Origin of the sequence: Streptomyces sp. NPDC094032, from assembly GCF_040303965.1 — a bacterium.
GTDB lineage: Bacteria > Actinomycetota > Actinomycetes > Streptomycetales > Streptomycetaceae > Streptomyces.
This window is the reverse complement of record NZ_JBEOUE010000026.1, coordinates 55,060-109,384: the sequence shown is the minus strand read 5'-3', so window position 1 is coordinate 109,384 and position 54,325 is coordinate 55,060. Positions and strand designations below refer to the sequence as shown.

The following is a 54,325-nucleotide window of genomic DNA, read 5'->3' as shown; positions in this document are numbered from 1 at the left end:
GATGGAGAGAAGGGCCGAGATCTCCGCGACCGACTTGATCTCGAAGCACAGCCGGCAGATCCGCTGGTGCTCGGGCAACTGCCCCTGCAGCCTGGCTTCCAGTGGGGCGAGGAGGGGGCCGTCGGCGGCGGGGACGACGGTGATGTGCTCGGCGAGTCCGGTGCGGGCGAGGACGTCGACGGTGGCGGGCTGCACCCCGGCGAGGATCAGCCGGCCTCCCTGGGCGCCGAGGGTGCCTGCGTACCGGCGCAGGGCCTTGAGGATGGCGGACGAGGGGATGTCGGGAGCGGTACGGACGACCAGGACGAGGACGGCGTTCCGCGCGCCGGACGGGTCGGGCAGGGTCGTGCGGAGGGTGGGGAGCTCGGCGAAGAGACTCGTCCCCTCGTAGTCGAGGACCGTGACCTCGCCCGACGGCAGCCGCTCCGGTACGGGTCCGGTGGACCAGCGCCCGTCCGCGTCGCGGGTCAGGGCCACGAAGCGGGCCCGGCGGGCGGCCTGGACGCAGTACAGGAGGAGCGAGAGGACGGCTCCGACGACGATCGCGCGCTGGAGCGGGAGCTGGGTGGTGGCCAGGAAGGTCACCACCATGGCGGCGGCGGAGAGCCGGGAGGTGCGCAGCACCAGGACGATGTCCTGCCGCTTGCCCCAGATCAGTTCGCCGCCGACGACCAGGATCAGACCGCCGATGACGGGCATCGGGATGTGCTCGGCGAGCGAGCCCGCCACCAGGACGACGACGGCGAGGAAGACGCCCGAGACGACACCGGCCCAGCGGGTACGGGCGCCCGCGGAGACGGCGACGCCCGTACGGGAGAGGGAGCCGCCGGACGGGAGGGCCTGGAACAGGCCGCCGCCCACGTTCGCGAGGCCCTGGGAGACGAAGTCCCCGTTCACGCTCGACCGGCTGCCGTCCGGGTTCGGCAGGGACGGGGCGATGCCGGCCGCCTGGGCGAGCGCGACGAACGCCACGGACACGGCGCCGGCGGCGAGGCCGGGCAGCGCGCCCCAGTCGGGCGGGGTGAAGGACGGCAGGGCGGCGGGGATGCGCGCGATGTCCCGGACCAGCTCGACATGGGTGCCCAGCGCGGCGACGGCGACGCTGACCACGCCCATGGCGACGAGCAGGGCGACGGGTTCGAGGCGCTTCACGGCCCGGGCCAGGGCCCAGACGGCGACGGTCGTGGCGGCGACCAGGGTCGCGCCGAGCTGCCACTGGCCGGGATGGAGGAGCCAGTCGGCGAGCTGGGCCAGCTTGTTGTGACCGTGCGGCTGGTAGCCGGTGGCGTCCTTCAGGACGCCGGTGACGATCTGGAGCGCGATGCCGGTGGAGAAGCCGACCATCACGGCGTTGGAGACGAAGGAGAGCACGACGCCGAGCCGCAGCAGCCCCAGCAGGAGCATGACGACGCCGACCAGGACCGTCAGCGCGGCCACGTTCCCGGCGTCGTGCGGGTCGAGCCCGGCGTCCGCGAGGACGCTCTGCCCGGTCAGCGCGATGGCGCTGGTGAGGGTGGTGATCATGAGGACGGTGGGGGCGGTGAGCGCGCCGAGGATCGGCGGCACGACGCCCGCGTACAGGCCCGCGACGGGGTTGAAGCCGGCGATCGACGCGTACGCCATGCCCTCGGGGATCGAGAAGAGCCCGGTCACCATGCCGGAGGTCACGTCGGAACCACGGGGCCGGCCCCACTTGGCCCGCAGCTTCCGCAGTCCGGGCAACCTACCGGGCAGCCGACCGGCCTTGCGGTCGCCGTCCCCGTCCTCGCCCCGCCGCTCCTCGTCCCGCCCGTTCTCCCCCTCCGCCACCGTCATCCCCTGTTCCTCCCTCTCCCGTACGGCCTGACCACAGCCTCACGAGTCCGGCGGCGCCCGGCGAGCGCGGTCCGCCGAACGGGTGAGTCGGTGGGGGGGCGCCGCCGGTCAGGGGCCGTCGGCGTCCCCGCTCGCCGCGCCGATCCGTCGCCCCCGACGCAGGATGGTCGGGTGAGCCGATGGGTCAGGGGCGAGGAGCGGCGGGGATGGCGCGGGTGGGCGGGAGCGTGTGGGGGACGGGCCGGGGCGAGGGGGCGGGAGGCCCTGTGGTGACCGCGGGCGAGTGGGGCGAGGCCGTCCTGGACGCCGTGTTCACGCAGTCGGCCATCGGTCTGCACGTCCTCGACACGGATCTGCGGGTGGTACGGGTCAACCCGGTGGCCCTGGGCATGCGCGGCGTCCCCGAGGAGAGCGTCGTCGGGCGCACCGCCGCCGAGGCGTACGCGCCGCTGGGCGTGACCTTCGACGACGGCGTGCTGCTCGACGTCCTGGCGACGGGGACGCCCGTGCGGGACGCCCTGGTGCGCAGCCGTCCGCCCGGTGACCCCGGCCGCGAGCACGTCCTGTCGGTGTCGGTCCACCGGCTCCGCGACGAGACGGGGCGGGTCGTGGGTCTGGTCGCCACGACGGTGGACGTGACCGAGCGGGAGGCGGCCAACGCCCGGCTGCGGCTGCTGCACGAGGCGCGCGAGCGGATCGGGCGCACGCTGGACGTCGAGGTCACCGCCCGCGAGCTGGTCGACGTCGCGCTCGACGGCGGCTTCGCGGACGTGGTCGTGGTCGCCCTGACCGACGCGGTCCTCCAGGGCCGCGCGCCGGAACTCGCCGGTGCGGACGGGATGCTGATGCGGTGTGCCGCCGTGGGGGCCAGGGACGCGGGCCGGCCGGTGCCGGCGGCGGGGTGCGTGCTGCTGCCCGGTCTGTTCGGGTCCCCGTTCCCGGTCGCCCCGGCCCTGGTGCCCGCCGGGGACACCGGGGACGCCGGGAGCACCGGGAACGCCCGAAACACCGGGGACACCGGGGACACCGGGGACACCGGGGACACCGGGAACACCGGGAACACCGGGAACACCGGGAACGCCGTCCGGCTCGTGGCGCCGCTAACCGTACGGGGGCAGGTCTTCGGGGCGGTGTCGTTCGAGCGGCTGCCGGGCAGCGAGCCGTACACGCCGGCCGATCTCGACCTCGCGCACGGCATCATGACGCGGGCCGCGACGGCGCTGGAGAACGCGCTGCGCTTCACCCGCGAGCACATCGTCATGACGGCCCTCCAGGGCTGGCCGCTGCATCAGGAGCGGGAGACCCAGCGGGCCGCCGACATCGCGCAGCGCCGCCGGGCCGGTGGCAGCGGCGCGGGTTCCTGGTTCGACGCGCTGCCGCTGCCCGGCGCCCGGGTCGCCCTGGTGGTGGGGCAGGTGCAGCACCCGGGGCTGAGCGCGGTGGCGACCATGAGCCGGCTGCGGACCGCCGTCCACAGCCTCAGCACGCTCGACCTGGACCCGCACGAGCTGCTCGCGCGCCTGCACGCGACGGTCCTGCGGCTGGCCCGCGAGCAGGGCGGGCCGACGGGCGTGGACGAGCCCACCGCGCACTGCACCTTCGCCGTGCACGATCCCGTCCACGGGCGGCTCGACATCGCGCGGGCGGGCGCCTCGCTCCTCGCGATCGTCCGCCCGGACGGCTCGGTCGACCCGGCCCCGCTCCCCGAGGGTCCGCTGCTGGGCGAGGAGGGGCCGCCGTTCGCCAGCGTCGGTCTCGTCCTGCCGGAGGGCAGCACGATCTGTCTCGCCTCGCCGGCCACCTCGCGGGACGAGGGCCCGACGACGGCCGAGGTCGTCGCCGCGCTCGCCGAGCCGCACCGCGACCCGGAGGCGATGGCCAACGACCTGGCACCGCTGCTCTCCGCGGACCGCGTGCTGCTCGTCGCGCGCACCCGGCGGCTGCCGTCGCGGGACCTCGCGGACTGGCGGGTGCCGGCCGAGCTCCGGGCCGTCGGTCCGGCGCGCCGGAGTGCGGAGGGCCGCGTACGGGCGTGGTGGCCGGAGGCCGACACGTTCCCCATCGAGGTCGTCATCAGCGAACTCGTCACCAACGCCGTCCGCTACGGCACCGCGCCGATCACGCTGCGGCTGATCCGGGGCGAGACGACGCTGGTGTGCGAGGTCGACGACGGCGCCCTCACCGCTCCCCACCTGCGCCACGCCAAGGCCGTGGACGAGGGCGGCCGCGGCCTCCACATCGCCGCGGCCCTCGCCGTCGACTGGGGCGTGCGCTACCGGGAGGACGGCAAGACGGTGTGGGCCGAGCTGGACCTCCGGCCGCCGAAGGACGGGCCCTAGCCGGTGGGTGGGGACCCCGCTCGTGCCACCCTTGGTCACCGCGCGTCAGAAACTCGTCAAGGGCGCGGACGGGGTCACGGGAGAGGTCATGTCGGAAACGGTGCCGGTGGAGGCGTATCTGGAGGGGTACGCCGAGGTGCTGGCCGGGGTCTGCGCCACGGGGCGGCGGCTGACCCGCGAGGAGCTGGAGGCGCTGCGGGCGCGCGGCGAGCGGGCCGCGGAGGCCGGGTTCGGGCTGCGGCTGCTCGTACGGGCCCATCTCGCCGCCGCGCGGCAGGCGCTGCCGGGCGGGGCGCGGGGGGACGACGGCCGGCTGCTCGCCGCCGTCGAGCAGGCGGTCGACGCGTTCGCGGAGGGCCATGAGCGGGCGCAGACCCTGGCGGTACGGCAGGAGGAGGCGGCGCGCCGGGAGTTCATCGACGACCTGCTGTACGGGCGCAGCGACCTGGGCCGTCTCGCGGAGCGGGCCGAGCGGTTCGGGCTGCTGCTGTCGCACGCGCACGCGGTGGCCGTGGCCCAGGGCCCGGAGCCGTACGGCGACGGCTTCCCGGTCTCCCGCGCCGTCGAGGCCTCCCTGCTCGCCCGGTTCGGGGAGCGCCGGATCCTGCTGACGACCAAGGACGGCCGGCTGATCTGTGTCGCGCCCGCCGACGAGCCCGAGGTGCTGAGCCACTTCGCCAAGCAGGCGTACGCGGCGACCGACGGCGGCCGGGTCGCCGTCGGGCGGGCGCATCCCGGCGCGGGCGGTGTCGTCCACTCGTACGAGGAGGCGCTCAACGCCCTGGACCTGGCGGACCGCATGGGCCTGGAGGGACCCGTGCTCCACGCCGCCGACCTGCTGGTCTACCCGGTCCTCACGCGGGACCGGCAGGCGATGGAGGACCTGGTGCGCACGGTGCTGGGCCCGGTCCGCCAGGCGCGGGGCGGGGCCCGGCCGCTCCTGGACACGCTGACCGCCTACTTCGACAGCGGCTGCGTCACCACGGAGGCGGCCCGCCGTCTGTCGCTGAGCGTGCGCGCCGTCACGTACCGGCTGGACCGCATCCAGCGCCTGACCGGGGCCGACCCGGCCGACCCCACGCAGCGCTACACGCTCCAGACCGCCGTCATCGGCGCCCGTCTGCTGGGCTGGCCGGAGCGGGAGCTGTGAGCGCGGCGGCGGGCCGGCGCCACGGGCGGCGGCCTCATCAGGGCGGCATCAAGAGCGCGTAAAGATTGCCGGAGTCCGGCAGTGAACCGTACCCCTGTCCGATGGAACGATTCACCCAACGGCAGGCAGCGCGCCGCGACCGAAGGGACAGGGGCATGACGTGGTTTCTGGGTCTCGGCATCGCAGGTCTCGTGCTGCTCGTCCTGAGCCTGGTCCTCGACGGAGTGCTGGAGGGGGTCCTCGACGGACTGGGCGGAGGGCTGGACGGGGTCCTGTCGTTGCCGGTGGTGGCCGGTTTCGTGTCGGCGCTCGGGTTCACGGGGGCGATCGTGCTCGGGACCACCGGCGTGGGGGTGGGGGGCGCCTCGGGTGCGGGCGCGGTCGCGGGGCTCGTCGTGGCCTGGCTGACGGGCCGGTTCGTCCGGGCCCTGATGCGCGACGGCGCCGCGCCCGCTCCGAGGGGCGAGGACCTCACCGGGAGTTCCGGGTCCGTCGTCACGGCCATTCCGGCCGGCGGCTACGGCGAGGTGCTGCTCCGGCTCGCCGGACAGCCGGTCAAGTACGCCGCGAAGTCCGACGCGCCCGTCGCGCGCGGCACCGAGGTCTGGGTCGAGGGCGTGCTCTCGACGACCTCCGTCAGCGTGCGGCCGGTCGAACGCTGACGCCTCCGTGCGCCCGGTGACCGGGCGCGCCCTTCCCGGCACCCCTCCCCCCTCCCCCACCTCCGCACGTCCTGATCCGTTCCGCTCGAAGGGGGTCTCCTCATGAGCCCTGTCCTCTTGGCCGTCGTGGGCATCGTCGTCCTGCTCGTCCTGCTCGGTCTCGTCGTCGTCACCCGGTACAAGGTCGCCGGTCCCAGCGAGGCGTTCATCGTCACGGGCCGGCGTGGCAAGAAGTCCACCGACCCGGACACCGGGCAGGTGTTCACCGACAACAGCGGCCAGAAGGTCGTGGTCGGCGGCGGGGTCTTCGTCATCCCGTTCGTGCAGCAGAAGTTCAGCCTCGACCTGTCCAGCCGGCACATCCCGGTCGCCGTGCGCGGCGCCGTCACCCTGCGCGGGGTCAAGGCCAACCTGGACGGGGTCGCCATCGTCAAGGTCGGCGGCACCGAGGACTCCATCCGCGCCGCCGCCCAACGTTTCCTGATGCAGCAGGACGGCATCGTCGGCTTCACCCAGGAGGTGCTGTCCGGCGCGCTGCGCTCGATCGTCGGCCGCATGTCGGTCGAGGACATCATCCGCGACCGGGCCGCGTTCGCCGGGCAGGTCGCGGAGGAGGCCGAGGCCAGCCTGTCCGGGCAGGGCCTGGTGCTCGACGCCTTCCAGATCCAGGACATCACGACCGAGGGCTCCTACCTGGAGGACCTCGGCAGGCCGGAGGCCGCCCGCGCCAAGCAGGAGGCCGACATCGCCGAGGCGAGCGCCCGCCGGGCGGCCGAACAGGCCCGGCTGAAGGCCGAGGAGGAGATCGCGGTCGCGCAGCGCACGCTGTATCTGCGCCAGGCCGAGATCAAGGCCGAGACCGACGCGGCCGCCGCCCAGGCCAACGCCGCGGGCCCGCTGGCCGAGGCGGACCGGCAGCAGCAGATCCTGACCGAGCAGGAGAAGGTCGCCGAGCGGCAGGCCGCCCTGACGGACCGGCAGCTCGACACCCAGGTCCGCAAGCCGGCCGACGCCAAGCGGTACGAGGCGGAGCAGCAGGCCGAGGCGCAGCGGGTGGCCCGGGTCAAGCAGGCCGAGGCCGAGCGGCTGGCCGCCATCGCGGCCGCCGAGGCGGAGGCCGAGCGGTCCCGGCTGACCGGTCAGGGCGAGAAGCAGCGCCGCCAGGCCCTGGCCGAGGCCGAGGCCATCGAGGGCGCCAAGCGCGGTGACGCCGAGCGCGCCCGGCGTGCCGCCATCGCCGACGCCGTCCGCCTGGAGGGCGACGCGGAGGCCGCCGCCATCGCGGCGAAGGGTGCCGCGCAGGCCGAGGCCATGCGGAAGCAGGCGGAGGCGTTCGAACAGTACGGGGACGCGGCCATGCTCCAGATGCTGGTCGACGCGCTGCCGCAGATCGTCGCCAAGGCCGCCGAGCCGCTGGCCGCCGTGGACAAGATGACCGTCATCTCCACCGACGGCGCGAGCCGCCTGACCCGTACCGTCACGGACAACGTCGCCCAGGGCATGGAACTGCTCACCTCGGCCACCGGCGTCGACCTCGGCTCGCTCCTCCAGGGCTTCGCGCAGAAGAAGCCGGAGCCGGGCCGGGCGGCGGTGCCGACCCCGGCGCCGGCGGGCGACGGGGTCATCGAGATCACCGAGTAGGCCCCGCGGCCTCCCTCCGGTGCCGCCGGTGCCGGAGGTTGATGGCCACCGCCTTCGCCACGACCGAGGGGCTGAGGAAGCGGAGCGGGCCGATCAGGCGGGAGGCGAACAGGTACATGTGCCGGGCCATCGCCTCGTCGCGGGCCGCCGCCGAGAAGACCAGGCTCTCCATCGGGTTGAACGGCCGGGACCTGGCGAAGTCGGCGGCCAGTTGCTGGTGGCCGCGCAGTCGGCGCTGGTGTCCTCGGGCGTAGGCGGCGAGGGACTTGTCGAGCGCGGCGGGGCCGCCCCGGCCGGTCGCGGCGGGGGCGACGGCGTCCGCGAGCCAGCGCGCGGACTGGAGGGCCCAGCCGCAGCCCACGCCCCACAGGGGGTCGCCGGTCAGGGCGGCGTCGCCGACGAGCGCGACGCCCGGTGCGGCCGGCTTGCGGCTGTGCAGGGGGTAGTCGACGGTGCCGATGATCTTCGAGACGCGCTCGGCGGAGTCGACGGGCGGCGCGTCGGGAAGGGCGCGGACGAAGGAGAGGAAGCTGCCCTCCAGGTCCTGCCGGAAGGCGGGCAGCTTCTTCTTGTCCGGGAGGACGGCGAGCACGGTCACGCCGTCGTCGTTGGGGAAGGCGTACGCCATGTCGGGTTCGAGGAACCAGGTCTGGCCGATGCCTCCGGCCAGCGGCAGGTCGCGGAAGTGCGCGAGGTAGCCGAAGCGCGCGTTCTCGTGCTTCCGGGCGGGTATCCCGGCGAACTTGGCGACGGCCGAGTCCTTGCCGTCCGCGCCGATCACCAGCCGGGCCCCGATCTCGCGCTCGCCGTCGGGGGTCGACGCCCGCACCCCCGCGATGCGCCCGCCGTCCCTGAGGAGACCGGTCACCTGGTGCCCGAGGAGCAGGTCGACGCCGGGCGTCTCGGCCGCGCGGGCCCTGATCATCGGGTCCAGGACGCTGCGCCGGACGTTGTACGCGTGGGGCAGCTCGGGCCCGCCGGGCGCGGCCCTCGGCTCGATCCAGCCCCAACGGGTGTACCAGCGCGCCTCGTTGCGGACGGCACCGGCCTTCTCCAGGGCGGGGACGAGTCCGAGTTCGTCGAGCACCGGGTAGGCGTTGGCGGTGATGGAATGGGTGCAGAGCACCTTGTACGCGGCGGGGTCCGAGCGGCGTTCCAGCAGGGCGACGCGGACACCGCGACGGGCGAGCAGGATCGCGGCGGCGCTGCCGGCGAGGCTGGCGCCGCTGATGACGACGTCGTAGGCGTGTCCCGCGCTCTCGGGGCTGGTCATGCGCTGATCGCTCCCTTCGGGGTGTGGTGCCGTCCAGGGGTGGCACGACGCCACGACTGTCAGGCACATGCCCAACTATAGGGAGACCGGGCGGAATGGCTACTGATCAGTAGACCTGGCCCGGCAGGGCCGACGGGCCGCCGGGCCAGGCGACCCGGTGACCCGGCGGCCCTTCGGCCTCAGCCGATCGCCCACTGCTGCCGCGAACTCCCCGTGTCCGCCTGCTGCGTGACCAGGGAGCCGTCGGCCGTCGTCGCCGTCGTCAGGAGCAGGCCGCTGCCGGCCGAGGCGACCGTGTACGTGCCGTTCGCCAGGCGGGTGACGGTCCAGCGCTGATTGGCGCCGCCGTGGCAGGTCCACTGGATGACCTTGGCGCCCGCGCCCGCCGCCCCGTTCTCGACGTCGGCGCACTTGCCGGAGTAGCCGTTCCTCAGCTCGTAACTCCCGTCGGTCTGGCGGGTGAAGGTCCACTTCTGGTTGGCGCCGCCGTTCGCGGTCCAGGTGATGAGCTGGGTGCCGTTCGCGGTGCTGCTGTCCGGGTCGTCGAGGGCCTTGCCGCCGGTGGTGAGGGTGTGGACGCCGTCGAGGGAGCCGCCGCCCGGGACGTCGCCGGTCGCGGTGAGCGTCAGGGTCTGCTCGCCCGCCGCGCGGCCGCCGCCGACCGGGCTGCCGGTGGTGTCGGTCCAGGCGCGGACGGGCGTGGTCTCGGCGGTCCGCGCGGTGTCGGCCGACAGGCCGACGACGAGGCCGCTGTAGCGGTTGACCAGCTTGTACGTGCCGGTGGGCGCGTTGTCGGCGGCAGCCGTGCCACGGCTGACGAACCACTCCTGGCCGACGGTGGAGCCGCCGGGTCCGGCCGGGGTGACGGTGGGCTTCGTGCCCCACGCGCGGCTCGTCGGGTCGGTGGCGGCGACGCCGAGCAACTGGCCGGTGGCGGCGTTGGCGATCCGGTAGGAGCCGTCGCCCTTGGCGGTGAAGATCCACGATTCGAGCGCGGAGCCCGTGGCGGCGGCCGTGGAGGTGGTGGCGGAGCCGCCCTGGACCTGGGCCAGGACCCGGCCGGCGGCGCTGCCGATCCGGTAGGTCTTCGTGGTGTCGACGGGGGCGGCGGGGGCGCTCGTACCGATGCTCAGGTTGACGTACTCGCTGCTGGAGCCGCCCGAGCAGCCGAAGGAGCAGTAGGCGCGGAAGTCCTTGCCGACGGTCCCGGAGCCGGTCTTGCTGCCGCTGTCGAGGAACCAGCGGTACCAGGAGGCGGTCTTGTACGTCCCGGTGTCGCCGAGCCGGAACCACTTCTGGGTGGTCAGGTCGTCGGTGGCGTACAGCTCCTGCGGGGCGTTGCCGCTCTGGTCGACGGCCTGCGGCTCGCCGACGTAGAGCCCGAGGTACGCGTTGTACGTGATGTCCATGACGAACAGCGGGGAGGTGGCCGGGGTCAGTCCGGCGGCGACCTGCTGGCTCACCGTGCCGCTGCTGCCCGGGGCGTACTCCTTGTCCGTCGGCACGTATCCGGTGGTGCTGCTCGCGCCGACCGGGACCATGGTGCTCTCGCGGCCGCCGACACCGGCCTCGGTCCAGGCGCCGCCGTACCACTTCTTCCAGGAGTCGGGGGCCATCTTCCCGGAGATGGGGGCGCGGGCGACATGCCCGTAGAAGGCGCGCCAGCTGCCGCCCTTGTCGACGATCCGCGAGCCGTAGAAGACGTAGAAGTAGCCGGAGGCGGTGTCGACGAAGAGCCTCGGGTCACCGGTGCCGTAGTGGTAGGTCTGCTGCGGGAAGGCCGCGGTGTCGCCCCGCTTGGTGCTGTACGGCGAGGTGATGACGTGGTCCTTGATGGTCCAGGTCTTCCCCTGGTCCTTGGAGACGGCGTAGTCGATGCCGTCGTAGTGGATGCCGTCGCCGAAGGGCTGCGGGGTGAACTCGTTGTGCACGAGCCCGTACCAGTCGCCGGTGTCGGGGTCGACCCACAGGCCGGTCAGGTCGCAGTAGTTGCGGTGGGCGTAGCCGCTGCCGGCGGGGGCCTGGGTGGACTGGACGCCGGTGGGGCTGTTGTTGCAGCGCCAGGTGGTGTCGTTGTTGCGGTCGTTGGAGTTGGCGGGGTTGACCGCGTCGCTGAGGGTGCCGGAGCGGTTGGCGGTGTCGAAGTTCGTGCCGGTGTAGAAGGTCCAGCTGCGGCCCTCGTTGGCGCCGTAGAGCGCGTGCGCCTGCTGGTAGTAGAAGGTGCCGTCCTTGTCGAGGTACGGGCTCGCCGGGGTGTCGTCCGGGCGGGTCCACGAGCCCTTCGCGCCGACGGTGACGGTGTACGTGGCCGCCGCCGGGGCGGCCGGGGCGGCGGCCGGGACCGGGGCCGGGGCCGGGGGTGCCGCCGAGGCGGCGGGCGCCGCGAGCGAGGCGCCCGCGGCGACGGCCAGGGCCGCCGCGGCGAGCACGCCGAGCAGTCTGCTGCGGGGAGCTTTCACGAGTACTCCTCGGGTGAGGGGTGGGGGTCAGGTGGTGACGCGACTCGCGGTGCTGAGGCAGGAATGTTAGCGATGCCAAACACGCTCAACTTCCCTTCCCTCAAGGGAACATGAGTAGCTGGCGGCGGAATCACTCCGGCGACGGCCGAAACTATGGCAGAGACTGTTATCGCTGCCAACCGTTCCGCCGGAAGAGGGCGCTACCATCGGCGGCGAACGGCGGGAGGGACGGGAGGGGGAACGATGGGCAGACGCGGCACGGTGGAAGGCGCGCGCCAACCGGGGATGGCGGACGTCGCCCGGGTCGCGGGGGTCTCGGCACAGACGGTCTCGCGCGCGCTCGCCGGCCACCCCCATGTGCAGGAGCGGACCCGCGCGAAGGTCCTGGCCGCGGTCGAGCAGCTCGGCTACCGGCGCAACAGCGCCGCCCGCGCGCTGTCCTCGGGACGCAGCCGCACCCTCGGCGTGGTGACCCTCCAGACCAACTTCTACTCCCGGGCCGCCGTCACGACCGGCATCGAGAACGCCGCGCACGCGGCCGGTTACGCCGTCTCCACCGCGACCACGACCTCGCTCGACACCTTCGCCATCGAGCACGCGCTGTCCCGGCTGGCCGAGCAGGGCGTCGACGGGATCATCCTCTCGGTGCCGCTGATCCACAGCAGCCCGAGGATCGAGCAGCTCACCCGGGGCACCCCGACCCTCACCACCGACGGTTCGCGCACCGACGCCACCGCGGTCGTCGCCCTCGACCAGGCCGAGGCCGCCCGCATGGCCACCCGGCACCTGCTCGACCTCGGGCACGAGACGGTCTGGCACATCGCGGGGCCGGACGAGTGGCTGGAGGCGGGCCTGCGCCGGGACGGCTGGCGCTCCGCCCTGGAGGCCGCCGGGCGCTCCGTACCGCCGCCGCTCGAAGGCGACTGGACGCCCGCCTCGGGCTATCGCAACGGGCTCGTGCTCGCCCGGATCCCGGATGTCACGGCCGTCTTCGTGGCCAGTGACGAGATGGCCTTCGGCGTGGTCAGGGCCCTGCACGAGGCCGGCCGGCGGGTGCCCGAGGACGTCTCCGTGATCGGCTTCGACGACATCGAGCTCGCCGAGTACTGCTCGCCGTCCCTGACCACCGTCGCCCAGCCCTTCGGGGAGATCGGCGCCCAGGCCGTCACCCATCTCCTGCGCCGCATCGCCGCCCCCGGCTCCCTCCCCGAGCCGCGCTCCGTCGAGCCCCGGCTCGTCGTGCGCGCGAGCACGGCCCCGCCGCCGCCCCGCCGGGCGACCGGAGGCACGTCATGACGGAGACACCGAAGACGACGGAGACGACGGAGGCGCCGGAGACGACGGAGGCACCGGAGCCGCGCCTGCGCAGGCAGCCGCGGCAGGCCCGCAGCCGGGCCCGGGTCGAGGCCATCCTCGAAGCGGCCGACCGGATCCTCTCCCAGGAGGGGTACGAGGCCCTCACCATGCGCCGGATCGCCGAGGAGTCGGGCGCGCCGGTCGGCAGCATCTACCAGTTCTACGCCGACAAGGGCGCCGTCGTGGACGCGCTCGGGCGGCGGTATCTGGAGGGCTTCGCGCGCGCCATCGACGGCCTCGTGGAGCGGGCCCTCGCGGGCGAACTGACCGACCTGGTGGGCACGATGGTCGACGTCTACGCCGGGCTCTTCCGGTCCCAGCCGGGCGGCATGGCGCTCTGGGCCGGCCGGCATCTCAGCCCCGAGCTCGCGCGGGCCGACGAGGCGAGCAACGCGCTGGTCGCCGCGGGGCTCCAGCGCATCGTGGAGCATCTGACCGGAGCGCCCGGCGGCGAGCGGGCACGGCGCGCGACCCGCATGGTGGTGTGGGCCGCGAACGCCGTGCTGCACGAGGTGTTCAAGGGCGGGGGCGAGCCGGATCGCGGGACCGTGGACGAACTGAAGCGGATGCTCGACGTCTACTGGGAGGACCTGAGCGAACGGCTGACGGACCCGGCCTAGGGACTCGGGGGTTCGGGGCTCCGGGTCCGGCTCCGGGTCCGGGGTCAGCAGACGATGACCAGGCCGGTCAGGGCCGTGCAGGTGACCGTGGCGATGTTGTTGGCGGGGTCGGGGTCGGGGTCGGTACCGGTGATGGTGGCGGTCGCGGTGAGCGGGCCCAGGGCCAGGGCGCCGATCTGGGCGGTGACGGTGGGGCGGATGCCCTGGCCGACCGGGATGCCGGTGAGGTCGCAGGTGAGGACCTTGGTGGCGTTGTCGTAGTCGCAGTAGCCGAAGTCGACCGTGGCACTGATGGTCTGCGGGGGCAGGGCGAGGGTGGCGGTGACGGTGCCGGTGGCCCGGTTGGGGCCCGCGTTGTCGAAGAGCACCGGGTAGCTGATGGTCCTCGGCCCGGATGTGGCGCTGAGGGTGGTGTACAGGTCGGCGGGGCCCGCGGCGTGGGCGGGCTGGGCGAGGCCGAGCAGCCCGGCGGTGAGCAGGGAGGTGATCGCGGCGGTGACGGTGCGGCGCCGGGGGCTCATGGGCGTTCCTTCGTTCGGTGGGTGGACGGCCGCCTCCCGTTGGGGTGCGGGAGGCGGCCGGGTGGGGTCGGGAGCAGTTGATGACGAGGGGGGGTGAGGGCGGTGCGGGTGCGGGTCGTCGGCGATGCCGACCACCACTCACGAAAGATCGTGGATCAGAGCGGTGCGCGCGTCCCGGCGACAGAGCTGAATGGCCTGAAATCACCAGCGGACGCCGAAGCGGCGGTGCACGTCCCGCCCTTCGTCGTCCTCGTCACACCAGCCCCGCGAGGAGCTCCGCGAAGAGCTCCGGGCGGCTCACGTATCCGACGTGCGAGGTGGGCAGGGTGCGCACCTCGAACGGGGCGTCCGGGGTGAGGGCGTCCGCCGCGCGGATCATGTAGTCCTGGACGGCCGGGGTGAGGCTGTGGTCGGCGGAGAGACGCACGTACGTGTGCGGTACGCGGCGCCACGCCTCGGGGCGGATCAGCGCGCCCGGTTCCATGACGCCGTGGTTCTCGTCCGCGTCGAGCCCGTCGAGGAAGTGCCGGAAGAGGTGGTCGGGGGCGTCGGCCATGATGGCGGCCTTCAGCGCGGCGAAGATCTCGGGATCGGTGTGCGCGCGGCGCCAGTCGAGGCGGACGACGCCGGGGTCCCCGCCGGGCACCTCGTAGGGGACGGCGATGGGGGCCACCGCCGCGTCGAGCAGGTTCTCGTCGACGACGTCCCACGCCTCGGTGAGCTGGGCGGGGTCGGCGAGGCAGAGCGCCGACAGGTAGACGACGCGGTGGACGAGGTCCGGGGCGGCGTTGACGACGGCGGTGAGGGTGACGCCGCCGAGGCTGTTGCCGACGAGGACGACCGGGCCGTGGCCGGCGAGCCGGCGCAGCACGCCGACGACGTGCCGGACGTTGTCGGCGAGGGTGACGCCGTCCATCGGGGAGGTCTCGCCCGCCAGGGCCGTACGGTCCTGGGTCTGGCGGTGGTACGTGGCGGGGCCCGCGGCCGGGTCGCCGTGACCGGGCAGGTCGACGGCGTACGAGCGGTGGCCGCGCAGGGCCAGCTCGTTGCGGAGCGGGGTCCAGGCCCGGGCGTTGCTGGAACCGCCGTGGACGAACATGAAGGTGGGGCGCGCGGTCGATGAGCGCATGGTGGTGGATCCTCGTCATCCTGAGGTGAACGGTCGTGGACACGTGGGACCTCGGGACCGGCGGCACGCTGGACGCGGGCGCGTCAGGGGCCGGAGCCGCGGTCAGCGCGCGGAACGGAGCCTGTTCGCCTGGAAGTTCTGGATGACGGAGCACATGCGACCGACCTTAACGGCCGCCCCTGATCCCTCGCACGCGAATATTCCTCCGCTCCCCGTCCGGAGTCACGCGCGACCCATAGAACATGAACAAGGGTTCATGTTATGTTGCGGCCCGCCGTGGACGAGCCGCGATCGAGGCAGGTGCCTGTGACTTCCAGCTCCACCGATCCCACCCGACTGCCGGAATTCCCGGGCGACTTCGTCTGGGGGGCGTCGACCGCCGCGTACCAGATCGAGGGCGCCGCCGACGAGGACGGCAAGGGCCCCTCGGTCTGGGACACCTTCGTCGGCCGCCCCGGCGCCGTCCGCGACGGGCACACCGGCGCGGTGGCCTGCGACCACTACCACCGGTTCGAGGAGGACGTCGCGCTGATGCGGCGGCTCGGCCTCGACGCGTACCGCTTCTCGCTCTCCTGGCCGCGGATCCTGCCGACCGGCGCGGGCAAGGTCGAGCCGCGCGGGCTCGACTTCTACGACCGGCTGGTCGACGCCCTGCTCGGCGCGGGGATCGAGCCCACCCCGACCCTGTTCCACTGGGACCTGCCGCAGGCCCTGGAGGACGAGGGCGGCTGGCTGAACCGCGACACCGCCCACCACTTCGGCGCGTACGCGGAGGTGGTCGCGGAGCGGCTCGGCGACCGGGTCAAGCGGTGGATCACCCTCAACGAGCCCTTCGTGCACATGTCGTTCGGCTACGGCTTCGGCGTCCACGCCCCCGGCCGGGCCCTCCTGCTCGACGCCCTGCCCGTCGCCCACCACCAGCTCCTCGGCCACGGACTCGCGGCCGCCGCGCTGCGGGCCGCCGTGCCGGACGCGCAGGTGCTGGTCGCGAACAACTGCACTCCGGTCCGGCTGCGTTCCGACGCCCGGTCGGCCGAGGACGCGGCGGCCGCCGAGGCCTACGGCATCCTGCACAACCGCCTCTTCAACGACCCGCTCCTGCAAGGCCGTTACCCCGACCTCTCGGCGTACGGCATGCCCGACCCGGCCTGGGGCGGCCTGGTGCGCGACGGCGACCTCGCCACGATCGGCGCCCCGCTGGACGGCCTCGGCGTCAACTACTACAACCCGACCTGGGTCACCGCCCCCGCGGACCCGGCGGCCGGGCTGCCCTTCGACCTGGCCGAGCCCGAAGAGGCGTACGAGCGGACCTCGTTCGGCTGGCCGGTCGTCCCCGACGGGCTGACCGAACTGCTCACCGGCCTCAAGGACCGCTACGGCGACGCCCTGCCCCCGGTGTGGATCACCGAGAACGGCTGCTCGCAGCCCGCCGGGCCGGACGACCGGGCCCGCGTCGACTATCTCGCGGGCCACCTCCGGGCCATCGCCCGCGCCATGGACCAAGGGGTCGACATACGCGGCTACTTCACCTGGTCCCTGCTGGACAACTTCGAGTGGGCCGAGGGCTACCACCAGCGTTTCGGCCTGATCGAGGTCGACTTCGCCACCCAACTCCGCACGCCCCGCGCGAGTTTCGAGTGGTACCGCGCGCTGATCGCCGCCCAGCGGGCATGAGCGCACCCGCCGGGGGTCCCGCCGACTCCAGCCTCCTCGACGAGCCCACCGCCCCCGTGGGCGCCGGGTGGACGGCGGGTCTCTCGCTGGCCACCCTCGCCGTCTTCATGGCCTTCATGCCCCCGATCCAGATCCTGCTGCCGCTCCAGCTGGAGCGGATCGCCCCGCAGGACAAGAACGCCGCGCTCTCGCTGGTCACCGGCCTCGGCGCGCTCGTCGCGGTCCTCGCCAATCCGATCGCCGGGGCCTGGTCGGACCGCACCACGAGCCGGTTCGGGCGGCGCCGCCCGTGGACCCTCGGCGGCGCCCTCGCGGGGGCGGCGGGGCTGGTGTTCACGGCGGGCCAGCACACGGTCGCCGGGGTCGCCGTCGGCTGGTGCCTGGCGCAGGCGGGCCTGAACGCGATGCTGGCCGGGGTCACCACCCCGGTCGCCGACCGCGTGCCGCTCGCCCAGCGCGCGCAGGTCTCCGGCTGGACCGGCCTCACGCAGTCCATCGGCCTGGTCCTCGGCGCGCTGATCACCACGCTGCTCGTCACCGGCGTCCGCTCCGGCTACGTCACCCTCGCCGTGCTCACGGTCGCCCTCGCCCTCCCCTTCGTGCTGCGCCACGGCGAACCGGCCCTGCCCCGGGCCCTGCGTCCCGCCTTCGACGCCCGCGCCTTCGCGCGGTCGTTCTGGGTCAGCCCCCGGCTCCACCCGGACTTCGGCTGGGCCTGGCTCACCCGCTTCCTGATCAACCTAGGCAACGCCCTCGGCACCCTCTACCTCTTCTACTTCCTCGCCGACGCCGTCCACTACGCCGACCCCGGCACCGGCGTGCTGATCCTCACCGGCGTCTACACGCTCAGCGCCGCCGCCACCGCCATCCCGGTCGGGGTGCTCTCCGACCGGGTGGGCCGCCGCAGGACGTTCGTGGTGGTCTGCTCGGTCGTCATGGCCGCCGCCGCGCTGCTGCTCGCCCTGCTCCACACCTGGCCGTCCGCCCTCGTCGCGGCGGCGGTCCTCGGCGCCGGGTACGGGATCTACCTCGCCGTCGACCAGGCCCTGGTCACCCAGGTGCTGCCGCGGGCCGCCGATCGCGCCAAGGACCTCGGTGTCATCAACATCGCCAACTCCGGCCCCCAGGTCCTCGCCCCCGCCCTCGCCGCACCGGTCATCGCCCACCTCGGCGGCTACACCGGCCTGTACGCCGCCGCGGCCCTGGTGATCCTCGCCGGCGGCCTCCTCGTCACCCGCATCCGCGGCGTGGCCTGACCTGCCCGCCGCCCGCCACCGGGCCCCGCCACCCGCCCGCCGGACATCTGGTGCCCGGCGGGCGGGCCCGTGCGAGGGTGAGGGGACGGCCGGGGCGGGTGTGCCGCCGACGGTGAGGAGAGGGACGGTGCCCATGGCTTTCGACACGCTGCTGCGTGAGCGCATCGGCCCCCGGCTGCGCGAGCTGGGCCTCGCCGGATCGGGCCCGACGTGGCTGCTGCCGGACGAGACGCGCTGGGTACAGCTCGGCTTCCAGAAGAGCCGGGGCAACACCGCCGACCGGCAGCGGGTCACGGTCAACCTGTCGGTCATCGGCAAGGACGCCTGGGAGCGGGCCCGGGCCGAGGTCCCCCGCTGGCCGGCCCGCCCCAAGCCCAACGCCACCTACGCCCTTCCCGGCCTGCCGCCGGCCGTGCGGATCGCGGAGCTGATGCCGGGGCCCGAGGGCGACCTCTGGTGGGAGTTCCCGGGCGACGGGGACGGGGACGGGGAGGCGACGGCCGACGCGCTCTGCGCGGCCATCGCCGACTACGCCCTGCCCTGGCTGCGGGCCCGGGCCGCCGAGCCGCCGCCCGGCGGGTGACGCGGGCCGGGTTTCACCCGCCCCAGTACTGGGCGAGCGCCCCCTCCTTGTACGGTGCCGGGCTCACGCTGAGGTCGCCGGCGAAGGGGCGGTCGAGGACGAAGACGAGGAGCAGGCTGAAGCCGACGAGACCGGCCACCGCCGAGACGAAGAGCAGCTGGATGCGCAGCCGCCGCATGCCGTACAGGAAGGTGAGGGGGATGAGGACGATCGCGCCGCCGAAGGCCAGGGCCTGGAGCAGCGGCGGGAGTTCCTGCTCCGCCATGTCCAGGCGCGCGCGGCGCTGGCCCGCGACGTCGTTGAGGCGGGCGACGGCCTGCTCGTAGAAGACCTTCTCACTGGCGGTCCTCGGCTCGTACGCCTGGAGCGCGTCGAAGACCTTCTGCAGCTTCTCGGCCGTGGCGCCGTAGCTGGGCTGCCCGGCGCGCATCCGGGGCCACTGGTCCTCGACGACCCCGTGGACGTAGCCGCTGAGCGCGGCGTCGACGTCGGCGCGGACCGGGGCGGGGAAGGCGGCGGCGTCCCGGGAGATGAGGGCGATGTCGGTCGCCTCGGTCGCGACGATGGTCTGCGTGGTGTCCAGCTGCGTCCAGAGCGTGACGATGACGAAGGCGAGGATGATCCCGTAGATCGCCCCGAACATCCCGAGGGTCACCCCCACCATGTCGTTGTGCTCGCCCTGGGCCAGCGACGGGTATCTGCGGCGGGCCAGGACGCTGCCGGCGACGGCCAGCAGAATGGTTCCGCCGACGGTGACGACGGTGAGCGTGAAGGTGCTGGAATGATTGAGCAGCCAGAGCGACATGTGCGGGAAGTCTAGGCTTCGAAGATCACCCGGAGACGCCCGAGAGGGGCCCCGGGGCCGCTTTCCACACCATCGAGTGAGAGGGTGCCGCAGTGCCTTCGTACAGCATGGGGCAGGCCGCGAAGCTGCTCGGAGTGAGCGCGGAGACCGTGCGCCGGTGGGCCGACGGCGGGCGGCTCCGGGTGGCCAGGGACGGCACGGGAGCCCGGGTCGTCGAGGGCGCCGATCTGGCCCGCTTCGCCGTGGAGCGGGGCGCCGGGCCGCACGCCGTGCCGGAGGACGACGTGCCGACGTCGGTGCGGAACTCGTTCGTGGGGATCGTGACGGCGGTACGGCTGGACGACGTGGCCGCGCAGGTCGAGATCCAGTCCGGTCCGCACCGGCTGGTGTCCCTTGTGACGCGCGAGGCGGTCGAGGAGCTGGGGCTCGCCGTCGGGGTCACCGTCACCGCGCGGGTGAAGTCGACCGGTGTGCACGTCGACCTGGCCTGACCGCCCGCGCGCTCAGCGGCACAACAGGGCGGCGCGCAGGTCGAGTTTGTGGTCGAGGCGGGACAGGTCGCGTCCGGTGAGGAGTTCGACGCGCTCGATGCGGTAGTGGACCGTGTTGACGTGCAGGTGCAGGGCCTCGGCGGTCCTGGCCCAGGAGCAGTTGTGCGCGAGGAAGACCTCCAGGGTCTCCAGGAGCGTCGCGTGCGAGGCCCGGCCGGGTCCGAGGAGCGGGCCGAGGACCGTCTTCCGGTACACCTCCCGTACGGCGTCGGGGATGCCGGCCACCAGGGACTCCAGGCCGCGCAGGTCGTCGAGACCGGCGAGGCGCTGTGTGGAGGGCGCCGAGGCGCGGGCCGCCGCCAGTGCGTAACGGGCCTGGGAGAGCGCGGTGTTCAGCCCCGCCGGGGTGGTGACGGGCTCGCCGGTCCCGGCGTGCAGGGCGCCGCCGGGCCGGCAGGCGTGGACCAGCGGCCACACCTCGCCGAGCACCGCCCGCAGCTCGGGACCGGCGCCCTCGTCGTGGGCCAGGACGGCCATGGCCTCGCCGCCGGGGCGCTCGGCGACGACGGAGACGGCGACGGCCGGGGGCAGGTGCCCCAGCGCCTCCGCGAGCGCGGCGGCGGCGTCGGCGTCCCGGGCGTCTCCGGACGGCACGGGGACCCGGGCGCGGCCGGGAGCCGCCGCCCCGGCGTCGGGCGCCGCCCCGCCGTCGAGCGCCCCCGCGTCGGGGGCCGCCGCCTTCCCCGCTCCCCCGGCTCGGCCGCCCCGCGCGCGCCCGCCCGGCTCCAGGCTCGCCACGACCACCGTGTAGGCGCGCCGGTCCCCCAGGCCGCACGCCGTCAGCGCGCCGTGCACCCGGTTCGGGTCGGTGTGCGCGGCGCCCACCGCGTCCATGAGTTCGGCCGCGGCCGCCGCGCGGGCGGCCCGTCGGCGGTCCTCGCGGCGCCGGTGGCGGCCGAGGAGTTCGGCTATCTCGTGGAGGACGCGCGGCGGGACCCGCCCCTCCTCGGGCAGGTGCAGATGCCAGGCGTCGAAGGCCGTGTCGTCGTCGGCCTCGACCCGCACGGTCGTGCCGCGCGTCCCGCGCAGGAGCTCCGCGGCCCGCCGGGCCGGCAGGCGCGCCGCGCCCGCCGTCAGGGCGACCGTACGGCCGCTGCCGGTGAGCAGGTGGCAGTCGGGGGTGCCGAGGTGGGCGAAGGCCCGGTCCAGCAACTCGCCCACCGAGGCCCCGCGTTCGAGGTCGCGGTCGAGGTCGGCGCGGACGTTCTCCGGCAGCGCGTAGTGGTCGGTGGGGCGGCGGCTGAGCTCGCCCCACTGGCGCAGGTAGACGGCCTCGGTGACCGCGCGGAAGCTGGTGTGCGCGGGGACGGCGAGCAGGGCGACGCGGTGCCGCCGGCAGGCGTCGACGACGGCCTCGGGCACCTCGCCGTGGGTCTCCTCCCCGGCGAGCAGGGCCACCGCGCCCGCCTCGCTGAGCGCCGACACGAAGCGGTCGGCCTTGGCCGGGTCGTCCGCCCCGTTCCACCAGACCAGTCCGCTCAGCACGATCTCCCCGGCCTCCAGGAACCGCGCCGGGTCCTCCAGATCCGTGGCCGTCACGCCGCCGACCTCCTGGCCGAGCAGGGCCCGGTCCCCCCAGACCAGGGAGAGGTCGAGACGGTCGAGGCGGAGAAGATGGTCGACCTGCATACGGAACTCCTTGCCCCCTGATGAATGCGCGCTGCGGACGCACGCGTCCCGTCCACCCCACATGCGCAAGGTGAATACGAGACGATCCATCGTAGATGCCACGCCAGGTCTGGAAAACGCCTCTCGTCCGAACGCACAGGGACCGGCGCCGGGGCCTGGAGCTTCCCGGGAAGCCCGAGGAGCCTGTTGGCCTTTCCTCCGAGCGGCCTCTCATTCGCGATGGAGGGTCCTCCATGCTTGTTGCAGATGAGAGCCGGGCGGCCCTACGGTGTCGCACATGCAGTCCTGCCGGGAGTGGAAGTCGGCCGCACCTGACGCCTGAGCCCTCATGCAGTACTTCCGTCCGTCCCGAAGGAGTCACGAGCCCATGTCCCTGCCCCGTACGCACGCCAGACGCCGTACCGCCGCCGCCGTGGTCACCGCCGCGCTGCTCGTCCCGCTGGCCGCCTGCTCGAACGACACCGACAGCGGCGCCAAGAAGGACACCGGCGGCTCCACCGCCTCCTCCTCCGCGAGCGGCGCCCCCAAGGCCGAGCTCACGGTCCTGGCCGCCGCCTCGCTCACCGATGTCTTCAAGACCGCGGGCGCCGCCTACGAGAAGAGCCACCCGGGCACCAAGGTCACGTTCTCCTTCGCCGGCTCCCAGGAACTCGTCGCCCAGGTCGCCCAGGGCGCGCCCGCCGACGCCCTGGTCACCGCCGACACCAAGAGCATGGCCAAGGCCAAGGCCGACACGAACGCGCCCACGGTCATCGCGAAGAACCGGCTCGTCATCGCCACCGGCGAGGGCAACCCGCACAAGGTCGACGCCCTCGCGGACCTCGCCGACCCCAAGCTCAAGGTCGTCCTCGCCGCTCCCGAGGTCCCGGCGGGCAAGTACAGCAAGAAGATCCTCGACGCCCAGAAGATCACCGTGAAGCCGGTCTCCCAGGAGCCCAACGTCCGCGCGGTCCTCAGCAAGGTCGAACTCGGCGAGGCCGACGCCGGTCTCGTCTACAAGACCGACGCGGAGAGCGCCAAGGACAAGGTCGACGCCGTCGATATCCCCGACGCGCAGAACGCCGTCGCCGAGTACCCCGCCGCCACCCTCAAGGACTCCAAGAACGCCGACGCCGCCGCCGCGTTCGTGGCCTGGCTCAGCTCCCCCGAGGCCCAGAAGATCCTCCAGGACGCCGGCTTCCAGAAGCCGTGATCCCGTACCCGGCTCCAGTCGCCCGCGGGGAGGCTCCCTGCTTGACTGGCAGCACACCGGCCCCGCGCGGAGGAGTGGCTCTCGCCGCGCGGGGAGCCCCGGTCGGGAAGGCCCCGCGCGCCGTCCGCGGTGTTCGGCGCGCGGGGCCCTGACCTGTCGGACCGTTCTCAGTTCTCGGCGAAGACGACGACCGCGTCCCGGGTGTCGAAGACGACCGGTGCCGTACGGGACGGGTTGAGGAAGATCCCGTAGGTGGGCGCCTCGTCGCCGTGCCGGGCGAGGCGGTAGCCGATGGCTGTCTCGCCCCGGCGGCGCGCGGCCTCGACGACGGTGGCGAAGTTCGCCTCGGCGCCCGGGACCACGTAGTCGCAGGCCGGCTTGAGGTAGATCTCCGAGCCCTCCGGGTCGAAGAGGTCGAGGAAGACCGCGTACAGGTCCCGGTTCTCGGTCAGTTGGGTGAGCAGCAGGCTGATCACCTTGGTGCTGACGATGAAGTCGTCAGCCTTGGTGACCTGGGCGACCTCGCGGTTGGCGTCGTCGTGCATCTCCGTGACGATCGAGTACGGGTCGCCGAGGCCGATCTCGATGTCCCGCAGGTGCAGCAGGGTGACCAGCGTGCGGTCGTCGGCGCGGCCGGGGGCGATGGTGTCGTCCGAGAGCACCACGATGTGCTGGTAGCCGCCCAGGTCCAGCGCCTCCAGCGAGGACCTGCGGGTCGGCTCGCAGCGCTTGAAGCCGACGGTGAGGTGGTCGAGCCGCTCGTGCAGCGCGGCCTCCGGGCGGCGGGGGGCGGCGATGTCGAGGGTCGAGCCGGGTTCGACGAAGCTGTCCAGGAGGCAGACCAGCTTCGCCGTACGGGAGTTCTCGCCGATGAGCAGCGTCCGGTCGAGGTGGGGCGGCTGGACGGGGGCGGTCGTGATCGCCGTCTCGACGACCGGCTGCGGGCCGTCGGCCCGGCGGATCAGGAGGTCGTCCTCGGCGACCATGAGCAGATGGTCGCCGGGCGCGATGACGGTGTCCATCGGCGGGTTGACCAGGACCTGGCCGTCGTTCCTGTGCAGCCCGGCCGGCACCCCACGGGCGTAGGCGCCGAGGGCGTGTCCGTACGTGCTGCCGACCAGGGACGGCTCCTCGCGGAAGTAGAACTCGTTGCCGACGAAGCTGAGCAGCTCGTTGAAGACGGTCGACAGGCCGGTCTGCCGGTGCGCCTGGGCGATGAGGCGGACCGCGATGTCCTCGGCGTCGATCACCAGGGCCGTCCCGCCGGCGGCCAGCCGGGCGGCGGCGAGGTTCTCCGAGTCGTGCACGGCCGCGACGACGTGGGGGCGTACGGCGTTCCAGGTACGGCTGTTGAGCAGGAGCAGCACCTTGATGACGTCGACGTCCCGGTCGTCGCCGGACGGCGGCAGCACCATGATGGACTTGGCGGTGTCGGGGCTGACCAGCTCCAGGTCGGCGCGGACGAGCGGGTTGCCGGAGCGGCAGACGACCCGGGTGCTGCCCGGGTCGGGGACGCGCTCGCGGATCGCGTCCTCCATGGCGACCTTGTCCCGGTCCGCGAGGATCACCACGCACGAGCGCCGTTCGCTCTGGTTCGCCTCGACGAGCTCGGACACCACCGTGAAGACCTGCTCCGACCAGCCGAGCACGATCGTGTGCCCGCGCTCGATGAGCTGGGAACGCCCCTTGCGCAGTTGGTTGATGCGCTGGTTGAGGCCGGTGGTCAGCACACCGATGAGGGCGCTGACGATGAAGATGCCGCCGATGGTCACGGCCAGCATCAGGGCGAGGAAGACCGGGCCGCCGGTGTCCCCACCCATGGTGCCGGGGTCCAGGGTGCGCAGCAGGCTCATCCAGGCGACGCCCGCCCAGCCGCCGTTGTTCTCGGCGTCGGTGTCGGTGAACAGGACGACCAGGGTGGAGGCGACGCCGATGAGCAGCAGCGAGGCGAGGGCCAGCCAGCTGATCAGGGCGGGCGTGCCCCGGTCCATCGTGCCGTCGAACCAGTACCGGAAGCGGGCTCGAAGCCGTTCGCGCACCACTGATGGACCTCCCCCTGTTCCCCGTGGCGGTCATTCTCGCAGCCGGGGCGGGGGTGGCGGCGGCGAGGCCCCCGGCGCGGGGCGCAGAATGGGCGGCCGATTCCCCAACCAGCCAAAAGGGTGTGCCTCTTGACCGATCGTCTCGAAACCCCGGACGTGATCGTCGTCGGCGGCGGGCCGACCGGCCTCATGCTCGCAGGCGAGCTGCGGCTGCACGGTGTGCGCACGCTCGTCCTGGAGAAGACCCCCGAGCCGCTCACGCACTCCCGGGGGCGCGGGCTGCACGCGCGCACCGTGGAGGTGATGGACCAGCGGGGGCTGCTCGGCGGCTTCCTCGCGGCCGGGGAGAAGTTCCAGGTCGGCGGGTTCTTCGCCGGCATCCACACGGCGTGGCCGGAGGGCCTGGACACGGCCCACCCGTACGGTCTCACCACCCCGCAGCCGGTCACCGAGCGGCTGCTGACCGAGCACGCCCTCGCCCTCGGCACCGAGCTGCGGCGCGGCCGCGAGGTGGTCGCGCTGGGCCAGGACGAGACCGGGGTGGACGTGGAGCTCGCCGACGGCACCCGGCTGCGCTCGCGCTATCTCGTCGGGTGCGACGGCGGCCGCAGCACGGTGCGCAAGCTGGCCGGCATCGGCTTCCCCGGCGAGCCGTCGACCGTCGACACCCTGCTCGGCGATGTGGAGGTGACCGCGGACGCCGCCACGATCGCCGCGGTCGTCGCGGAGGTCCGCAGGACCCAGCTGCGCTTCGGCGTCATCCCGGACATCGACGAGAACCCGGGGGTGCACCGTATCGTCGTGCCCGCCGACGGGGTGGCCGAGGACCGGTCGGCTCCGACGACCCTCGACGAGTTCAGGCGGCAGCTGCGGGCGTACGCGGGCACGGACTTCGGCGTGCACGCGCCGCGCTGGCTGTCCCGGGTCGGCAACGCCACCCGGCAGGCCGAGCGCTACCGGTCCGGCCGGGTGCTGCTGGCCGGGGACGCGGCGCACATCCATCCGCCGACCGGCGGGCAGGGGCTGAACCTCGGTGTGCAGGACGCGTTCAACCTCGGCTGGAAGCTGGCCGCCGAGGTGGCCGGCTGGGCGCCGGACGGCCTCCTCGACAGCTACCACGCCGAGCGGCACCCGGTGGGCGCGGCCGTCCTCGACAACACCCGCGCCCAGATGACCCTGATGGGGACGGAGGATCCCGGCGCGGCGGCGCTGCGGGCGCTGCTGTCGCGACTGATGGAGTTCGAGGAGGTGAACCGGTACCTGACCGGGATGATCACCGCGATCGACATCCGCTACGACTTCGGCGACGCGCACCCGCTCGTCGGCCGGCGGCTGCGGGACGTGGGACTGGGGCGGGGGCGGCTGTACGGCCGGACGCACGCCGGCCGCGGGCTGCTGCTCGACCAGACCGGCCGGCTCTCGGTCGCGGGCTGGGCGGACCGCGTCGACCGGGTGGCGGACCGCGTCGACGCGGCCGACGACCCCGGCTTCGGGGGCCCGGGCGCGCCCGCGGTGCTGCTGCGGCCGGACGGGCATGTGGCGTGGGTCGGCGAGGACCAGGGGGAGCTGGGCGAGCGGCTGGAGCGGTGGTTCGGCGCGGCCGAGGGCTGAGGGGACCCACCGCGCCCCCCCACGGCGCCCCCTCACCCCACCCTGGCCCCCGCGTCCAGGATCCCGAGCAGTCGGGTGACCTCGTGGGTCATCGCCGTGCGGCCGGCGCCGAGGTAGCGGCGGGTGTCGGCGAGGGAGCGGTCGGCGTCGAGGACTTCGCGGGCGGCGCGGGTGAAGACCCGGTTCAGGTGGGTGGCGATGTTGACCTTGGTCATGCCGTGGGCGACGGCGGTGGCCAGGTCCTCGTCGCCGACGCCCGAGGAGCCGTGCAGCACCAGCGGCACGGGCAGCCGGGCGCGCAGGGCCGCGATGAGGGCGAAGTCGAGGGCGGCGTCGCGGGTGGCCATGGCGTGCGAGGTGCCGACGGCGACCGCGAGGGCGTCGACGCCGGTGGCGGTGACGAAGGCGGCGGCCTCGGCCGGGTCGGTGCGGGCGCCCGGGGCGTGGACGCCGTCCTTGCCGCCGACCTCGCCGAGTTCGGCCTCGACCCAGACGCCGGAGGCGTGGCACAGGGCCCGGACCCGCGCGGTGGCGTCGACGTTCGCCTCGTACGGCAGGGTGGAGGCGTCGTACATGACGGAGGAGAAGCCGAGGGCGACGGCCTCCTCGACGAGTCCGGCCGAGGTGGCGTGGTCGAGGTGGACGGCGACGGGGACGTCCGCGGCGCGGGCGACGGCGAGGGTGGCCGAGCCGATCGCGGCGAGGGCGCCGTGGTAGCGGGCGGTGTTCTCGCTGACCTGGAGGATCACGGGGGTGCCGGCGGCCTCGGCGCCGGCGACGATGGCCTGGGCGTGTTCGAGCTGGATGACGTTGAAGGCGCCGACGCCGCGGCGACCGGCCGCGGCCGGTCCGACGATGTCGCCCGTTCCTACGAGGGGCATGACGGTTCTGCTCCTTGGTCGGGCCCCGCCGCCGGGAGGGGGTCGGCGGCGGGGCGGGGGTGTCACCGGCCGGGCGGGGTCAGGAGTCGGCCAGGACGATGGAGCGGGTGAGGCCCTGCGGCTGGTCGGGGTCGAGGCCGCTCTGCGCGGCGAGGGCGACGGCGAGGCGCTGGGCGCGGATGAGGTCGGCGAGCGGGTCGGCGTCGGTGACGGAGGCGTACGCGCCGGTCGGGGCGATCTGGTCGAGGAGCCCGGCGGGCGGCGGGCCGAAGAACCAGACGGTGCTGTGCGGGCCGGTGACGCTGATCGGGCCGTGCCGGTACTCCATCGCCGCGTACGACTCGGTCCAGGCCCCGGCCGCCTCGCGCAGCTTGAGCGCGGCCTCGTTGGCGAGGCCGATGGTCCAGCCGGTGCCGAGGAAGGTGAACTGCCCGGATTCCACGGCGGCTTCGGGCAGCGGTGCGGCGACGGCCCGCTCGGCCTGCTCGACGAGGTCGTCCGGTACGAGGCCGAGGGCGGCGCGCAGCAGGACGAGGGCGGTGGTGGCGAAGCGGGTCTGCACGACGGAGCGCTCGTCGGCGAAGGAGAGGTCGACGACGGTGCCGGCGGCCCGGACGACGGGGGTGTCGAGGTCGCCGGTGAGGGCGACGGTCGGGGTGCCCTCGGGGACCCGGGCCAGGGCGGCGAGCACCTCGGTCGTGGTGCCGGAGCGGGTGATCGCGACGACCCGGTCGTAGCGGCGGTTCGCCGGGTACTCGGAGGCGGCGAAGGCGTCGGTCTCGCCGAGTCCCGCGGCCTCGCGCAGCACGGCGTACGCCTGGGCGATGTAGAGGGAGGTCCCGCAGCCGACGACGGCGACGCGCTCGCCGTCGGCGGGCAGGCCGGCGGGCTTGGTCTCCAGTGCGCGCCGCCAGCAGGCGGGCTGGCTGGCTATCTCCGTGTCGACATGACTCATGACGTCGCCTCCCCGAACCGAAGGATGAAGGTGGTGGTGATGATTGAAGTTGGCTCCTTTATAGAGTCTGCGCGCAACTTTGAGCAAGCATGTGCAGAGACCGCTCACCGGCAGGAGGTCCGCGTTACGCTCAGCCCTCCGAGGTCACGAGGCGAGGAGAACGGTGATGAGCACGCACGAGCGCTGGACGCGGCTGCTCGACGCGCTGGGCGAGAAGGGCAGCATCGAGGTCGGCGAGGCGGCCGAGCTGCTCGGCGTCTCCCCCGCCACGGTCCGCCGCGACCTGGAGGAGCTCGCCCGCCAGCAACTGCTCACCCGCACCCGGGGCGGCGCCGTGCTCAGCGGCGTCACGTACGACCTCCCGCTGCGCTACAAGACCGCCCGCAAGGCCGACGAGAAGCAGCGCATCGCCCGCGCCGCCGCCGCGCTCGTCCCGCCGGGCGCGATCGTCGGGCTCAACGGCGGCACGACCACCTCCGAGGTCGCGCGCGAACTCGCCACCCGGGGCGACCTCGCGCAGCACACCGCGGGACCGGCGCTGACCATCGTCACCAACGCGGTCAACATCGCCAACGAGCTCGCCGTCCGCCCGTACGTGAAGACGGTCGTGACCGGCGGCGTCGCCCGCCCGCAGTCCTACGAGCTGACCGGCCCGCTCGCGGCGGCGACGCTCCAGGGCCTGTCGCTGGACTACGCGATCCTCGGCATCGACGCGGTCGACCCGGACTTCGGCGCCTCCACGCACGACGAGGGCGAGGCGAGCGCCAACCGCGCCATGGCGGAGCGAGCCGCCACCCTGGTCGTCGTCACCGACTCCACCAAGCTGGGCCGGCGCGCCTTCGCCCGTGTCTGCGCCATCTCCGACATCGACATCCTCGTCACCGACCACGACGCCCCCGACCCCGTGGTCGACGCGCTCACCGAGCAGGGCGTCGACGTCCGGCGGGTCTAGGCTCCACCCGCCACCCACCCCTGACAAGGCCGCCCACGGCGCCGGCCCTTTTCTTTGACTTCGAATCCTACGTATACGTACTATCCGGAACCGTGACGTCCGCATCTCCTTCCGCTCCCCCTCCCCCTCCCCCTCCCCCGGCCTCCTCCGCGCTGCTCGCGCTGCAACGCGCGACCCACGCCACCCTCCAGCTGATCGGCGCCGAGCTCGTCGACCTGGACCTGACGCCGTCCGAGATCAACGCGCTCGCCAACCTCGCCGACGGGCGGGGCCGCACGGTCTCCGAGCTCGGTGCCGCCGTCGGCACCCGGCCCACGACGCTCACCGGGGTGCTGGACCGGCTGGAGCGGCGCGGGCACATCACCCGGGGCAGCCGGGCCGGCGACCGGCGCTCCGTACTGATCGAACTGACCCCGACGGGCCGGCTCACCGCCGACACCGTCCGGGAGACCCTCGCCGACCTGGAGCAGCGCGCTCTGGGCGGCCTCACCCCCGCCGAGGTGGCCGGCTTCCACGCCGTCCTCGACGCACTGACGAAGGCATCCGCATGAGCACCTCCCCCACCGACCGCCCCGCCGACCGCCCCGCCGACGACGCCTTCGGCGTACTGATGCGGGAGGTCATGGCCGGGGCCGACCGCTTCGGTCACCGGCAGCACGTCGAGCTGGCCTGGCGCGCGGTACGGGCGCACGGCACCGCCGCGGCCGTGGAGCTGGTCGGCGCGGGCATCGACCGCACGGCGACCGCCGCCGGAGCGCCGCAGAAGTTCCATGTGACGATGACCCGGGCGTGGGTCGAGCTGGTCGGGCTGCGGCTGGCCGCCGACGGCGAGGAGGGCGCCGCCGACGGCTTCGACGGCTTCGCCGCCCGCCACCCCGAGCTGTTCGAGGCGGCCCTGCTGCACCGCCACTACCGGCCGGAGACCCTCGCGGCGGACACGGCGCGGATCTCGTGGGTCGAGCCGGACCTGGCCCCGCTGTCGGCCACCGCGCAGTAGCGGCGCCCTTCCCGCCCCCCTTGCCCCACACGGACGCGTCGCCGCCCCCGTGCGGGGTGCTCGGCGGAGTTGCGGGCGGAGGCGAGCGCGGCGGCGTGGGGATAGTGCGGACATGAGACGCACCACCCATCGCACCACCCATCGCACCGCCCTCCGCACGGCCCTCTGCGCCGCGCTCCTCGCCGTCGTGTCCCAGACCTCCGCCGTCCTGCCCGCCGCCGCCCGGGAGGCGGGCGGCGGCCACGGTGACCAGCCGTGCGTACGGACCCAGCGGCCGCTCGACGGGCAGGCCCGGCGGGTCCTGGACATCACCCGCAAGGCCAAGGCCGACCTGCGCCTGAAGTCCGTGGAGGTCAAGGTCACCCTCGACGGGCGCGAGGTCCTCACCGACGCGCTCGGCGAGTCCATGACGGGCGTGCCCGCCGAACCGGACATGCACTTCCGGGCCGGTTCGGTCGCCTTCGCGCACATCGGCACGGCCCTGCTCCAGCTGGTCCAGGAACACCGGGTGAGCCTGGACGACACCGTGGAGCGGTGGCTGCCCGACGTGCCCAAGGCGCACGAGATCACCCTGCGGATGCTGGCCACCAACACCACCGGCCTGCACGACTACGTCACCGACCCGGCCTTCCTGAAGGAGCTGGCGGCGCACCCGTTCCGCCAGTGGACCCCGGAGCAGCTGCTCTCCTACCCGTACCGCCACTCCTTCTGGTACGAGCCGGGCACCAGCTGGAGCTACTCGCACGCCAACTACGTGCTGCTCGTCGCCGCCCTGGAGAAGATCACCGGGATGCCGATCGAGGAGTTCGTGGAGGAGCGGGTCACCGGCCCGCTGGGGCTGCGCGACACGCGGAACAACTTCACGCCCGACATCCCGCAGCGGGTGCTGCACGCGTTCACCTCGGAGCGCGGCCTGTACGAGGAGTCCACCTTCTGGAACCCGTCGTGGACCACGGCGCCCGGCGCGGTCATCACCACCCACGTCTGCGACCTGGCCCGTTCCGCCGAGGGCATCGGCAGCGGTGAGCTGCTGTCGCCCCGCGCGTACCGCACCCTGGTGAACCCGGGCACGGTCGGCCTCGGCGGCGGCACCGCCCGCTGCCCGGCCACGGTCTGCCTGAAGCAGACGGAGGCCAAGCACTTCGGCCTCGGCGTCATCGTCGTCAACGGCTGGATCCTGCAGAACCCGTCGTTCTCCGGATACGCGGCGATCCAGGCCTATCTGCCGTCCGAGCGGCTCGCCCTCGCGGTGTCCGCGACCAAGACCCCGACCACGCCCGAGGGCAACATGGCCGAGGTGGTCGCCGAGCGCATCGCCGCCGAACTCGCCCCGGGCGTACCGCTGGCGATCGGCTGAGGACTCACCTTGCGAACGAACGAGCGGGCCGAAGGACCGACGGGATGATCATGGGATGGGATCCGGCCAGCACCCCCTGACGAATGATCAAACCCCGTAGGGGAAAGGGCCGTCGGACGTTCCACGCGCGGCTCATATCCGTCTCATCCGTTGGAGTGAGCGCCTCTTCCGGGCGGAAATCCGGGTCCGGTCCGATTCCTACACTCGTGTCGCCATCCCCCGAAACCACACGGCTGTCCCCTGGATAGCCGTGTGGTCGTCACGCAAAGGAACCGACATGACCCTCGCCCCGCAGAACGACCTGCTGGACCGCAAGTTCGACATGTGCTTCGGGCACGCGGACCAGAACAAGGACGGCGTGGTGGACGCCGCCGACATCCTCACCTTCGCGGCGCGCGTGATCGCGGCCGTCGACGAGCCCTTCGACTCCCCGAAGGCCGCCGAGATGCTGCGGGCCTGTCAGAGCTGGTGGGAGGGGATGGTGGCGGAGCTGGACACCGACAAGGACGGGAAGATCGACCCGGAGGAGTACCGCGTCGGCATGCGCCGGATCGTCGGCTCGCCCGCCAACTTCGACGCCGCCAGCCGCCCTGTCGCCACGGCCCTGTGGAAGCTCTGCGACCGCGACGACGACGGTGACGTCACCGCCGCCGAGTTCAGCGCCGTCCAGCTCGCGTTCGGCACCACGCCGGAGAACGCCCGCCTCGGCTTCGAGAAGCTGGACCTCGACGGAGACGGCTCCCTCTCGGTCGAGGAACTCATGACCGCCTTCCGCGACTTCTACACGAGCACCGACGTCAACGACAACGGCAACTGGCTCTTCGGCGCCGACTTCCAGGCCGCCTGACCCCGCTCCGACGGCGGGGCGGGCGCCGGCCGGCCGCGTCCGGGCGCCCGCCCCGCCGTCGCCGTGCCACGCCGCGCGCGAGGCACACCACCACCCACCACACGGGGCGGCCCCCGGGAAAGCCGAATGAAGCTAGCCGCACTGGACGTCGACGGCACCCTGTACGCGGGCACCCTCGGCTTCGCCCTGCTCGACGAACTGCGCGCCGCCGGCCGGGTGAGCGCCCGCGCCGTCCGGCACGTGCACCGGACCATGCGCGAACACCGCGGGGCGGGCGCCCTGTTCCGCGACACCACCGGACCCGCGAGCTCCGCGTACGGGCGGGCCATGGAAGGCGTACGGCACACGGACGCCGTCCGGGCCTCGCACACGGCCTGGCGGCGGGTCCGCGACCGGCTCCTCGACAGCACCGGCCCCCTGCTCGAACACCTGCGCCGCACCGGCCACACCCCGGTCCTGCTCTCCGGCAGCCCGCAGGAGATGGTCGACCGGCTGGCCGGCGAGCTGGGCGTCACCCACCGCTTCGGCATGCGGCTGACCCACGCCGCCGACGGCACGTACACGCGCGGCTTCGCGGCCCTGCCGGCCGTTCCCGAGGTCAAGTCCGAGCTGCTGCGCGGTCTCGCCCACGGGCTCGGCGCCGATCTGCGCACCGCCCTGGCCGTCGGCAACAGCGCCTCCGACCACGCGCTGCTCGCAGCCGTCGGACACCCGGTCGCCTTCGAGCCGGACGACGCCCTGCGGACCCTGGCCCGCGCGCGCGGATGGGCCGTCGCCGACCGGCACACGCTCGTCGCCGTGGTGAGCGCCCTCACCCCTTCCCTGGAGAGAAACCTTCATGCGCACTCCTCATGACATCGGCTCCCGGCTCATCGAGCGGAAGATCGACGTGTGCTTCGCCCACGCCGACCGCGACCGGGACGCCGTGATCGAACTCGCCGACGTGTCCGTCCTGTTCACCCGGATCCTGATCTACCTCGGCGAGCCGCTCGGCAGCCGCAAGGCCCAGGCCGTGCACGCCGCCTCGCAGGCCTTCTGCGACCACATGGCCGCCGTCACCGGCTGGGCCGCCGACCGCCCGATCACTCCCGAGGAGTGGCGCGAGGCCATGGCGAAGGCGCTGGCCGGAGGGATGGACGACTACGACGCGTACTTCCGGCCGGTCGGCGAGTCCGTCTGGGCGGCCGTGGACCGGGACGACGACGGCATCGTGCGGCTCCCCGAATTCACCGCGTTCCAGCGGGGCATGGGCACCCCCGAGCCCAACATCCGCCTCGCCGCCGGGCTCATGGGCCTGAGCGGCGAGGACGCCGGCCTGCCGATGGCGGACGTCCTGCGCGCCCACCGGGAGTTCTACACCAGCCCCGAGGCCGAGTCGCCCGGCAACTGGCTGTACGGGGACGTGTGGGCGGACGCCTTCTGGGACGGCACGAAGGCCGCGCTGTGACGGCCCGCCCCGGTACAACGGTGACCGCCGCCCGGGCGGCCGTGCTCCGCTCCCGTACGCTGCCGTTCCGCGTCGAGGACGTCACACTCGACGGTCCGGGCCCCGGCGAGGCGCTCGTCCGGATCGCCGGCACCGGCTTCTGCCCCACCGACCTGCTGCCGCGCACCGACCGGCTCGGCGTCGCCCTGCCGCTCATCGCGGGCCACGAGGGGGCCGGGACGGTGGAGGCGACCGGCCCCGGCGTGCACGAAGTGGCCACCGGCGACCACGTCGTCATGTCCTTCGACTCCTGCGGCGCCTGCCGCGCCTGCCTCGCCGCACGGCCGGCCGGCTGCGCGACCTTCTTCCCCCGCAACCTCTCCGGCCGCAGGACCGACGGCACCGGTACGGCGCTCGACGCGGCGGGCCGGGAGGTGTCCGCGCACTGGTTCGGGCAGTCCTCCTTCGCCACCCATGCCGTCGTCCCCGTCCGCGCGCTCGTCCCCGTCTCCCGGGCGCTGCCGCTCGACCTGCTCGGACCGCTCGGCTGCGGCTTCCAGACCGGGGCGGGAGCGGTCGTCAACTCCCTGCGCGTCCAAGCCGGTTCCAGTGTCGTCGTGGCCGGTACGGGCGCGGTCGGGCTCGCCGCGGTGATGGCCGCGCGGGCCGTGGGCGCCACCGTCGTCGTCGCGGTCGACCTCCTGCCGCTGCGGCGCAAGCTGGCCGAGGAACTCGGCGCGACCCACACCCTCGACGGCCGCTCGGACACGCTCACGGAGGAGCTCCTGGAGATCACCGGCGGCGCCGACCACGCGGTCGACACCACCGGGCTGCCGTCGGTCATCACCTCGCTGATCCGCTCGCTGCACAGCGAGGGGTCATGCGGTCTGGTCGGCGTCCAGCACGGCGACCTGACGGTGGATCCGCTGCTCCTCGCCTCCGGCCGCACACTCAAGGGCGTCATCGAGGGCGACGCCGTACCCCGGCTGTTCGTGCCGCGCCTGATCGACCTCTGGCAGCAGGGCCGCTTCCCCTTCGACCGGCTGATCCGCCGCTACCCGCTCGACGAGATCGACCGGGCGGAGCGGGACGTGACGAGCGGCGAGGTGGTCAAGGCGGTGCTGATTCCGTGACACTCGAATCTGTGACGCCTGATTCTGTGACACCTGATCCCCTCGCCCTGGACCCCATCGCCCTGGACCCCGTCGTCCTCGATCCTCATCTGGACCTGCGGGACCTGGCACGGACGCTGCGGGCGCGCGGCAGTGTCGTCCCGGCGCGCTGGCCCGGTGGCGTGGAGTGCTGGGCCGTCGTCGGCTACGCAGAACTGGAAGCGGCGCTCACCCGGCCGGAGTTCGCCCGCTCCCCCGCGCACTGGCGGGCGCTGCGGGACGGGGAGATCCCGCCGGACTGGCCGATGCGGGACCATCTGACCCGTCAGTGGATGCTCACCGCGGACGGCGCCGACCACACCCGGCTGCGGCGGGTGGCGGCGGGGGCGTTCGCCCCGCGGCAGGTCAAGGCGCTGGCGCCGTCCGTCGCCGAGGCGGTCGGGCGGCTGCTCGACGAACTCGCCGCGGCCGCCCGGCCGTTCGACCTGCGCGCGGACTTCGCCCTGCCGCTCGCCCTGGACGTGCTGTGCTCGCTGCTCGCCGTCCCCGACGACGAGCGGCCACGGGCCACGTCCCTGGTCTTCCGGGCGCTCTCCCGGGCCGCGCTCACGCCGGAGGAGTCGCGGCTCCTGAGCGCCGAGATCCGCGCGTACCTCGACCATCTCCTGGACCGGCCGCCGGGCCCCGGCGAGGACGGCGGGCTGGTCGCGGCCCTCAGGGAATCGGCGGAGTCCGGTACGGGGCTGAGCCGGCAGGAGGCCCGGGACACCCTCTGGCTGTTCCTCGCGGCGGGCTTCGACACGACCGTCGCCTCGCTCGTCAACGCCGTACGGGCCCTCCTGGAACACCCGGCCGAGCTGCGGCGCGCCCTCGACGGGGCCGTGACCTGGGACGAGGTGGTGGAAGGGGCGCTGCGGTACGACGCCGGCGTCTTCGCCCTGCCCTTCGCCTTTCCGCGCACGGACGTCACGCTGGGCGGGCAGTCCCTCCGGGCGGGCGACGCGCTGCTGCTGTGCTACTCGGCGGCCAACCTCGACCCGGCCCCGCACGGGGACGGCGCCTTCCGGCTCGGCGAGAACGCCCCGCATCTGGCCTTCGGCCGGGGCGCCCACTACTGCGTCGGCGCCCCGCTCGCCCGGCTCCAGCTCCGTACCGCCCTGTCCGCCCTCTTCACCCGCTTCCCCGCCCTGCGCCTGGACGCGCCCCCGGGCCCGCCCACCTCCTCGCTCACCATCAACACGGTCACCTCCCTGCCCGTGTCGGCCGGCTAGGCGCTAGAGCGTCGTGGCCGTGTGGAGGATCGCGTACAGCGTGACGGCCGAGTTCGCCGAGGCGACGGCGGACGCGGCGGTCCCCACGGCCGCGGCCCAGGCGGCCATGCCCGTCGCCGTGCCGACGCCCGGCCAGGCGCGGGCGACCGGTGCCGGGGCGAGCAGGGCGGCCACCCGCCTCGGGACGGGGCCGGGGGCGGCGAAGCCCGCGAGGGTCGGCGGCGGGGCCCCGGCCGGTGCCAGGGCGGACTTGCCGATGGCGCGGGCGACGACCCGGCGGCTGCCGACCCGGGCGGCGGCCTCCTCGTCGGCCCAGCGCTCGGCGGTGTAGGCGACGGCCGTGCTCAGCGGCCGGAGAAAGGGGTTGGCGCGCGCGGCCACCCGGACGGCCAGGAGGAAGCGGTGGTGACGGCCCTCCAGGTGGGCCCGCTCGTGGGCGAAGAGCGCGCGGCGCTCGCGTGAGGTCAGCCGCGCCAGCATCCCTCGGCTGACCACCACCCGGTCCCGGCGTCCGCCGGGCAGCGCGTAGGCGTAGGGGACGTCGTCGGGCAGGACGGCGACGGCGCGGGCGGGCAGCGGGGCGAGGGCGCGTTCCGCCCGCCGTCGCACCCGCCGGTGCCGCAGCAGCGTGCCGCCGCAGGCGACGAGGACGGCGAGGAGCGCCGGGATCGCCAGCCGGCCGGCCACCTCGTCGTACGGCACCGCCGCCCGCACCTCCGGGTCGGACCAGGCGTCGGGCAGCGGGTTGCCCGGCAGCTGGGCGGTGCCGACGACCATGAGGAGCGCCAGGCACAGCGTGCTGCACAGCGCGAGGACGGCGGCGACGGCGGTCAGCATCCGGGTCGCGGTGCGCGGGTGCAGATGCTGTTCGGCGAGCCGCGCGACCGGCCAGGCGGTCAGCGGGAGGACGAGCGGCAGGAAGACGAAGACCCCCATGGCGTCAGTCCTCCTCGTCCTCCCCGGCCTGGGCCAGGAGGTCCCGCACCAGCCGCTCCTCCGCCGACGAGAGGCCCGTCACGAAGCGCGCGAGCACCGCCTCGCGGTCGGACTCCCCGTCCAGGACCCGGCGCATCCGCAGCGCGGCGAGACCCGCCTCGTCCGCGACCGCCGTCCACTCGAACGACCGGCCGGCCCGCTCCCGCGTCACGGCGCCCTTCGCGTGCAGACGCGTCAGGATCGTGATCACGGTGGTGTACGCGAGCCCGCCACCGAGCCGCTCCTGCACCCACCCCGCGGTGACCGCCCCGTCGGCCGCCCGCAGCGCGGCCAGCACCAGGGTCTCCAGCTCACCCCCACGCCGTCGCGGAACACCCGCCATCCACCTCACCACTCTCCTGGACCGGCCGCCCATCGTACTGACGCGACACCGGACGTCCCACCGGCGTCCCACCGGCGTTGGTCTGGGGGACGCCGGACGGGTGCCGGGGCCCGCGGCCTAGCTCCCTTCCGTACCCGAGGCCAGCAGCCACGTCACCACCGCCCGGGCAGCTCCGGAGACCGCTCCCCCGAGCACGGCGAGGGCAACCTTGAAAGACATGGTGCGTCGCATCGCGAATCCCTTTCCCGTGAGATCAACCGTGCTTCAACTCTGGGTGCGCCACAGGGTGTTGCGCCAAGCGATACGCGTTGCGGATGCTATGGGACACATCGACGCGCTTCTGGGGAGAGACCGGGTGGACAACGAGCCGGAAGAGTACGCCGAAGGGGAGCTGGTCCCCCTCGGGCACGACGCGATCTTCCTCATGAGCGGGCTTCACCCCCTAGCCGATGTCATCACCGGGGAGCGTCGCGAGCTGGCCCTGGCACTGAGGCAGTGCTTCGGCAGCCTCAACATCTCCGTGCGCAGGTACTCCGTGCTGCACAACTACAGCGCCAGTAGCGTCAGCCGCTACCTCAGCGGTGAAACCGTTCCGCCGCAGCGGTTCATCGCCGTACTGATCGACGAGGTCGGCAAGGAACGTGGGCACCCGATGTCGCACGAGGCGCGCAGCCGGCTGACAGGCCTGCAACGGGTGGCCCTCAAGGTGGCCAGCCCACGGGCGTGGAAGGTCCAGGATCTGGAGGACCAGCTGGCATCCGCGCTCCAGGAGAAGGCCGTCGCGCGGACCCAGGCGGATGCGGTGGCGAAGACACTGCTGGAGTACCGCGATCGCGTCGTCGACCTGGAGAGTGAACGCATGGCTCTCACGCAGGAGGCGGACCGCAACCGCACCGCTGCGGTCGAAGTCGACGTGTTGCGCCATGAGCAACAGCGGATACGCGCCGATCGCGAGGCGCTCCTCCGGCGGGTGGCCGAGCTGGAACAAGCCCTGGACTCGGCCGAGCGGCGTGTTGCGCAAGCCGAGCAACGCTGCTCCGAACTTGAGCACACGCTGCTGACAGCCGACCAGGCGGCCGCGGCCGAAGAGCAGCTGGATCGTGTGCGCGCAGGGGACGCGCTGGCCCGCAGCCAGGCCGAGCTGCTTGAGCTCCAACGGGAGGTGGAACGTCTTCGGCAACGCTCTCAGGCAGCCTCGACCGACCTCGACGCTCGGAGCTCCTCACCCCTACGGGACAACGTGCTCAATACGACGATCGTCTCGTCGAGCCTCAGCCGGCCATGGGCGGTCTGGATCGCACAGTGTCTGGAGACACACGGCCACCGTGCCACGATGCAGCGCTGGGCGATATCCGACGACACGACGGTGGAGGGCTACCTGGCAGACCTGCTGCTGGCCCGAGGCCAGGTGCTGCTCGTCCTGGACGACCGGTTCTTCCAGGTCGGCCAGCGCGCGGCCGACGAGTGGAACGAGGCGCTCCGAGGTTTCGTCGCCGCCCACGCGGATCGCTTCGCCGCGGTCAGCATCACCAACCGCTCTCTGCCTCCAGCGGCAGCCCTGCTGGAACCCGCCAGTCTGTGGGGCATCGCCGAGCAGGAGGCCGAGGACCGGCTGCTCCGACGCCTCGCCGTGCAGGCGCGCCGCGCCGCCGAACGACGAGCCCCGAAGGGGTCGTTCGTCCGCTTTCCCGACACCCCGCCCGATATCTGGGGTGAGGTCCCGCGCCGCAACCATCGCTTCACCGGCCGCGACGACCTCCTCACGGAGCTCCAGGAACGGCTCGTGGACGCCGAGCGCGGCAAGGCCGCCTGCACCCTGCTCGGCATGTCCGGCATCGGCAAGACCCAGATCGCCGCCGAGTACGCCCACCGCTTCAGCCTCGACTACGACGTCGTGTGGTGGGTCAACTCCGACGACCGCGACGTCCAGCGCGACCGCTTCGGCGAGCTCGCCGCCGAACTCGGCCTCGCTACCGGCAGCGAGCCGGGCGAGCGCATCCGCGCCGTCCGCGAGGCCCTGCGCCGCGGCGGCCCGCACAGCCGCTGGCTGGTCGTCTTCGACGGCTGGGACGACACCGACGGCGCCGGCGTGCTGCTGCCACAGGGCCCCGGCCACGTTCTCATCACCTCCCGCAACCGCGGCTGGGGCGACCACACCGACATCCTCGAAGTCCCCAGCTTCGACCGGGCCGAGTCCACCGGGTACCTCATGCGGCGCGCCCCGCACATCACCGCGCCCGAGGCCGACGAGGTCGCCGCCGAGTTCGGCGACGTACCCCTGCCGCTCGTCCAGGCCGCCGCCTGGCTCGGCGAGTCCGGCATGGAGGTCCCCGAATACCTGCGCATGGTCCGCGACGGGCTCCCCTCCACCGTCGGCCAGCCGACCTCGGGCGACGGCTTCCCCAACGCCTCCCTCACCTCCTGGTCGACACTGATCAACCGGCTCCGCCGCGCCCAGCCGCAGGCCATCGACGTGCTCAGCCTCTGCGCGTCCTTCGCCCCCGGGCGCATCCCCCTCGGCATCGTCCGCGCCTACCCCCAGGCCGACCTCCCCGAGGACCTGCGCTGGATGGTCACCGACCTGCCCGCCTGGAACCGCGCCCTGGACACCCTGGTCACCTACTCCGTCCTCACCCGTGACGCGCGTGGACCCGCCGGCGAACTGGGTCCGCACCAGGACTCCGTGCACATGCACCGGCTCGTCCACAAGATCATCGCGGAGCTCACCGACGGCGAACACCGCGTCGCGCACCGCAGGGCCGTCCGGAGCCTGCTCGCGGCGGCCGACCCCGGCGACCCGTTGGACAGCCGCAACTGGTCACGCTACGCCGATCTCCTCCCCCACCTGGAGCCGTCCGAGGCCCTGACCAGCCGCGACTTCCGCGTCCAGACCACCGTCCTCAACTGCCTGCGCTACTGCGAAACCAGCGGAGACGTCCAGGCCGGTACCCATCTGGCCGACAAGGTCCGCGCCACGTGGAGCGGTTTCATGAGCCCGCTCGCCCAACCACAGCTGGTCCTGAGCCTTGAGCAAGGCGCGATCCTGCGCTCAAGGGGCGAGTTCCACGACGCCCATGACCTGCACACGGCTCTGCACGAGCGGCTGACAGGCGCGGCCCCGAGAAACAAGAAGGCCATCGCGCTGTGCGAGAACGCCCTCGCCGGCGACCTGCGCCATCTCGGTCACTACAGCGACGCAGAGACCCTGCAGCGCGACGTGCTGGCCAGGACCGCGAGCCTCCTCGGCTACACCGACCCCGTCACGCTCGCCGCCCGCCGCAACCTCGGCGCAGCCCTCCAGGCCAACGGCCACTACCAGGAGGCGCATGACCACCTCGCTGCCGCACTGGCACAGAGCGAGAGGGTGCTGGGGCGCCGGCACCGCCACACCCTTGAGGCGAGCATGGCGGTCGCCCGCAGCCTGCGTCTGCTCGGCGAGTACCACCAAGCCCTCATCCGCCAGCAGGCGACGACACGTCTCCACATCGAGGTTCTCGGTCGCACGCACCCACAGACCCTCAAGGCCCGCGCCGAGCTCGAACAGTGCCGGCTCCACGCGGGAGGGCCCAAGGAGGACATCGCCGCCTCGATGGCCACCCTGCTCGACGAGATGGAGCAGGCCTTCGGCCGAGCGCACTTCGTGACGCTGTCGCTCATCAACGACTACGGCAACCTCCTGCGCGAGACCGGCGACCTCGACCACGCGAGGGAGCTGATCCACGAGGCGGAGGCCGGCTACCGCGCTCTCCTCGGCCCCGCCCACCCGATCGCGACGGGCATGGTCGCCAGCACCGGTCTCAACAGGCACGCGGGCAAGGGCCAGACCGTTCGCGAGCGAGGCGACGCCCTGTCCATGCTGGAGGCCGCGCTCGCCGGACTCTCCTCCTCCCTGGGCCCCGACCACCCCTGGGTCCTGGGCTGCGCCCTCAACGCTGCCGCCGCCCGCAATGTCAACGGCCGGGTGAGGGAAGCCCTCGAACTCAGCGGGGACACATGGCGCCGGGCCCGGCAGAGCCTCGACGCCACTCATCCGCTCACCCTGGCATGCCAATTCGGCTACGCCATCGACCTGCGCGATCACGGCCAGGACGAGGAGGCGAGCAAGCTCGAAGAAGAGGTTCAGCTGGCCCTCGTCCGCACTCTGGGCAGCCTTCATCCGCACACGTTGTCCGCCCTCCAGGGGAACCGGCCCCACTGGGATTTCGAGGCATCCATCGGCTGAGCGATCCGAGCGGGCCGCACGGCCTAGGTCCGGCCTGATTCCGGCCCGATTCCGGCCTAGGTCCGCCGTCCGTCGGCCGTACGTCCACGGCCCGTTACGCGGTGGCCGGCGGCCGCCTACCGTCCTGCCCATGGATACGACAGGGACGCTCGACGAGGCACTTCAGCGCCTCCACTCCGCCGGGCCCGAGCGGCTCGGGCGGCTCACCAATCACGCGCCGATGGCCGTCGAGGCGCTTGCCGCGCATGGGCGGGCGGGGGCGGTGCACCGGTGGCTCGATCGGTACGCGTCGCGGCTGGAGGAGTTTCCGGTCGGTGTCGAGCCGGTCACGGACGACGGCTGGCGGGTCGCGCTGGGGGATCCGCGGCGGGTCGCCGACTGGATCGGGTACTTCGGGCGCGCGGTGGCCGAGCGGCCCTGGCGCGAGGTGCTCGCCGTGTGGTGGCCGCGGCTGCTGCCGGGGTTGTACGGCGGCTCCACGCATCCCGTGATCCGGGTCGGGCACGCCGTGCGCACCCTGCTCGCGGGCGAGGGCACCGCGCCTCGGCTGGCCGAGCTCGCGCACGGCCTCGGCTACTGGGCCGCCCGGCACCGGCCCGTCGAGGGCCTCGCCCCGCTGCCCGGCGCCGAGCGGGCGGCGGACGCGCTCGACGCGGTGCGGCCGATCGCGGTGCGGGACGGCGGCTTCCCCGACCGGCTCGCCCGGGTGGACGCGCTGCCGGTGTGGGCGCCGGGGGTGACGGACCCGGAGGAGGCGCGGGCGCTGCTCGCCGAGCTCGTGCGGGCGGCCACCCACCGGTACGCCACGCACGGGCACGGCGAGGAGACGATGCTGGTCCACGCGGCGACGGCGCCCAACGCGGTGCTGCGGACCCTGTCGGCGCTCCCCCGCGAGCTGTGGGCGCCGAGCCTGCGGGCCGCCTGGACCGCGTCGGCGGCGGTGACCGCCATGTACGCGCCCGACGCCCCCGTCGCGTACACCCCGCCGGGCTCCCTCACGGCCGAGGAGGTCTTCGAGCGGGCCCTGGCGCACGGCGACGAACACGTCATCAAGCTGACGGACACGGCCCTGGACATCGGCGACGGGCCCGCCCTCGCGGCGGCCCTCCGCGCGATCGAGCTGAGCGAGCCGCTGCGGTAGGGGCGGGAACCGGCGGCGGGCGGGGCCGGAACCTCCCGCCGGGCCTCGCCCCCCTCACCCGTTCGGCCGACCCCGCCTGGTCGCCCCGCCCGATCGCCGTGAGGCTCGGGACACGGCGGGGTCGTCGGTGGGCGGTCCGGATCGCCGCCCGTTTCCTGGCCGAGGAGCTGCCGTGTGCCCGGTGCGCCGTTATCCGCCGATCGCCGACCACGGGCTCGTGGGCGACCTCCAGACCGCGGCGCTCGTCTCGTCGGACGGGGTGGTGGACTGGTTCTGCTCGCCCCGGTTCGACTCGCCCAGCGTCTTCGCCGCGCTGCTCGACCATGAGCGCGGCGGGCACTTCGCGGTCACCGTCGACGCCCCGGACGTGACCACCCGGCAGCTGTACTTCGCCGACACCGCCGTGCTCGTGACCCGGTTCCTGACCGCCGACGGGGTCGGCGAGGTCGCCGACTTCATGCCGGTGGACCGGCCGGAGACGGCCACGAGCCGGCACCGGCTGATCCGGGTGATGCGCGTGATGCGCGGCCGGGTGCGCTTCTCGGTGGAGTGCCGGCCGCGCTTCGACTACGGGCGGGCCGGGCACGAGCTGAGCCTCGACGCCTCGGGCACGGCCACCTTCGTGGGGGCCGGGGTCAAGGCGGTGCTCCAGACCGCCGGGCCCGTCGAGCTGCGGAGCGACGGGCGGGACGTGCGCGCGGCGGTGGAGCTGGCGCAGGGGCAGGCGGCGGCGGTCGTGCTGACCCTGGACGAGGCGGGCGGCGCGGCGCCGCCGCCGGTCGACCGGGCGTCGCTTACGGAGGACTTCCGGCGGACCCGCGACTTCTGGCACCGCTGGATCCGCCGCAGCCGCTACCGGGGCCGGTGGCAGGCGGACGTCAACCGGTCGGCGATCACGCTGAAGCTGCTCACGTACGCGCCGACCGGCGCCCCGGTCGCCGCGGCCACCATGGGTCTGCCCGAGCAGATCGGCGGCGAGCGCAACTGGGACTACCGCTACACCTGGGTGCGGGACGCCTCCCTGTCGGTGCACGCGCTGCTCGGTCTCGGCTACGAGGAGGAGGCGGACGCGTTCCGGCGGTGGCTGGGGGCGCGGCTGCGCGAGCAGCGGACGGTGACCGGCGAGCCGTTGCAGATCATGTACCGGGTCGACGGCGATCCGTACCTCACCGAGGAGACCCTGGACCACCTGGAGGGGTACCGCGGCTCCGCCCCGGTCCGGCGGGGCAACGGTGCCGCCGGGCAGCTCCAGCTCGACATCTACGGCGAGGCGGTCTTCGGTCTCGCCCGCGCCGGCGGGTCCGGCACGCGGCGGATCGACTGGGACGGCTGGGTCGCCCTGTCGGGTGTGCTCGACTGGCTGACGACCCACTGGGACCGGCCCGACGAGGGCATCTGGGAGACCCGGGGCGGGCGGCAGGACTTCACGTACAGCCGGGTGATGTGCTGGACCGCCTTCGACCGGGGCGTCCGGCTCGCCACCCGCTTCGCCCGGCCCGCCGACCTCGCGGGGTGGGGCGCGGCGCGCGACGCGATCCTGCGTCAGGTGATGGAGCGCGGCTGGAGCACGGACCGCCGGGCCTTCGTGCAGCACTACGGGAGCGAGGTGCTGGACGCCTCGCTGCTGCTGATGCCGGCGGTCGGCTTCATCTCCCCGTCGGATCCGCGCTGGCTGTCGACGCTCGACGCGATGGGCTCGGAGCTGGTCACCGACAGCCTCGTCTACCGGTACGACCCTGCCGCCTCGCCCGACGGGCTGCGCGGCGCCGAGGGCACCTTCTCGCTGTGCAGCTTCCTGTACGTGGCGTCCCTGGCCCGGGCCGGGCGGCTGGACGAGGCGCGGTACTCCTTCGACAAGATGCTGACGTACGCGAACCACGTCGGGCTCTTCTCCGAGGAGATCGGCCCGACGGGCGAGCAACTGGGCAACTTCCCGCAGGCGTTCACCCATCTCGCGCTCATCTCGGCGGCCATCGCCCTGGACGAGGAGCTGGACGGGGAGCCGGGCGCCGAACCGTAGCGACGCGTGCTTGCACGGATGCGGTCCGCCGTTCAAGGCCGATCAGGGGAGGTCAAGGTCACAGCGGATCCCCCTGCGCTCCTTTGTGAGGCTGACCTAGCATCCGAGCATGACTGTGCTGCCTGACGACGGCCTTCCGCTGGCCGCCGAATTCCCCGCAGCGACCCATGCGCAGTGGCAGCGCCTCGTGGCGGGCGTACTGAGCAGGTCGGGCAAGGACGTTCCGGACACCGAGGCCGAGGACGTCCTGTCCACCGCGCTCGGGGACGGCCTGCGGGCCCGCCCCCTGTACACGGGCGACGACGCTCCCGACACTGCCGGGCTGCCCGGGTTCGCGCCCTTCGTCCGGGGCGGCCGCGCCGAGGGCAACACGGCGAGCGGCTGGGACGTGCGCCAGCGGCACTCCGTGGCCGACCCCGAGGCGGTCCTCACCGACCTGGAGAACGGCGTCACTTCGCTGTGGCTGGCCGTGGGCCCCGACGGCATCCCCCTGGGCGGGCTCGACCGGGTCCTGAAGGACGTGTACCTCGACCTGGCCCCCGTCGTCCTGGACGCCGGGGCGGAGACCCCGGCCGCCGCCGCCGAACTCCTCGACGTCCACGCCCGGCGCGGGATCGCGCCCGAGGCCGCCCTCGGCAACCTCGGCGCCGACCCGCTGGGCACCGAGGCCCGTACCGGCGCCGCGTACGACGGCGACGGCTTCCCCGCCACGGTCGCCCTCACCCGGCTGTGCGCCGAGTCCTACCCGGGGCTGCGCGCCCTGACCGTGGACGCCCTGCCGTACCACGAGGCCGGCGGCTCCGCCGCGCAGGAGCTGGGCGCCTCGCTCGCCACCGGTGTCGCCTATCTGCGGGCGCTGACGGCGGGCGGGCTGACGGTGGAGCGGGCCCTCGGGCAGCTGGAGTTCCGTTACGCGGCCACCGCCGACCAGTTCCTGACGATCGCCAAGCTGCGCGCCGCGCGCCGGCTGTGGGCGCGGGTCGCGGAGGCCTGCGGGGCTCCGGCGGCCGGGGCGCAGCTCCAGCACGCGGTGACCTCGCCGGTGATGATGACGGGCCGTGACCCGTGGGTGAACATGCTGCGGACGACGCTCGCCACCCTGGCGGCCGGTGTCGGCGGCGCCGAGTCGGTCACGGTGCATCCCTTCGACCACGCCCTCGGTCTGCCGGACGCCTTCGCCCGCCGGATCGCCCGCAACACCTCGACGATCCTCATCGAGGAGTCGCACCTGGCCCGGGTGATCGACCCGGCGGGCGGCTCCTGGTACGTGGAGCGGCTGACCGACGAACTCGCCCACGCTGCCTGGGAGTTCTTCCAGGGCATCGAGCGCGACGGCGGGCAGGCGGCGGTGCTGCGCTCGGGCCGGATCGGCCGGGACCTGGCCGCCACCTGGGCCGAGCGCTCCACGGCGCTGGCCAAGCGCCGCGAGCCCGTCACCGGCGTCAGCGAGTTCCCGCACCTGGGCGAGAAGCCCGTGGTCCGCGCGCCCGCCCCGGCCGGGCCGACCGGCGGCCTGCCGAAGGTGCGGCGCGACGAGGCGTACGAGGCGCTGCGCGCCCGCTCGGACGCGCATCTCGCGGCGACCGGCGCCCGCCCGAAGGTCTTCCTGGCCGCGCTCGGGTCCGCCGCCGCGCACACCGCCCGGCTCACCTTCGCCGCCAACCTCTTCCAGGCGGGCGGCATCGAGCCCGTCACCGAGGGCTCCTTCGAGGACAGCGGCGCCGTCGAGGCCTGTCTGTGCTCCAGCGACGCGCTCTACGAGGAGCGGGCCGAATCCGCCGCCGCCGAGCTGCGGGCGGCCGGTGCCGGGCATGTGTCGCTGGCCGGGCGGCCCGGCGCGTACGCCGGTGTCGACACGTACGTCTTCGCGGGGTGCGACGCGGTCGCCGTGCTCTCCGCCACCCTCGACCGCATGGGAGTGTCCTCCTGATGGGAATCCCCGACTTCACCGGGATCGGCCTGGGATCCCCCTCCCCCTCGGGCAGCGCCGAGGAGTGGCGCGCCGCCCTCAAGCGGGCCTCCGGCGGGGACGACCTGCTGTGGGAGACGCCCGAGGGCATCGGTGTGAAGCCGCTGTACACCGGGCGCGACCTGGAGGGCGTGGACTTCCTCGGCGCGTACCCCGGCGTCGCGCCGTATCTGCGCGGCCCGTACCCGACGATGTACGTCAACCAGCCGTGGACCATCCGGCAGTACGCGGGCTTCTCCACCGCCGAGGAGTCCAACGCCTTCTACCGGCGCAACCTGGCGGCCGGTCAGAAGGGCCTCTCGGTCGCCTTCGACCTGCCGACGCACCGCGGCTACGACTCCGACCACCCTCGGGTCACCGGCGACGTCGGCATGGCGGGCGTGGCGATCGACTCGATCTACGACATGCGCCAGCTCTTCGACGGCATCCCGCTGGACAAGATGTCGGTGTCGATGACGATGAACGGCGCGGTGCTGCCCGTACTCGCGCTGTACATCGTGGCGGCCGAGGAGCAGGGGGTGCCGGCCGAGAAGCTGACGGGGACCATCCAGAACGACATCCTCAAGGAGTTCATGGTCCGCAACACCTACATCTACCCGCCGAAGCCGTCGATGCGGATCATCTCCGACATCTTCGCCTTCACCTCGCGGAACATGCCCCGCTACAACTCCATCTCCATCTCGGGCTACCACATCCAGGAGGCGGGCGCGACGGCCGACCTGGAGCTGGCGTACACGCTGGCCGACGGGGTCGAGTACCTGCGGGCGGGCCGGGAGGCGGGGCTCGACGTGGACGCGTTCGCGCCGCGGCTCTCGTTCTTCTGGGCGATCGGCATGAACTTCTTCATGGAGATCGCGAAGCTGCGCGCGGCCCGGCTGCTGTGGGCGAAGCTGGTGAAGCAGTTCGACCCGCAGAACGCCAAGTCGCTGTCGCTGCGCACCCATTCGCAGACCTCCGGCTGGTCGCTGACGGCGCAGGACGTCTTCAACAACGTCACCCGCACCTGTGTCGAGGCGATGGCGGCGACCCAGGGGCACACCCAGTCGCTGCACACCAACGCCCTCGACGAGGCGCTGGCGCTGCCGACGGACTTCTCGGCGCGCATCGCCCGCAACACGCAGCTGCTGATCCAGCAGGAGTCGGGCACCACCCGGGTCATCGACCCGTGGGGCGGCAGCGCGTACGTGGAGCGGCTCACCTACGACCTGGCGCGCCGGGCCTGGCAGCACATCCAGGAGGTCGAGGCGGCCGGCGGCATGGCGCAGGCCATCGACGCGGGCATCCCGAAGCTGCGCGTCGAGGAGGCCGCGGCGCGGACCCAGGCGCGGATCGACTCGGGGCGGCAGCCGGTGATCGGCGTCAACAAGTACCGGGTGGACGGCGACGAGCAGATCGAGGTCCTGAAGGTCGACAACTCCTCGGTGCGGGCCCAGCAGATCGAGAAGCTGCGGCGGCTGCGCGAGGAGCGCGACGAGCGGGCCTGCCGGGACGCGCTCGACGACCTGACGCGGGCCGCGGGCGGCGAGGGCAACCTCCTTGAGCTCGCGGTGCGCGCGGCGCGCGCGAAGGCGACGGTGGGCGAGATCTCGGACGCCCTGGAGAAGGTGTACGGACGGCACGCGGGCCAGATCCGTACGATCTCCGGTGTGTACAGGAACGAAGCGGGCGCGTCCCCGTCCGTGGACGGCACCCGCGCCCTGGTGGACGCCTTCGAGGAGGCCGAGGGGCGCCGGCCGCGCATCCTGGTGGCCAAGATGGGCCAGGACGGGCACGACCGCGGCCAGAAGGTGATCGCGACCGCCTTCGCCGACCTGGGCTTCGACGTCGACGTCGGCCCGCTCTTCCAGACCCCCGCGGAGGTCGCCCGGCAGGCCGTCGAGGCGGACGTGCACATCGTGGGCGTCTCGTCGCTGGCGGCGGGCCACCTCACGCTCGTGCCCGCGCTGCGGGAGGAGCTGGCCGCGGAGGGCCGCGAGGACATCATGATCGTGGTCGGCGGGGTCATCCCGCCCCAGGACGTGCCGGTCCTCCTGGAGATGGGGGCCGCGGCGGTCTTCCCGCCCGGCACGGTGATCCCGGACGCGGCGGCGGACCTGGTACGGCGCCTGTCGGCGGAGCTGGGGCATGTGGAGCCGGGGCACGTGGGGGCAGGGCACGTGGGGGCAGGGCACGTGGGGTCGGGGCACACGGCTTCGAGCCACACGGCGCCGGACCACACGGCGCCCGGCCACACGGCGCCCGGCCACACCGAGCCCGGCCACACCGAGCCCGGGCGGCCCGCGGGGCACGGCCGCTGATCCATGGCGATCGACATCGACACGTACGCGAAGGGCGTACGGGACGGCAGGCGCGCGCTCGTCGCGCGGGCCATCACGCTCGTGGAGTCCACCCGGCCCGACCACCGGGTGCTCGCCCAGGAGCTGCTGACCCGGCTGCTGCCGCACAGCGGGCGGGCGCGGCGGATCGGGATCAGCGGGGTGCCGGGGGTGGGCAAGTCCACCTTCATCGACGCGTTCGGGTCGATGCTGACGGGGCTCGGGCACCGGGTCGCGGTGCTCGCCGTGGACCCGTCGTCGACCCGTACCGGGGGGTCGATCCTCGGCGACAAGACGCGGATGGAACGGCTCGCGGTGGACCCCGCGGCCTTCGTCCGGCCGTCCCCCAGCGCGGGGACGCTCGGCGGCGTGGCCAAGGCGACCCGTGAGTCGATCGTGGTGATGGAGGCCGCCGGGTACGACGTGGTGCTCGTGGAGACGGTCGGGGTCGGGCAGTCGGAGACGGCCGTCGCCAACATGGTCGACTCGTTCCTGCTGCTCACCCTCGCGCGCACCGGCGACCAGCTCCAGGGCATCAAGAAGGGCGTCCTGGAGCTCGCGGACGTCGTGGCCGTGAACAAGGCGGACGGCCCGCACGCCACCGACGCCCGCGCGGCGGCGCGCGAGCTGTCCGGCGCGCTGCGGCTGATGCACGGCGGGGACGCGGTGTGGACGCCGCCGGTGCTCAGTTGCAGCGCCCGCGAGTCGACCGGCCTGGACACGGTGTGGGAGCGGCTCGAACAGCACCGCACCCTCCTCGACGCCACCGGGCGGCTGACCGCCCGGCGCCGGGAGCAGCAGGTCGACTGGGCCTGGACGATGGTCCGCGACGAGCTGCTGGGCCGGCTGCACGCCGATCCGGCGGTGCGGGCGCTCGCCCCCGAGGTGGAGCGTCTGGTCCGGGACGGCGAGCTGACGGCGACGCTGGCGGCGGAGCGGATCCTGGGGGCGTTCGGGGACGGCGCGGGGGCCTGACCCGCCCCGCCGACCCGGGGACATCCGGCCGCGCGCGGCCTAAAATGCCCTGAGGGTTCCACGGGGGAAGGAGCAAGGCGTGAACTGGATATGGGTGGTCCTCATCCTGTTCTGGACGGGCGGTTTCGCCTGGGCGGCCGACAACGTCAGGACGGCGCTGAAGCACCGGCACGAGCGCAGGATGGAGGTCCTGGAGGCGGCCAAGCAGGAGCGGCTCGCCCTGGAGGCCTCCCACAAGACGCCGGAGCCGGTCTGCGGCTGCACACACCACCTCGCCAAGCACGACAAGCAGGGCCGGTGCCACGAGCGCGTCGAGATCCCGACCGCCTGGGACGAGCACAAGAAGCCGGTGCGGTACGAGGCGGGGCAGTGCAACTGCCAGCAGTACGTCGGCCCGCAGCCGCTGTCGCAGATCTACGCGGACGAGCTCACCGACCTGGGCTGAGCCGGGGCCGGCCACTCCTTCGAGTGCAGCGGGCCCGCGAGCATTTGCGGGACCCACGGGCCGCCGTGACGCTGGGGGTGAGAGGAGCACACCCAGATGAACAAGGACCCGTTGTACGCGCAGAACCTGACCAACGCCGTCTGGCGCAAGAGCAGTCACAGCGCGACCGAGGGCTGTGTCGAGGTGACCCGCCTGGGCGCCGGGGCCGTCGCCCTGCGCGACTCCCAGCACCCCTACGGCGGAGACCTCCGCTTCACCGCCGACGAGTGGGCGGCGTTCTGCGCGGGGGTGCGGGCCGGGGAGTTCCCGCACGCGTGAGCGGTCTCGACGCGGCGGTGCCCGAGGGAGCCGGACGGGCGGTGCGGGCACCGCGCCCCCATCGCCCGTTCGGGTGAGCCCGGACCGCTCGGCCGACGCCCGCGGTGCCCGCGTTCCCAGGCCTCCGCCCTGCCGGCCGCCCCCCACCCGAGACCTCGGCGATCCGGGGCTGACGTACGGTCATGCCGCGATCACGCAAGGACATCGGGTGCAGGAGGACGTGGACGTATGAGCATCACCTTCGTCGTGGGAACCGGCCGTTGCGGGTCGACCATGCTGTCCCGCGCGCTCCAGGCCCATCCCGACGTGCTGAGCATGAACGAGTTCTTCACCTCCGTGGCCTGCCGGGGCACCCTCGGCTTCGGCGACCGGCAGGTGGACGGCCGCGAGTTCTGGGCGGTCCTGGGCGGGCCGGTCCGCCCGCTCGACGCCATCGCCGCCTCCGCGTACCCCATGCCGGAGCTGCTCTACCCCTACGGGAGCGGGCGCTTCCGGCCCGAGACGGGCGTGCCCACCGTCTCCCACATGACCCTGCCCGCGCTCACCGACACCCCCGACGCGCTGTACGACGCACTCGCCGACGCCGTGTCCGGCTGGCCTTCCCGGACCCTGCCCGACCAGTACCGCGCGCTCTTCGCGGATCTCCGGCGGCGCGAGAACACCTCGGTGGTGGTGGAACGTTCGGGCGCCTCCCTCGCCTTCCTCCCCGCGCTGCGCGCCATGTTCCCCGAGGCCCGTTTCGTGCACCTGAGCCGCTCGGGGCCGGACGTCGCCCTGTCGATGAGCCGGCACATCGGCTTCCGCGCGCTCCTTCTGCGCACCGAGGCGATGGCCCTGCTCGGTCTGGCCTCGCCGTTCGAGCTCGGCCCCGAGCACGTCCGGCTGCTGCCCGACCACCTCGCCCACCTGGCCGACGACGTGGACTGCGACCTCGTGATGCGCTCCCCGATCCCGCTGGCCGCGTTCGGCGCGTTCTGGTCGCGGCTCGTCGTCCGGGGCGTCGAGGAGCTGGCGCACGTGCCGGCCGACCGGCGGATGTCCCTCTCCTACGAGGAGATCCTCGACGACCCGGAGGGGCAGTTCGCCCGCCTGGCCGCGTTCGCCGGTGCCGACCCGCACCCCGGCTGGCTGCGCGGGGCCGCGGCCTCCGTCCTCCGCACCGACCGCCCGCCCGTCACCGACCCGGACACGCTGACCGCCTGTGAGCCGGGCACCCGGGCCCTGGCCCACCAGGCGACCCTCTTCGCCGATACGGCCGATACGGCCGATACGGCCGGTGCCGTCGATACCGCCGACGCCGTGCCCGCCGCCACCCGCTGAGGCGGGACCCGGCGGCGCGCCCATCCGCCGTCTCCGGTTCACCCGGTCAACCCCCGCGCGCCACACGGTCCTCACCCTCGGTCTGGACCATCCCCGCCATGACCACCGCTTCTCGCATGCTCCGCGGCGCCGCCGCCGTGCTGCCGCTGTCCGCCGCCCTCGCCCTGACCGCGGTCGCCTGGCCCGCCGAGGGTGCGCCCGCCCCGCACGGCTCCCCCGCCCGGGTCGTGTCCACCGCGACCCTGCCCGACCTTCCGCTGGCGGAGTTCAGCAACCGGCTGCTGCCGGGAAGCGTCGCCGACGACCGGGGGGTCGACCTGGGCGGCATCGGCAGCGACCTGTACCCGGCGGGGCGGCGCGGCGAGTACTGGACGGTGACCGACCGGGGGCCCAACGGGCAGATAGCGGTCGGCAAGGAGAAGCGGCGTACCTTCCCCGTGCCCGGCTTCGACCCGGCGATCGTGAAGATCCGCGCGGTGGGCGACCGGATCGAGGTGCTCAAGGCGATCCCGCTGACGACGGCCTCCGGCGCCCCGGTGACCGGTCTGCCGAACCTGCCGGGGCGTGACGAGGCCCCGTACACGTACGACGCGAAGAGCCCGCTGTCCTACGACCCGAACGGTCTGGACACCGAGGGCCTGGTCCGGGACCGGGACGGCAGTTTCTGGCTGGTGGACGAGTACGGTCCGTCCCTCGTGCACGTCTCGGCGCGCGGCCGGGTGCTCGCCCGGCACGTGCCAAAGGGGCTCGGGCTGACCGGGACCGACTACCCGGTGATCGAGTCGCTGCCCTCGATCTACCTCCAGCGCAAGATCAACCGTGGCTTCGAGGGGCTCGCGCTGCTGCCCGACGGCGACCTGGTGATGGCGTTGCAGAGCCCGCTGCTCAACCCCGACAAGGAGAGCGGCGAGAACTCCCGCACCACCCGGCTGCTGCGCTTCTCGCCGCGCACGGGGCAGGTCACCGCGGAGTACGCGTACCGCTTCGACCCGGTCGGGGAGGTCGAGCCCGGTCAGACCAAGACCTCCGAGCTGAAGATCTCGGCGCTCGTCGCGCTGGGCGGCGACCGGCTGCTGGTCCAGGAGCGCACGGACAAGGCGGCCCGGCTGTACGAGATCCGGCTGCGGCGCGGCTCGGACATCCTGGGCTCGGCCTGGGACACGGCCGGCACCAGCCCGGCCCTGGAGCAGCTCGACGACCCGGCGGCGGCCGGTGTCCCGGTGCCGGCCAAGCGCCTGGTGGTGGACCTGGGGACGGTCGAGGGCGTGCCCGGCAAGATCGAGGGTGTCGCGGTGGAGGGCGGGCGGACCCTGGTGCTGCTCAACGACAACGACTTCGGGATGACCGACGGGCCCGGCGCCTTCGACGCGGCCGGGCGTCTTGTCGACAGCGGGATCGAGACCCGGCTGGTGAAGGTGCGGCTGGACCGGCCGCTGCGCTGACCGGCGTACGGAGGGACGGGTGCGGCCCCGGGGTGGGGGGATCCCGGGGCCGCGCGCGGGGCTACCGGCTCGCGAACTGCCGCTCGACGGGCGCCGCCACGGGGGGCGCGGTCGCGGGCGCGGTCGCGTCGCAGGAGCAGTCGGGCTTGACGGCGTAGCGGGTGAAGCCGGGGAGTTCCTCGGCCCTGCGTAGCCCGCCCTTGTGGAGGGTCACTCCGTAGACGTTCGGTCCGTCGGTGCGCCAGCAGACCAGGGGGGTGCGGTAGACGTCGCCCTCGGGGGTGGTGAACACGGCGACGTAGCCGTCGGCGGACAGCATCCGGTCACGCTTCCTTCGGTACGGCGCGGAAGAGGCGCCCGTAGTCGGTGATCCGCGCGGCCGTGTCGGCGGCGCCCGCGAGGTGCAGGGCGTGCCACAGGACGGCCTGGTTGGCGGTCAGGACGTGGAAGCCGAGTTCGTCCTCCAGGCCGCGGATCGTGCCGACGGCGCGGATGCCGTTGCCGGCGACGAGGATGGCCTCGGGGCGGGCGTCGGCGACGGTGGTGCGGATCCACTCCGACAGGTTCCGCGGGGTGATGGCGGTCTGCTCGGAGGGCAAGCCGACGGGGCCGTGGTGGACCACGGTGAAGCCCTGCGCCTCGAAGTACTCCTCGCCCTGGGTGGACAGCTTGTCGTCGAACCAGGGCGGGTTGACGATCGCGATCCGCTCGGCGCCGAGGGCGCGGAAGCCGGC

45 protein-coding genes (1 of these 45 cut by a window edge) are annotated in these 54,325 nt (G+C 73.7%); 31 read left to right on the top strand and 14 right to left on the bottom strand.

Going from position 1 to position 54,325, the window contains the following annotated elements; translation table 11 throughout:
* Nucleotides 1-1,815 (bottom strand): SulP family inorganic anion transporter (locus ABTZ54_RS29280; protein ID WP_351668815.1); only part of this gene is annotated, 1,815 nt, incomplete at its 3' end.
* Between the two features lie 269 nt (nucleotides 1,816-2,084).
* Between ABTZ54_RS29280 and ABTZ54_RS29275 the strand changes: the two genes are divergently transcribed.
* The 4 genes from ABTZ54_RS29275 to ABTZ54_RS29260 all read left to right on the top strand — a co-directional run bounded on the left by ABTZ54_RS29275 (nucleotide 2,085) and on the right by ABTZ54_RS29260 (nucleotide 7,607).
* A complete protein-coding gene (locus ABTZ54_RS29275) occupies nucleotides 2,085-4,154 on the top strand; it encodes a SpoIIE family protein phosphatase (protein ID WP_351668813.1) in 2,070 nt (689 codons plus the stop codon).
* Between the two features lie 88 nt (nucleotides 4,155-4,242).
* Complete coding sequence (locus ABTZ54_RS29270; RefSeq protein ID WP_351668811.1) at nucleotides 4,243-5,304, top strand: PucR family transcriptional regulator; 1,062 nt, start codon at nucleotides 4,243-4,245, stop codon at nucleotides 5,302-5,304.
* Between the two features lie 155 nt (nucleotides 5,305-5,459).
* Nucleotides 5,460-5,966, top strand: a complete 507-nt coding sequence (locus ABTZ54_RS29265) for an NfeD C-terminal domain-containing protein (protein WP_351668809.1) — start codon at nucleotides 5,460-5,462, stop codon at nucleotides 5,964-5,966.
* A gap of 102 nt (nucleotides 5,967-6,068) precedes the next feature.
* Entirely contained in the window at nucleotides 6,069-7,607 is a 1,539-nt protein-coding gene (locus tag ABTZ54_RS29260; RefSeq protein WP_351668807.1) for a flotillin family protein, read from the top strand.
* Here ABTZ54_RS29260 and ABTZ54_RS29255 read toward each other — a convergent pair.
* Nucleotides 7,597-8,880: an NAD(P)/FAD-dependent oxidoreductase gene (locus tag ABTZ54_RS29255; RefSeq protein WP_351668805.1), complete on the bottom strand. Its 1,284-nt coding sequence runs from the start codon at nucleotides 8,878-8,880 to the stop codon at nucleotides 7,597-7,599. The two genes, ABTZ54_RS29260 and ABTZ54_RS29255, sit on opposite strands and share 11 nt — an antisense overlap.
* 179 nt (nucleotides 8,881-9,059) lie before the next feature.
* The gene (locus ABTZ54_RS29250; RefSeq protein WP_351668803.1) at nucleotides 9,060-11,339 is read right to left on the bottom strand and encodes an RICIN domain-containing protein; all 2,280 of its coding nucleotides are present in this window, start codon (nucleotides 11,337-11,339) and stop codon (nucleotides 9,060-9,062) included.
* A gap of 285 nt (nucleotides 11,340-11,624) precedes the next feature.
* Between ABTZ54_RS29250 and ABTZ54_RS29245 the strand changes: the two genes are divergently transcribed.
* Both ABTZ54_RS29245 and ABTZ54_RS29240 read left to right on the top strand, forming a co-directional pair.
* A complete protein-coding gene (locus ABTZ54_RS29245) occupies nucleotides 11,625-12,635 on the top strand; it encodes a LacI family DNA-binding transcriptional regulator (protein WP_351668801.1) in 1,011 nt (336 codons plus the stop codon).
* The gene (locus tag ABTZ54_RS29240; RefSeq protein WP_351668799.1) at nucleotides 12,632-13,315 is read left to right on the top strand and encodes a TetR/AcrR family transcriptional regulator; all 684 of its coding nucleotides are present in this window, start codon (nucleotides 12,632-12,634) and stop codon (nucleotides 13,313-13,315) included. Before ABTZ54_RS29245 ends, ABTZ54_RS29240 begins: the two co-directional genes overlap by 4 nt.
* Before the next feature lie 44 nt (nucleotides 13,316-13,359).
* Here ABTZ54_RS29240 and ABTZ54_RS29235 read toward each other — a convergent pair whose 3' ends face one another.
* Together ABTZ54_RS29235 and ABTZ54_RS29230 are read right to left on the bottom strand one after the other, a co-directional pair.
* On the bottom strand, nucleotides 13,360-13,836 hold the full coding sequence (locus tag ABTZ54_RS29235) for a hypothetical protein (RefSeq protein WP_351668797.1): 477 nt from the start codon (nucleotides 13,834-13,836) through the stop codon (nucleotides 13,360-13,362).
* A gap of 253 nt (nucleotides 13,837-14,089) precedes the next feature.
* On the bottom strand, nucleotides 14,090-14,965 hold the full coding sequence (locus ABTZ54_RS29230; protein WP_351668795.1) for an alpha/beta hydrolase: 876 nt from the start codon (nucleotides 14,963-14,965) through the stop codon (nucleotides 14,090-14,092).
* A gap of 300 nt (nucleotides 14,966-15,265) precedes the next feature.
* Between ABTZ54_RS29230 and ABTZ54_RS29225 the strand changes: the two genes are divergently transcribed.
* The 3 genes from ABTZ54_RS29225 (at nucleotide 15,266) to ABTZ54_RS29215 (ending at nucleotide 18,478) form a co-directional block, all read left to right on the top strand.
* A complete protein-coding gene (locus ABTZ54_RS29225; protein WP_351668793.1) occupies nucleotides 15,266-16,639 on the top strand; it encodes a GH1 family beta-glucosidase in 1,374 nt (457 codons plus the stop codon).
* Nucleotides 16,636-17,895, top strand: coding sequence for an MFS transporter (locus ABTZ54_RS29220; protein ID WP_351668791.1), 1,260 nt, complete (start codon nucleotides 16,636-16,638; stop codon nucleotides 17,893-17,895). Before ABTZ54_RS29225 ends, ABTZ54_RS29220 begins: the two co-directional genes overlap by 4 nt.
* Nucleotides 17,896-18,028: 133 nt before the next feature.
* Nucleotides 18,029-18,478, top strand: a complete 450-nt coding sequence (locus tag ABTZ54_RS29215) for a DUF4304 domain-containing protein (RefSeq protein WP_351668789.1) — start codon at nucleotides 18,029-18,031, stop codon at nucleotides 18,476-18,478.
* A gap of 13 nt (nucleotides 18,479-18,491) precedes the next feature.
* Here ABTZ54_RS29215 and ABTZ54_RS29210 read toward each other — a convergent pair whose 3' ends face one another.
* Nucleotides 18,492-19,283: a bestrophin-like domain gene (locus tag ABTZ54_RS29210; RefSeq protein WP_351668787.1), complete on the bottom strand. Its 792-nt coding sequence runs from the start codon at nucleotides 19,281-19,283 to the stop codon at nucleotides 18,492-18,494.
* 92 nt (nucleotides 19,284-19,375) lie between these two features.
* On the opposite strand from ABTZ54_RS29210, the gene ABTZ54_RS29205 reads away from it, so the two are divergent.
* A complete protein-coding gene (locus ABTZ54_RS29205; protein ID WP_351668785.1) occupies nucleotides 19,376-19,774 on the top strand; it encodes a TOBE domain-containing protein in 399 nt (132 codons plus the stop codon).
* A 12-nt stretch (nucleotides 19,775-19,786) separates the two neighbouring features.
* Here ABTZ54_RS29205 and ABTZ54_RS29200 read toward each other — a convergent pair whose 3' ends face one another.
* Entirely contained in the window at nucleotides 19,787-21,463 is a 1,677-nt protein-coding gene (locus ABTZ54_RS29200) for a helix-turn-helix domain-containing protein (protein WP_351668783.1), read from the bottom strand.
* A gap of 367 nt (nucleotides 21,464-21,830) precedes the next feature.
* Between ABTZ54_RS29200 and modA the strand changes: the two genes are divergently transcribed.
* Nucleotides 21,831-22,655 carry a molybdate ABC transporter substrate-binding protein gene (gene modA / locus ABTZ54_RS29195; protein WP_351668781.1) on the top strand — a complete coding sequence of 275 codons (825 nt, stop codon included), beginning with the start codon at nucleotides 21,831-21,833 and terminating at the stop codon, nucleotides 22,653-22,655.
* A gap of 167 nt (nucleotides 22,656-22,822) precedes the next feature.
* On the opposite strand, the gene ABTZ54_RS29190 is transcribed toward modA, so the two are convergent.
* Entirely contained in the window at nucleotides 22,823-24,694 is a 1,872-nt protein-coding gene (locus ABTZ54_RS29190) for a CASTOR/POLLUX-related putative ion channel (RefSeq protein ID WP_351668779.1), read from the bottom strand.
* Between the two features lie 132 nt (nucleotides 24,695-24,826).
* Here ABTZ54_RS29190 and rox point away from each other — a divergent pair, with 132 nt between their 5' ends.
* Nucleotides 24,827-26,308 (top strand): rifampin monooxygenase, encoded by a 1,482-nt coding sequence (gene rox / locus ABTZ54_RS29185; RefSeq protein WP_351668777.1) that lies wholly within the window; start codon nucleotides 24,827-24,829, stop codon nucleotides 26,306-26,308.
* Nucleotides 26,309-26,340: 32 nt separating this feature from the next.
* On the opposite strand, the gene ABTZ54_RS29180 is transcribed toward rox, so the two are convergent.
* Entirely contained in the window at nucleotides 26,341-27,189 is an 849-nt protein-coding gene (locus ABTZ54_RS29180) for a class II fructose-bisphosphate aldolase (RefSeq protein WP_351668775.1), read from the bottom strand.
* Nucleotides 27,190-27,268: 79 nt separating this feature from the next.
* The gene (locus ABTZ54_RS29175; protein ID WP_351668773.1) at nucleotides 27,269-28,144 is read right to left on the bottom strand and encodes an SIS domain-containing protein; all 876 of its coding nucleotides are present in this window, start codon (nucleotides 28,142-28,144) and stop codon (nucleotides 27,269-27,271) included.
* Between the two features lie 166 nt (nucleotides 28,145-28,310).
* On the opposite strand from ABTZ54_RS29175, the gene ABTZ54_RS29170 reads away from it, so the two are divergent.
* The 9 genes from ABTZ54_RS29170 to ABTZ54_RS29130 all read left to right on the top strand — a co-directional run bounded on the left by ABTZ54_RS29170 (nucleotide 28,311) and on the right by ABTZ54_RS29130 (nucleotide 36,106).
* Nucleotides 28,311-29,096, top strand: coding sequence for a DeoR/GlpR family DNA-binding transcription regulator (locus ABTZ54_RS29170; RefSeq protein WP_351668771.1), 786 nt, complete (start codon nucleotides 28,311-28,313; stop codon nucleotides 29,094-29,096).
* Between the two features lie 92 nt (nucleotides 29,097-29,188).
* Nucleotides 29,189-29,647 (top strand): MarR family winged helix-turn-helix transcriptional regulator, encoded by a 459-nt coding sequence (locus ABTZ54_RS29165; RefSeq protein ID WP_351668769.1) that lies wholly within the window; start codon nucleotides 29,189-29,191, stop codon nucleotides 29,645-29,647.
* On the top strand, nucleotides 29,644-30,093 hold the full coding sequence (locus tag ABTZ54_RS29160) for a hypothetical protein (RefSeq protein WP_351668767.1): 450 nt from the start codon (nucleotides 29,644-29,646) through the stop codon (nucleotides 30,091-30,093). The genes ABTZ54_RS29165 and ABTZ54_RS29160 overlap by 4 nt, the downstream gene beginning before the upstream one ends.
* A 112-nt stretch (nucleotides 30,094-30,205) precedes the next feature.
* On the top strand, nucleotides 30,206-31,450 hold the full coding sequence (locus ABTZ54_RS29155) for a serine hydrolase domain-containing protein (protein ID WP_351668766.1): 1,245 nt from the start codon (nucleotides 30,206-30,208) through the stop codon (nucleotides 31,448-31,450).
* Between the two features lie 277 nt (nucleotides 31,451-31,727).
* The gene (locus ABTZ54_RS29150) at nucleotides 31,728-32,297 is read left to right on the top strand and encodes an EF-hand domain-containing protein (protein ID WP_351668764.1); all 570 of its coding nucleotides are present in this window, start codon (nucleotides 31,728-31,730) and stop codon (nucleotides 32,295-32,297) included.
* Between the two features lie 126 nt (nucleotides 32,298-32,423).
* Entirely contained in the window at nucleotides 32,424-33,152 is a 729-nt protein-coding gene (locus ABTZ54_RS29145; RefSeq protein WP_351668762.1) for an HAD family hydrolase, read from the top strand.
* Complete coding sequence (locus ABTZ54_RS29140) at nucleotides 33,136-33,744, top strand: EF-hand domain-containing protein (protein WP_351668760.1); 609 nt, start codon at nucleotides 33,136-33,138, stop codon at nucleotides 33,742-33,744. The genes ABTZ54_RS29145 and ABTZ54_RS29140 overlap by 17 nt, the downstream gene beginning before the upstream one ends.
* A gap of 20 nt (nucleotides 33,745-33,764) precedes the next feature.
* Nucleotides 33,765-34,856: an NAD(P)-dependent alcohol dehydrogenase gene (locus ABTZ54_RS29135; protein ID WP_351668758.1), complete on the top strand. Its 1,092-nt coding sequence runs from the start codon at nucleotides 33,765-33,767 to the stop codon at nucleotides 34,854-34,856.
* A 26-nt stretch (nucleotides 34,857-34,882) separates the two neighbouring features.
* The gene (locus ABTZ54_RS29130; RefSeq protein ID WP_351668756.1) at nucleotides 34,883-36,106 is read left to right on the top strand and encodes a cytochrome P450; all 1,224 of its coding nucleotides are present in this window, start codon (nucleotides 34,883-34,885) and stop codon (nucleotides 36,104-36,106) included.
* Between the two features lie 3 nt (nucleotides 36,107-36,109).
* Here ABTZ54_RS29130 and ABTZ54_RS29125 read toward each other — a convergent pair whose 3' ends face one another.
* Both ABTZ54_RS29125 and ABTZ54_RS29120 read right to left on the bottom strand, forming a co-directional pair.
* Nucleotides 36,110-37,042, bottom strand: a complete 933-nt coding sequence (locus ABTZ54_RS29125) for a M56 family metallopeptidase (RefSeq protein ID WP_351668754.1) — start codon at nucleotides 37,040-37,042, stop codon at nucleotides 36,110-36,112.
* A 4-nt stretch (nucleotides 37,043-37,046) separates the two neighbouring features.
* Nucleotides 37,047-37,424: a BlaI/MecI/CopY family transcriptional regulator gene (locus ABTZ54_RS29120; protein WP_351668753.1), complete on the bottom strand. Its 378-nt coding sequence runs from the start codon at nucleotides 37,422-37,424 to the stop codon at nucleotides 37,047-37,049.
* Nucleotides 37,425-37,779: 355 nt separating this feature from the next.
* Between ABTZ54_RS29120 and fxsT the strand changes: the two genes are divergently transcribed.
* The 10 genes from fxsT (at nucleotide 37,780) to ABTZ54_RS29070 (ending at nucleotide 53,591) form a co-directional block, all read left to right on the top strand.
* Nucleotides 37,780-41,646, top strand: coding sequence for an FxSxx-COOH system tetratricopeptide repeat protein (gene fxsT / locus ABTZ54_RS29115; protein ID WP_351668752.1), 3,867 nt, complete (start codon nucleotides 37,780-37,782; stop codon nucleotides 41,644-41,646).
* 130 nt (nucleotides 41,647-41,776) lie between these two features.
* A complete protein-coding gene (locus tag ABTZ54_RS29110; protein WP_351668751.1) occupies nucleotides 41,777-42,787 on the top strand; it encodes a questin oxidase family protein in 1,011 nt (336 codons plus the stop codon).
* Between the two features lie 181 nt (nucleotides 42,788-42,968).
* Nucleotides 42,969-44,807: a glycoside hydrolase family 15 protein gene (locus ABTZ54_RS29105; protein ID WP_351668749.1), complete on the top strand. Its 1,839-nt coding sequence runs from the start codon at nucleotides 42,969-42,971 to the stop codon at nucleotides 44,805-44,807.
* A 109-nt stretch (nucleotides 44,808-44,916) separates the two neighbouring features.
* The gene (locus ABTZ54_RS29100) at nucleotides 44,917-46,737 is read left to right on the top strand and encodes a methylmalonyl-CoA mutase family protein (protein WP_351668747.1); all 1,821 of its coding nucleotides are present in this window, start codon (nucleotides 44,917-44,919) and stop codon (nucleotides 46,735-46,737) included.
* Nucleotides 46,737-49,073 (top strand): methylmalonyl-CoA mutase, encoded by a 2,337-nt coding sequence (scpA, locus tag ABTZ54_RS29095; protein ID WP_351668745.1) that lies wholly within the window; start codon nucleotides 46,737-46,739, stop codon nucleotides 49,071-49,073. Before ABTZ54_RS29100 ends, scpA begins: the two co-directional genes overlap by 1 nt.
* A 3-nt stretch (nucleotides 49,074-49,076) precedes the next feature.
* A complete protein-coding gene (gene meaB / locus ABTZ54_RS29090; RefSeq protein ID WP_351668743.1) occupies nucleotides 49,077-50,066 on the top strand; it encodes a methylmalonyl Co-A mutase-associated GTPase MeaB in 990 nt (329 codons plus the stop codon).
* Between the two features lie 79 nt (nucleotides 50,067-50,145).
* A complete protein-coding gene (locus tag ABTZ54_RS29085) occupies nucleotides 50,146-50,511 on the top strand; it encodes a hypothetical protein (RefSeq protein ID WP_351668741.1) in 366 nt (121 codons plus the stop codon).
* A 96-nt stretch (nucleotides 50,512-50,607) separates the two neighbouring features.
* A complete protein-coding gene (locus ABTZ54_RS29080) occupies nucleotides 50,608-50,829 on the top strand; it encodes a DUF397 domain-containing protein (RefSeq protein WP_351668739.1) in 222 nt (73 codons plus the stop codon).
* A 228-nt stretch (nucleotides 50,830-51,057) separates the two neighbouring features.
* On the top strand, nucleotides 51,058-52,149 hold the full coding sequence (locus ABTZ54_RS29075; RefSeq protein WP_351668737.1) for a sulfotransferase family protein: 1,092 nt from the start codon (nucleotides 51,058-51,060) through the stop codon (nucleotides 52,147-52,149).
* Nucleotides 52,150-52,247: 98 nt separating this feature from the next.
* Nucleotides 52,248-53,591, top strand: coding sequence for an esterase-like activity of phytase family protein (locus ABTZ54_RS29070; protein WP_351668735.1), 1,344 nt, complete (start codon nucleotides 52,248-52,250; stop codon nucleotides 53,589-53,591).
* 61 nt (nucleotides 53,592-53,652) lie between these two features.
* Here the strand turns inward: ABTZ54_RS29070 and ABTZ54_RS29065 are convergent, their stop codons facing one another.
* The gene (locus ABTZ54_RS29065; protein ID WP_351668733.1) at nucleotides 53,653-53,910 is read right to left on the bottom strand and encodes a DUF6253 family protein; all 258 of its coding nucleotides are present in this window, start codon (nucleotides 53,908-53,910) and stop codon (nucleotides 53,653-53,655) included.
* A 4-nt stretch (nucleotides 53,911-53,914) separates the two neighbouring features.
* Nucleotides 53,915-54,325 carry the 3' portion of a maleate cis-trans isomerase family protein gene (locus tag ABTZ54_RS29060; RefSeq protein ID WP_351668731.1) on the bottom strand. It continues 399 nt past the right edge of the window, so only the last 411 of its 810 coding nucleotides appear in the window; its start codon lies off the right edge, out of view; its stop codon occupies nucleotides 53,915-53,917.

Excerpts from the sequence above, each read along its gene's own strand:
- ABTZ54_RS29270 (WP_351668811.1), top strand. The coding sequence starts at position 4,243 with ATGTCGGAAACGGTGCCGGTGGAGGCGTATCTGGAGGGGTACGCCGAG.
- ABTZ54_RS29265 (WP_351668809.1), top strand. The coding sequence starts at position 5,460 with ATGACGTGGTTTCTGGGTCTCGGCATCGCAGGTCTCGTGCTGCTCGTC.
- ABTZ54_RS29260 (WP_351668807.1), top strand. The coding sequence starts at position 6,069 with ATGAGCCCTGTCCTCTTGGCCGTCGTGGGCATCGTCGTCCTGCTCGTC.
- ABTZ54_RS29255 (WP_351668805.1), bottom strand. The coding sequence starts at position 8,880 with ATGACCAGCCCCGAGAGCGCGGGACACGCCTACGACGTCGTCATCAGC.
- ABTZ54_RS29245 (WP_351668801.1), top strand. The coding sequence starts at position 11,625 with ATGGCGGACGTCGCCCGGGTCGCGGGGGTCTCGGCACAGACGGTCTCG.
- ABTZ54_RS29240 (WP_351668799.1), top strand. The coding sequence starts at position 12,632 with ATGACGGAGACACCGAAGACGACGGAGACGACGGAGGCGCCGGAGACG.
- ABTZ54_RS29235 (WP_351668797.1), bottom strand. The coding sequence starts at position 13,836 with ATGAGCCCCCGGCGCCGCACCGTCACCGCCGCGATCACCTCCCTGCTC.
- ABTZ54_RS29230 (WP_351668795.1), bottom strand. The coding sequence starts at position 14,965 with ATGCGCTCATCGACCGCGCGCCCCACCTTCATGTTCGTCCACGGCGGT.
- ABTZ54_RS29220 (WP_351668791.1), top strand. The coding sequence starts at position 16,636 with ATGAGCGCACCCGCCGGGGGTCCCGCCGACTCCAGCCTCCTCGACGAG.
- ABTZ54_RS29215 (WP_351668789.1), top strand. The coding sequence starts at position 18,029 with ATGGCTTTCGACACGCTGCTGCGTGAGCGCATCGGCCCCCGGCTGCGC.
- ABTZ54_RS29210 (WP_351668787.1), bottom strand. The coding sequence starts at position 19,283 with ATGTCGCTCTGGCTGCTCAATCATTCCAGCACCTTCACGCTCACCGTC.
- ABTZ54_RS29200 (WP_351668783.1), bottom strand. The coding sequence starts at position 21,463 with ATGCAGGTCGACCATCTTCTCCGCCTCGACCGTCTCGACCTCTCCCTG.
- modA (WP_351668781.1), top strand. The coding sequence starts at position 21,831 with ATGTCCCTGCCCCGTACGCACGCCAGACGCCGTACCGCCGCCGCCGTG.
- ABTZ54_RS29180 (WP_351668775.1), bottom strand. The coding sequence starts at position 27,189 with ATGCCCCTCGTAGGAACGGGCGACATCGTCGGACCGGCCGCGGCCGGT.
- ABTZ54_RS29175 (WP_351668773.1), bottom strand. The coding sequence starts at position 28,144 with ATGAGTCATGTCGACACGGAGATAGCCAGCCAGCCCGCCTGCTGGCGG.
- ABTZ54_RS29170 (WP_351668771.1), top strand. The coding sequence starts at position 28,311 with ATGAGCACGCACGAGCGCTGGACGCGGCTGCTCGACGCGCTGGGCGAG.
- ABTZ54_RS29160 (WP_351668767.1), top strand. The coding sequence starts at position 29,644 with ATGAGCACCTCCCCCACCGACCGCCCCGCCGACCGCCCCGCCGACGAC.
- ABTZ54_RS29155 (WP_351668766.1), top strand. The coding sequence starts at position 30,206 with ATGAGACGCACCACCCATCGCACCACCCATCGCACCGCCCTCCGCACG.
- ABTZ54_RS29150 (WP_351668764.1), top strand. The coding sequence starts at position 31,728 with ATGACCCTCGCCCCGCAGAACGACCTGCTGGACCGCAAGTTCGACATG.
- ABTZ54_RS29145 (WP_351668762.1), top strand. The coding sequence starts at position 32,424 with ATGAAGCTAGCCGCACTGGACGTCGACGGCACCCTGTACGCGGGCACC.
- ABTZ54_RS29140 (WP_351668760.1), top strand. The coding sequence starts at position 33,136 with ATGCGCACTCCTCATGACATCGGCTCCCGGCTCATCGAGCGGAAGATC.
- ABTZ54_RS29125 (WP_351668754.1), bottom strand. The coding sequence starts at position 37,042 with ATGGGGGTCTTCGTCTTCCTGCCGCTCGTCCTCCCGCTGACCGCCTGG.
- ABTZ54_RS29120 (WP_351668753.1), bottom strand. The coding sequence starts at position 37,424 with ATGGCGGGTGTTCCGCGACGGCGTGGGGGTGAGCTGGAGACCCTGGTG.
- ABTZ54_RS29110 (WP_351668751.1), top strand. The coding sequence starts at position 41,777 with ATGGATACGACAGGGACGCTCGACGAGGCACTTCAGCGCCTCCACTCC.
- ABTZ54_RS29100 (WP_351668747.1), top strand. The coding sequence starts at position 44,917 with ATGACTGTGCTGCCTGACGACGGCCTTCCGCTGGCCGCCGAATTCCCC.
- scpA (WP_351668745.1), top strand. The coding sequence starts at position 46,737 with ATGGGAATCCCCGACTTCACCGGGATCGGCCTGGGATCCCCCTCCCCC.
- meaB (WP_351668743.1), top strand. The coding sequence starts at position 49,077 with ATGGCGATCGACATCGACACGTACGCGAAGGGCGTACGGGACGGCAGG.
- ABTZ54_RS29080 (WP_351668739.1), top strand. The coding sequence starts at position 50,608 with ATGAACAAGGACCCGTTGTACGCGCAGAACCTGACCAACGCCGTCTGG.
- ABTZ54_RS29075 (WP_351668737.1), top strand. The coding sequence starts at position 51,058 with ATGAGCATCACCTTCGTCGTGGGAACCGGCCGTTGCGGGTCGACCATG.
- ABTZ54_RS29070 (WP_351668735.1), top strand. The coding sequence starts at position 52,248 with ATGACCACCGCTTCTCGCATGCTCCGCGGCGCCGCCGCCGTGCTGCCG.
- ABTZ54_RS29065 (WP_351668733.1), bottom strand. The coding sequence starts at position 53,910 with ATGCTGTCCGCCGACGGCTACGTCGCCGTGTTCACCACCCCCGAGGGC.